This window comes from Kitasatospora sp. NPDC087271, from assembly GCF_044744605.1.
Lineage (GTDB): Bacteria > Actinomycetota > Actinomycetes > Streptomycetales > Streptomycetaceae > Kitasatospora.
On the sequence record NZ_JBIUYQ010000035.1, the window covers coordinates 1 to 52,259 of the forward strand.

At 73.4% G+C, this 52,259-nt stretch carries 60 protein-coding genes and 1 pseudogene (1 of these 61 running past the window's edge); 31 read left to right on the forward strand and 30 right to left on the reverse strand.

Annotated elements, in window-relative coordinates:
- Window positions 1–294 precede the first annotated feature (294 nt).
- The 3 genes and pseudogenes from ACIO9K_RS34575 (at window position 295) to ACIO9K_RS34585 (ending at window position 1,959) form a co-directional block, all read left to right on the forward strand.
- Window positions 295–618: a hypothetical protein gene (locus ACIO9K_RS34575; protein ID WP_400335686.1), complete on the forward strand. Its 324-nt coding sequence runs from the start codon at window positions 295–297 to the stop codon at window positions 616–618.
- Window positions 611–1,072, forward strand: a complete 462-nt coding sequence (locus ACIO9K_RS34580) for a DUF6879 family protein (protein WP_363623959.1) — start codon at window positions 611–613, stop codon at window positions 1,070–1,072. Before ACIO9K_RS34575 ends, ACIO9K_RS34580 begins: the two co-directional genes overlap by 8 nt.
- A gap of 37 nt (window positions 1,073–1,109) precedes the next feature.
- Window positions 1,110–1,959 (forward strand): annotated as a pseudogene (locus ACIO9K_RS34585) (helix-turn-helix domain-containing protein).
- A gap of 128 nt (window positions 1,960–2,087) precedes the next feature.
- On the opposite strand, the gene ACIO9K_RS34590 reads toward ACIO9K_RS34585, so the two are convergent.
- The 6 genes from ACIO9K_RS34590 to ACIO9K_RS34615 form a co-directional block, all read right to left on the reverse strand.
- A complete protein-coding gene (locus tag ACIO9K_RS34590; RefSeq protein WP_400335688.1) occupies window positions 2,088–3,350 on the reverse strand; it encodes a sugar ABC transporter permease in 1,263 nt (420 codons plus the stop codon).
- Window positions 3,347–4,132: an ATP-binding cassette domain-containing protein gene (locus tag ACIO9K_RS34595; RefSeq protein ID WP_363623953.1), complete on the reverse strand. Its 786-nt coding sequence runs from the start codon at window positions 4,130–4,132 to the stop codon at window positions 3,347–3,349. Before ACIO9K_RS34595 ends, ACIO9K_RS34590 begins: the two co-directional genes overlap by 4 nt.
- A gap of 57 nt (window positions 4,133–4,189) precedes the next feature.
- Complete coding sequence (locus ACIO9K_RS34600) at window positions 4,190–5,284, reverse strand: sugar ABC transporter substrate-binding protein (RefSeq protein ID WP_400335690.1); 1,095 nt, start codon at window positions 5,282–5,284, stop codon at window positions 4,190–4,192.
- Between the two features lie 312 nt (window positions 5,285–5,596).
- On the reverse strand, window positions 5,597–5,971 hold the full coding sequence (locus ACIO9K_RS34605) for a hypothetical protein (RefSeq protein ID WP_363623950.1): 375 nt from the start codon (window positions 5,969–5,971) through the stop codon (window positions 5,597–5,599).
- A 146-nt stretch (window positions 5,972–6,117) separates the two neighbouring features.
- The gene (locus tag ACIO9K_RS34610; RefSeq protein ID WP_400335692.1) at window positions 6,118–7,014 is read right to left on the reverse strand and encodes a neutral zinc metallopeptidase; all 897 of its coding nucleotides are present in this window, start codon (window positions 7,012–7,014) and stop codon (window positions 6,118–6,120) included.
- Window positions 7,015–7,283: 269 nt separating this feature from the next.
- Window positions 7,284–8,186 carry an EamA family transporter gene (locus ACIO9K_RS34615; protein ID WP_400335694.1) on the reverse strand — a complete coding sequence of 301 codons (903 nt, stop codon included), beginning with the start codon at window positions 8,184–8,186 and terminating at the stop codon, window positions 7,284–7,286.
- 48 nt (window positions 8,187–8,234) lie between these two features.
- Between ACIO9K_RS34615 and ACIO9K_RS34620 the strand changes: the two genes are divergently transcribed.
- Window positions 8,235–8,807 (forward strand): MarR family transcriptional regulator, encoded by a 573-nt coding sequence (locus ACIO9K_RS34620; protein WP_363623944.1) that lies wholly within the window; start codon window positions 8,235–8,237, stop codon window positions 8,805–8,807.
- On the forward strand, window positions 8,804–9,343 hold the full coding sequence (locus tag ACIO9K_RS34625; protein WP_363587884.1) for a DUF6328 family protein: 540 nt from the start codon (window positions 8,804–8,806) through the stop codon (window positions 9,341–9,343). The genes ACIO9K_RS34620 and ACIO9K_RS34625 overlap by 4 nt, the downstream gene beginning before the upstream one ends.
- A 100-nt stretch (window positions 9,344–9,443) precedes the next feature.
- Here the strand turns inward: ACIO9K_RS34625 and ACIO9K_RS34630 are convergent, their stop codons facing one another.
- Window positions 9,444–10,982 carry an MBL fold metallo-hydrolase gene (locus ACIO9K_RS34630; protein WP_400335698.1) on the reverse strand — a complete coding sequence of 513 codons (1,539 nt, stop codon included), beginning with the start codon at window positions 10,980–10,982 and terminating at the stop codon, window positions 9,444–9,446.
- A 78-nt stretch (window positions 10,983–11,060) separates the two neighbouring features.
- On the opposite strand from ACIO9K_RS34630, the gene ACIO9K_RS34635 reads away from it, so the two are divergent.
- From ACIO9K_RS34635 to ACIO9K_RS34655, 5 genes are all read left to right on the forward strand, one after another.
- Complete coding sequence (locus ACIO9K_RS34635; RefSeq protein ID WP_400335700.1) at window positions 11,061–11,738, forward strand: TetR/AcrR family transcriptional regulator; 678 nt, start codon at window positions 11,061–11,063, stop codon at window positions 11,736–11,738.
- A gap of 257 nt (window positions 11,739–11,995) precedes the next feature.
- A complete protein-coding gene (locus ACIO9K_RS34640) occupies window positions 11,996–12,643 on the forward strand; it encodes an AAA family ATPase (protein WP_400335702.1) in 648 nt (215 codons plus the stop codon).
- 40 nt (window positions 12,644–12,683) lie between these two features.
- Window positions 12,684–13,214, forward strand: a complete 531-nt coding sequence (locus tag ACIO9K_RS34645) for an AAA family ATPase (RefSeq protein ID WP_400335704.1) — start codon at window positions 12,684–12,686, stop codon at window positions 13,212–13,214.
- A 518-nt stretch (window positions 13,215–13,732) separates the two neighbouring features.
- Window positions 13,733–18,172: a beta strand repeat-containing protein gene (locus tag ACIO9K_RS34650; protein WP_400335706.1), complete on the forward strand. Its 4,440-nt coding sequence runs from the start codon at window positions 13,733–13,735 to the stop codon at window positions 18,170–18,172.
- Window positions 18,173–18,442: 270 nt separating this feature from the next.
- Window positions 18,443–18,919 (forward strand): hypothetical protein, encoded by a 477-nt coding sequence (locus ACIO9K_RS34655; protein ID WP_400335708.1) that lies wholly within the window; start codon window positions 18,443–18,445, stop codon window positions 18,917–18,919.
- A 62-nt stretch (window positions 18,920–18,981) separates the two neighbouring features.
- On the opposite strand, the gene ACIO9K_RS34660 is transcribed toward ACIO9K_RS34655, so the two are convergent.
- The 3 genes from ACIO9K_RS34660 to ACIO9K_RS34670 form a co-directional block, all read right to left on the reverse strand.
- A complete protein-coding gene (locus ACIO9K_RS34660; protein WP_400335710.1) occupies window positions 18,982–19,482 on the reverse strand; it encodes an NUDIX domain-containing protein in 501 nt (166 codons plus the stop codon).
- Between the two features lie 75 nt (window positions 19,483–19,557).
- Entirely contained in the window at window positions 19,558–19,806 is a 249-nt protein-coding gene (locus ACIO9K_RS34665; protein WP_400335712.1) for a hypothetical protein, read from the reverse strand.
- Window positions 19,806–20,006, reverse strand: coding sequence for a hypothetical protein (locus ACIO9K_RS34670; RefSeq protein WP_363623929.1), 201 nt, complete (start codon window positions 20,004–20,006; stop codon window positions 19,806–19,808). Before ACIO9K_RS34670 ends, ACIO9K_RS34665 begins: the two co-directional genes overlap by 1 nt.
- A gap of 118 nt (window positions 20,007–20,124) precedes the next feature.
- Here ACIO9K_RS34670 and ACIO9K_RS34675 point away from each other — a divergent pair, with 118 nt between their 5' ends.
- The 4 genes from ACIO9K_RS34675 (at window position 20,125) to ACIO9K_RS34690 (ending at window position 22,118) form a co-directional block, all read left to right on the forward strand.
- Window positions 20,125–20,961 carry a helix-turn-helix domain-containing protein gene (locus ACIO9K_RS34675; protein WP_400335715.1) on the forward strand — a complete coding sequence of 279 codons (837 nt, stop codon included), beginning with the start codon at window positions 20,125–20,127 and terminating at the stop codon, window positions 20,959–20,961.
- A complete protein-coding gene (locus tag ACIO9K_RS34680) occupies window positions 20,951–21,157 on the forward strand; it encodes a DUF397 domain-containing protein (protein ID WP_400335718.1) in 207 nt (68 codons plus the stop codon). The genes ACIO9K_RS34675 and ACIO9K_RS34680 overlap by 11 nt, the downstream gene beginning before the upstream one ends.
- A gap of 101 nt (window positions 21,158–21,258) precedes the next feature.
- The gene (locus ACIO9K_RS34685) at window positions 21,259–21,849 is read left to right on the forward strand and encodes a DUF5919 domain-containing protein (protein ID WP_400335720.1); all 591 of its coding nucleotides are present in this window, start codon (window positions 21,259–21,261) and stop codon (window positions 21,847–21,849) included.
- A 77-nt stretch (window positions 21,850–21,926) separates the two neighbouring features.
- On the forward strand, window positions 21,927–22,118 hold the full coding sequence (locus tag ACIO9K_RS34690; RefSeq protein ID WP_400335722.1) for a DUF397 domain-containing protein: 192 nt from the start codon (window positions 21,927–21,929) through the stop codon (window positions 22,116–22,118).
- Window positions 22,119–22,237: 119 nt separating this feature from the next.
- On the opposite strand, the gene ACIO9K_RS34695 is transcribed toward ACIO9K_RS34690, so the two are convergent.
- The 3 genes from ACIO9K_RS34695 to ACIO9K_RS34705 form a co-directional block, all read right to left on the reverse strand.
- On the reverse strand, window positions 22,238–22,738 hold the full coding sequence (locus tag ACIO9K_RS34695) for a hypothetical protein (protein WP_400335724.1): 501 nt from the start codon (window positions 22,736–22,738) through the stop codon (window positions 22,238–22,240).
- A gap of 72 nt (window positions 22,739–22,810) precedes the next feature.
- A complete protein-coding gene (locus ACIO9K_RS34700; RefSeq protein WP_400335726.1) occupies window positions 22,811–23,290 on the reverse strand; it encodes a hemerythrin domain-containing protein in 480 nt (159 codons plus the stop codon).
- A gap of 335 nt (window positions 23,291–23,625) precedes the next feature.
- Window positions 23,626–24,525 carry an MBL fold metallo-hydrolase gene (locus ACIO9K_RS34705; RefSeq protein WP_363623917.1) on the reverse strand — a complete coding sequence of 300 codons (900 nt, stop codon included), beginning with the start codon at window positions 24,523–24,525 and terminating at the stop codon, window positions 23,626–23,628.
- Window positions 24,526–24,674: 149 nt separating this feature from the next.
- On the opposite strand from ACIO9K_RS34705, the gene ACIO9K_RS34710 reads away from it, so the two are divergent.
- Window positions 24,675–25,148 (forward strand): MarR family transcriptional regulator, encoded by a 474-nt coding sequence (locus ACIO9K_RS34710; protein WP_363623915.1) that lies wholly within the window; start codon window positions 24,675–24,677, stop codon window positions 25,146–25,148.
- A 541-nt stretch (window positions 25,149–25,689) separates the two neighbouring features.
- On the opposite strand, the gene ACIO9K_RS34715 is transcribed toward ACIO9K_RS34710, so the two are convergent.
- On the reverse strand, window positions 25,690–26,328 hold the full coding sequence (locus ACIO9K_RS34715) for a TetR/AcrR family transcriptional regulator (RefSeq protein WP_400335728.1): 639 nt from the start codon (window positions 26,326–26,328) through the stop codon (window positions 25,690–25,692).
- A 145-nt stretch (window positions 26,329–26,473) separates the two neighbouring features.
- Here ACIO9K_RS34715 and ACIO9K_RS34720 point away from each other — a divergent pair, with 145 nt between their 5' ends.
- On the forward strand, window positions 26,474–27,175 hold the full coding sequence (locus ACIO9K_RS34720; RefSeq protein ID WP_363623911.1) for an SDR family oxidoreductase: 702 nt from the start codon (window positions 26,474–26,476) through the stop codon (window positions 27,173–27,175).
- A 66-nt stretch (window positions 27,176–27,241) separates the two neighbouring features.
- Window positions 27,242–27,664 carry a tautomerase family protein gene (locus tag ACIO9K_RS34725; protein WP_363589180.1) on the forward strand — a complete coding sequence of 141 codons (423 nt, stop codon included), beginning with the start codon at window positions 27,242–27,244 and terminating at the stop codon, window positions 27,662–27,664.
- A gap of 155 nt (window positions 27,665–27,819) precedes the next feature.
- On the opposite strand, the gene ACIO9K_RS34730 is transcribed toward ACIO9K_RS34725, so the two are convergent.
- Both ACIO9K_RS34730 and ACIO9K_RS34735 read right to left on the reverse strand, forming a co-directional pair.
- Complete coding sequence (locus ACIO9K_RS34730) at window positions 27,820–29,076, reverse strand: serine aminopeptidase domain-containing protein (protein WP_363623907.1); 1,257 nt, start codon at window positions 29,074–29,076, stop codon at window positions 27,820–27,822.
- A gap of 101 nt (window positions 29,077–29,177) precedes the next feature.
- Window positions 29,178–29,546 carry an ArsR/SmtB family transcription factor gene (locus ACIO9K_RS34735; protein ID WP_400335731.1) on the reverse strand — a complete coding sequence of 123 codons (369 nt, stop codon included), beginning with the start codon at window positions 29,544–29,546 and terminating at the stop codon, window positions 29,178–29,180.
- A gap of 111 nt (window positions 29,547–29,657) precedes the next feature.
- Here ACIO9K_RS34735 and ACIO9K_RS34740 point away from each other — a divergent pair, with 111 nt between their 5' ends.
- Entirely contained in the window at window positions 29,658–30,854 is a 1,197-nt protein-coding gene (locus ACIO9K_RS34740; RefSeq protein ID WP_363623903.1) for an MFS transporter, read from the forward strand.
- A 34-nt stretch (window positions 30,855–30,888) separates the two neighbouring features.
- Here the strand turns inward: ACIO9K_RS34740 and ACIO9K_RS34745 are convergent, their stop codons facing one another.
- A complete protein-coding gene (locus tag ACIO9K_RS34745) occupies window positions 30,889–31,293 on the reverse strand; it encodes a nuclear transport factor 2 family protein (RefSeq protein WP_363589174.1) in 405 nt (134 codons plus the stop codon).
- Window positions 31,294–31,487: 194 nt separating this feature from the next.
- Between ACIO9K_RS34745 and ACIO9K_RS34750 the strand changes: the two genes are divergently transcribed.
- Complete coding sequence (locus ACIO9K_RS34750; RefSeq protein ID WP_363624086.1) at window positions 31,488–31,895, forward strand: MarR family transcriptional regulator; 408 nt, start codon at window positions 31,488–31,490, stop codon at window positions 31,893–31,895.
- 189 nt (window positions 31,896–32,084) lie between these two features.
- Here ACIO9K_RS34750 and pgm read toward each other — a convergent pair whose 3' ends face one another.
- Both pgm and ACIO9K_RS34760 read right to left on the reverse strand, forming a co-directional pair.
- A complete protein-coding gene (gene pgm, locus ACIO9K_RS34755) occupies window positions 32,085–33,725 on the reverse strand; it encodes a phosphoglucomutase (alpha-D-glucose-1,6-bisphosphate-dependent) (protein ID WP_363623901.1) in 1,641 nt (546 codons plus the stop codon).
- 128 nt (window positions 33,726–33,853) lie between these two features.
- Window positions 33,854–34,153, reverse strand: coding sequence for a YciI family protein (locus ACIO9K_RS34760; RefSeq protein ID WP_063352966.1), 300 nt, complete (start codon window positions 34,151–34,153; stop codon window positions 33,854–33,856).
- Between the two features lie 279 nt (window positions 34,154–34,432).
- Between ACIO9K_RS34760 and ACIO9K_RS34765 the strand changes: the two genes are divergently transcribed.
- Together ACIO9K_RS34765 and ACIO9K_RS34770 are read left to right on the forward strand one after the other, a co-directional pair.
- Entirely contained in the window at window positions 34,433–34,837 is a 405-nt protein-coding gene (locus tag ACIO9K_RS34765; protein WP_400335734.1) for a hypothetical protein, read from the forward strand.
- Window positions 34,838–34,900: 63 nt separating this feature from the next.
- The gene (locus tag ACIO9K_RS34770) at window positions 34,901–36,391 is read left to right on the forward strand and encodes an FAD-binding protein (RefSeq protein ID WP_363623897.1); all 1,491 of its coding nucleotides are present in this window, start codon (window positions 34,901–34,903) and stop codon (window positions 36,389–36,391) included.
- A 119-nt stretch (window positions 36,392–36,510) separates the two neighbouring features.
- On the opposite strand, the gene ACIO9K_RS34775 is transcribed toward ACIO9K_RS34770, so the two are convergent.
- On the reverse strand, window positions 36,511–38,019 hold the full coding sequence (locus ACIO9K_RS34775) for a multicopper oxidase family protein (protein ID WP_400335736.1): 1,509 nt from the start codon (window positions 38,017–38,019) through the stop codon (window positions 36,511–36,513).
- A gap of 258 nt (window positions 38,020–38,277) precedes the next feature.
- Here ACIO9K_RS34775 and ACIO9K_RS34780 point away from each other — a divergent pair, with 258 nt between their 5' ends.
- The 4 genes from ACIO9K_RS34780 (at window position 38,278) to ACIO9K_RS34795 (ending at window position 42,114) form a co-directional block, all read left to right on the forward strand.
- Window positions 38,278–39,657: a pyridoxal phosphate-dependent decarboxylase family protein gene (locus ACIO9K_RS34780; RefSeq protein WP_400335739.1), complete on the forward strand. Its 1,380-nt coding sequence runs from the start codon at window positions 38,278–38,280 to the stop codon at window positions 39,655–39,657.
- An 87-nt stretch (window positions 39,658–39,744) separates the two neighbouring features.
- On the forward strand, window positions 39,745–40,410 hold the full coding sequence (locus ACIO9K_RS34785) for a hypothetical protein (protein WP_363623892.1): 666 nt from the start codon (window positions 39,745–39,747) through the stop codon (window positions 40,408–40,410).
- Window positions 40,407–41,102 (forward strand): DUF6875 domain-containing protein, encoded by a 696-nt coding sequence (locus tag ACIO9K_RS34790; RefSeq protein ID WP_400335742.1) that lies wholly within the window; start codon window positions 40,407–40,409, stop codon window positions 41,100–41,102. Before ACIO9K_RS34785 ends, ACIO9K_RS34790 begins: the two co-directional genes overlap by 4 nt.
- Window positions 41,103–41,205: 103 nt before the next feature.
- Window positions 41,206–42,114 carry an aminoglycoside phosphotransferase family protein gene (locus ACIO9K_RS34795; RefSeq protein WP_400335745.1) on the forward strand — a complete coding sequence of 303 codons (909 nt, stop codon included), beginning with the start codon at window positions 41,206–41,208 and terminating at the stop codon, window positions 42,112–42,114.
- A gap of 73 nt (window positions 42,115–42,187) precedes the next feature.
- On the opposite strand, the gene ACIO9K_RS34800 is transcribed toward ACIO9K_RS34795, so the two are convergent.
- From ACIO9K_RS34800 to ACIO9K_RS34810, 3 genes are all read right to left on the reverse strand, one after another.
- Window positions 42,188–42,655, reverse strand: a complete 468-nt coding sequence (locus ACIO9K_RS34800; RefSeq protein WP_400335748.1) for an NUDIX domain-containing protein — start codon at window positions 42,653–42,655, stop codon at window positions 42,188–42,190.
- 75 nt (window positions 42,656–42,730) lie between these two features.
- Window positions 42,731–42,979, reverse strand: coding sequence for a hypothetical protein (locus ACIO9K_RS34805; RefSeq protein ID WP_400335750.1), 249 nt, complete (start codon window positions 42,977–42,979; stop codon window positions 42,731–42,733).
- A 2-nt stretch (window positions 42,980–42,981) separates the two neighbouring features.
- Entirely contained in the window at window positions 42,982–43,179 is a 198-nt protein-coding gene (locus tag ACIO9K_RS34810) for a hypothetical protein (RefSeq protein ID WP_363588153.1), read from the reverse strand.
- Between the two features lie 118 nt (window positions 43,180–43,297).
- Between ACIO9K_RS34810 and ACIO9K_RS34815 the strand changes: the two genes are divergently transcribed.
- From ACIO9K_RS34815 to ACIO9K_RS34840, 6 genes are all read left to right on the forward strand, one after another.
- Window positions 43,298–44,137 carry a helix-turn-helix transcriptional regulator gene (locus tag ACIO9K_RS34815; RefSeq protein WP_363588151.1) on the forward strand — a complete coding sequence of 280 codons (840 nt, stop codon included), beginning with the start codon at window positions 43,298–43,300 and terminating at the stop codon, window positions 44,135–44,137.
- Window positions 44,122–44,331 carry a DUF397 domain-containing protein gene (locus ACIO9K_RS34820; protein WP_363588149.1) on the forward strand — a complete coding sequence of 70 codons (210 nt, stop codon included), beginning with the start codon at window positions 44,122–44,124 and terminating at the stop codon, window positions 44,329–44,331. The genes ACIO9K_RS34815 and ACIO9K_RS34820 overlap by 16 nt, the downstream gene beginning before the upstream one ends.
- Window positions 44,332–44,392: 61 nt before the next feature.
- Window positions 44,393–44,545 carry a hypothetical protein gene (locus ACIO9K_RS34825; RefSeq protein ID WP_400335754.1) on the forward strand — a complete coding sequence of 51 codons (153 nt, stop codon included), beginning with the start codon at window positions 44,393–44,395 and terminating at the stop codon, window positions 44,543–44,545.
- Window positions 44,546–44,663: 118 nt separating this feature from the next.
- On the forward strand, window positions 44,664–45,203 hold the full coding sequence (locus ACIO9K_RS34830; RefSeq protein WP_363589629.1) for a winged helix-turn-helix domain-containing protein: 540 nt from the start codon (window positions 44,664–44,666) through the stop codon (window positions 45,201–45,203).
- Window positions 45,200–45,727, forward strand: a complete 528-nt coding sequence (locus ACIO9K_RS34835; protein WP_400335785.1) for a transposase — start codon at window positions 45,200–45,202, stop codon at window positions 45,725–45,727. Before ACIO9K_RS34830 ends, ACIO9K_RS34835 begins: the two co-directional genes overlap by 4 nt.
- Before the next feature lie 84 nt (window positions 45,728–45,811).
- Complete coding sequence (locus tag ACIO9K_RS34840; RefSeq protein WP_400335787.1) at window positions 45,812–46,705, forward strand: phosphotransferase; 894 nt, start codon at window positions 45,812–45,814, stop codon at window positions 46,703–46,705.
- A 172-nt stretch (window positions 46,706–46,877) separates the two neighbouring features.
- Here the strand turns inward: ACIO9K_RS34840 and ACIO9K_RS34845 are convergent, their stop codons facing one another.
- The 7 genes from ACIO9K_RS34845 to ACIO9K_RS34875 all read right to left on the reverse strand — a co-directional run.
- The gene (locus ACIO9K_RS34845) at window positions 46,878–47,810 is read right to left on the reverse strand and encodes an alpha/beta hydrolase (protein WP_400335756.1); all 933 of its coding nucleotides are present in this window, start codon (window positions 47,808–47,810) and stop codon (window positions 46,878–46,880) included.
- Window positions 47,807–48,592 (reverse strand): indole-3-glycerol-phosphate synthase, encoded by a 786-nt coding sequence (locus ACIO9K_RS34850; protein WP_400335758.1) that lies wholly within the window; start codon window positions 48,590–48,592, stop codon window positions 47,807–47,809. The genes ACIO9K_RS34845 and ACIO9K_RS34850 overlap by 4 nt, the downstream gene beginning before the upstream one ends.
- Complete coding sequence (locus ACIO9K_RS34855) at window positions 48,589–49,314, reverse strand: N-(5'-phosphoribosyl)anthranilate isomerase (RefSeq protein WP_363588139.1); 726 nt, start codon at window positions 49,312–49,314, stop codon at window positions 48,589–48,591. The genes ACIO9K_RS34850 and ACIO9K_RS34855 overlap by 4 nt, the downstream gene beginning before the upstream one ends.
- A complete protein-coding gene (locus ACIO9K_RS34860) occupies window positions 49,311–50,456 on the reverse strand; it encodes an acyl-CoA dehydrogenase family protein (protein ID WP_063352981.1) in 1,146 nt (381 codons plus the stop codon). Before ACIO9K_RS34860 ends, ACIO9K_RS34855 begins: the two co-directional genes overlap by 4 nt.
- Window positions 50,457–50,553: 97 nt before the next feature.
- Entirely contained in the window at window positions 50,554–50,928 is a 375-nt protein-coding gene (locus ACIO9K_RS34865; protein WP_063352982.1) for an ectoine synthase, read from the reverse strand.
- 19 nt (window positions 50,929–50,947) lie between these two features.
- Window positions 50,948–51,847: a tryptophan synthase subunit alpha gene (gene trpA, locus ACIO9K_RS34870; protein WP_400335761.1), complete on the reverse strand. Its 900-nt coding sequence runs from the start codon at window positions 51,845–51,847 to the stop codon at window positions 50,948–50,950.
- On the reverse strand, window positions 51,840–52,259 hold the 3' end of the coding sequence (locus ACIO9K_RS34875) for a hypothetical protein (protein WP_363626089.1). 612 nt of this gene lie beyond the right edge of the window; 420 of the gene's 1,032 nt are visible here — the last part of the coding sequence; its start codon lies off the right edge, out of view; it ends in the stop codon at window positions 51,840–51,842. The genes trpA and ACIO9K_RS34875 overlap by 8 nt, the downstream gene beginning before the upstream one ends.

The following is a 52,259-nucleotide window of genomic DNA, read 5'->3' on the forward strand; positions in this document are numbered from 1 at the left end:
AAGACCCCACACCGTTCACCTGGACCAAGACCGCCGACGAGATCCTCGACTCCCTCGCCCGATTCTGCCGACGGATCTCCGGCGCAGGACACTAGGGGCCTTTCGTGCGTTCTGGGCCTGTTGGAATCCAACAGGCCCAAGGGCCCGCCGGCCGTGGGACAAGTCCGGCTCCTCTTGCGTGGAGGGGTGTCAGAGGTGTGGCTCTGCCCGGGTTCGTGCAATTTCGTGCATGCGGGGTTGTGCTTCTGACTCGCAGGGCTGACGGTGGTGCACGTCCCTGCAACTCCACAGACGTTGGAGATCGTCATGGCACTAGGTTTTGTGGGCATCGACCCCAGCACGGGCGGCGGAGGCTCGCCTACCGTGTGGGTCGAGGACGAGGCGGAGGAGATCGTCGTGCAGAGTTGGACGGCCGATGACGCCCTCTGCGAGAAGATCGCAGGGACCGAGTGGGTTCCCGGCCACACGCTCGGGATTCCCGCTCATGAGTCCGTGATCCGTATCCCGGCCCGCATGGCGCCGATCCTGAAGGAGGCTGTCGAACGTGTCGAACGTCCCCGACTTCGCCACGCTGCTGAGGAGCACTCAGAGGACCGCAGTTCATCTGGAGATGCGTGACGCCTACGCCGTGGGCGACGAGGCGGAGGAGATCGACCGCTTCGCCCGCACCGGCGAGATCGAGCTGGACCCCGAAGCTTCGTGGTGGCCCGAGTGGCTGGGACTCGTCCGCGAGACGGTCGGTCGTGGCGTGGTCATGCGGCGGGCCCGGATCGTGTCCGAGCCGGTGACCGACTACATCCGGTGGGAGCACGCGGTTACCCCGATGAACCTGGCGGCCGGAGAACTGGTTCGGTGGCTGCCGAGGAGTCAGACGTCGAACATCGCGCTGCCGGGGAACGACTTCTGGCTGATCGACGACAAGCTGGTGCTGTTCCACTTCTTCACGGGGTACGGCGACTGGGCCGAGCCCGGGTTCGCCTTCTCCGAGGACTCCGCGACGGTTCGTCTCGTCTCCTCCGCGTTCGAGGCTGTGTGGGAACGTGGCACCCCGCACGACGAGTACAGCGTCTGACCCGCCCTTACCCTGCGAGCACCGGACCGCCAGACCTATGCCGACGTCTCCGTCATCAAGCGCGCAAGCGGCGCGTCTTGCCCTTGCCAACCGCCTTGTCGATCTCCGCAAGGCTGCCGGCCTGACGGGTAGGCAGCTGGCGTTCCGGTGCGGGTGGAACCCTTCGAAGGTCTCCCGCATCCAGAGTGCGCGAACCCCTCCCGTCTGACTCCGACATTCGGGCATGGTGCACTGCTTGCACAGCGGCTGACCAGTCGGACGACCTGATCGCCACGTCGAGAGCGGTCGAGTCGATGTACATGGAGTGGCGTCGGCTGCACCGTGCAGGGATGCGCCAGGTGCAGGAGGACTTCTACACGCTCCACGAGCGGGCGGAGTTGTGCCGGACGTACGTCTCCAATGTCGTTCCCGGCTTCCTCCAGACGCCCGGGTACGCAACCGCCCTGATGCGCTCCATCACGGAGTTCCAGGGGACCCCTGATGACGTGGCCGACGCCGTTGCCGCACGGGTGGCGAGAGGACGACTCCTGAACGAGGGCAGGCACAGGTTCGCTGTGCTGATGGAGGAATGGGTGCTCCGCTCCCGGATCGGCGACGCGGAGACCATGGCCGGTCAACTAGGCCATCTGCTGGCGGTGATGCCGCTGGCATCGCTGTCGCTGGGGGTCATCCCATCCACCGCACAGCGCCGCATGTGGCCCCTCGAAGCGTTCTACCTGTACGACGATCGGCATGCTGTCGTGGAGACGTTGACAGCTGAGGTCAACGTCACCCAGCCCCGCGAGATCGCTGACTACACCCGGGCGTTCGGCGAGTTGCAGCGCCTCGCGGTCTACGGTGCCCGGGCACGTGCGCTCATCACGTCGGCACTAGCCGCCCTCGGGTGAATCCGTGCGCGGGGGCCTCGCCGGCGCCGGGCTCCTCGGGCGGGGCGGCCGCGCGTTTCCTGGCCTGGCGCCCCGCGATGCGGCGGGGCGCCAGGCCAGGAAACGGGGGCCCGGGTCTTTCGGCTTGGCTAGGTGCGGGCGGCGGTGGTGCGGGTGCGGCGGGAGAGGGAGTCCAGGACGACGGCGGCGAGCAGGACGGCGCCGGTGATCATGTACTGGATGGCCTGGGCGGCGTGGACCATGTCCAGGCCGGTGGTGATGGACTGGATCACCAGGATGCCCAGCAGCGCGGACCAGGTCTTGCCGCGGCCGCCGAAGAGGCTGGTGCCGCCGATGACGGCGGCGGCGATCGCGCTCATCAGGACGTTGCCGCCGCCCAGTTGCTTGTCGGCGGAGCCCTGCTGGGAGGCGTAGAACAGCCCGCCCAGGCCGGCCAGGAACGCGGACAGCATGAAGACGGAGATCCGCACCCGGGCCACGTTGACGCCGGCGCGCCGGGCGGCCTCCACGCCGCCGCCGACCGCGAAGATCTGGCGCCCGTAGGAGGTGCGGCGCAGGACGAAGTCGGTGAGGACGACGACGCCCACCAGCACGACCAGGGGCAGCGGCAGGCCGCGGTCCTGGTTGAGGGCGTAGGCGGTGGCGAGGGTGAGCACGGCCAGGGCGCCGGTGCGCACCACGGTGTCGGCGGTGGGGCGGGCGGTGAGGCCGGCGGCGGTGCGCCGGCGGGCGGTGCGCAGGTGGGCGAGCAGGTAGAGGGCGGGGGCGAGGACCGCCAGGGCCCAGGCGTAGGCGATGTCGCCATCGCCGAGGAAGGTGGTGTCGAGGGTGGCGATGAGGCCGCCGTGGCGGTTGTTGACGGTGCCTAGGTCGCCCAGGACGTACTCCTGCAGGCCGCTCCAGGTGAGCATGCCGGCGAGGGTGACGACGAAGGCGGGGACGCCGACGCGGGCGAAGAAGAGGCCGTGCAGCAGGCCCATGACGGTGGCCGCGGCGAGGGCGGCGAGCACGGCGAGCCATTCGGCGACGCCCTGGCGCACGGCGAGGACGGCGGCGAGGGCGGCGCTGGCGCCGGCGACGGAGCCCAGGGAGAGGTCGATCTCGCCGAGGAGGAGGACGAAGACGACGCCCACGGCGATGAGGCCGGGGCCGGCGATGAAGCGGGTGATGTTGGTGAGGTTGTCGGCCTGGAGGAAGTGGCCGGTGACGGACTGGAAGATGACGGCGATCAGGATGAGGCCGACGACGACGGGCAGGGAGCCGAGTTCGCCGGCGGCCAGGCGCCGGCGCGCGGCCTCCAGGTAGCCGGCGGGGCCGGCGGCCCGGGTGTGCAGGCGGGGGTCGGCGCCGGGGGCCGCGGGGGTGTCGGCGGGGGTGCTGGGCGTGGTCATGCGGCGTCCTCCTCCTCGGTGTGGCGGGCCTGGCGCCGGGCGTGGGCGTTGTCGGTGGCTCCGGTGATGGCGGAGACGATCTGCTCCTGGGTGGTGCCGGCGACGGGGAAGACGCCGTTGTTGCGGCCCAGCCGCAGGACGGCGACGGTGTCGGCGACGGCCCGCACGTCGGCCATGTTGTGGCTGACGAGGACGACGGCCAGGCCGCGTTCACGCAGCCGCTCGACGAGGTCGAGGACCTGGGCGGTCTGTTCGACGCCGAGGGCGGCGGTGGGCTCGTCCAGGATGACGAGGGCGGGCTCGCCGACCAGGGCGCGGGCGATGGCGACGACCTGGCGCTGGCCGCCGGAGAGCGCGGCGACGGGGGTGCGCACGTCGGGGATGCGGATGGCGAGGGTGTCGAGGAGTTCGCGGGCGTGCCGCTCCATGGCGACCTCGTCCAGGAGCCCTCGGCGGCGTTTCTCGCGGCCGAGGAACAGGTTCGCGATGACGTCGAGGTTGTCGCACAGGGCGAGGTCCTGGTAGACGGTGGCGATGCCGAGGGCCTGGGCGTCCTGGGGGCGGGTCAGGCGCACGGGCTCGCCGTGCCAGGTGATGGTGCCCTCGTCGACGGGGTGGACGCCCGCGATGGTCTTGACGAGGGTGGACTTGCCGGCGCCGTTGTCTCCGACGAGGGCGAGGACTTCACCGGTGTGCACGTCGAGGCCGACATCGGTGAGGGCCTGGACGGCACCGAAGCGCTTGGAGACCGAGCGCAGCTGGAGGACGGGTGCGCCTGTCACATGAACCTTCTTCTGCGGTGGTGGACTTGGACCCGGGTCGAGCGGGGCGGGGCCGGGCTACTTGAGGCCGGCGGCGGCGCAGGCGGCGGCGTAGTCGGCGGTGCAGATGTCGGAGACCTTGTAGAGGCCGTCGGCGACGACCGTGGTGGCGATGTTGGCCTTGGTGACGACCTTGGCGTCCAGGAACTTGGCGGGGATGGCCTTGTCGGTGGCGCTGTCGACGGTGGCGGTGGCGACGACCTTGACGTCCTTGCCCTTGAGGAGGGCGACGGCCAGTTCGGCGGCGGAGTCGGCGAGCGGGCGGTAGGCCTTGTAGATGGTGAAGGCCTGGTCGCCGTTGACGATGCGCTGGATCGCGTCGAGGCCGGCGTCCTGGCCGCCGACGGGGACCTTGATGCCGGCGCCCTGGAGCTGGGTGATGATGGCGCCGGCCATGCCGTCGTTGGCGGAGTAGACGGCCTGGAAGCCGTTCTTGCCGAGCTGGGTGACGGCGGCGCCGATCTTCTGGCCGGCGACGGTCGGGTCCCACTGGCCGGACTGCTCGTAGACGATCTTCTTGACCTTGGCGTCGAGGATCTTGTGGGCGCCGGTCTTGAAGTCGGCGGCGTTGGGGTCGGCCTCGTCGCCGTTGATCATGGCGACGTTGGCGTCGGCGGCCTGCGGGCCGAGGGCGTCGACGAGGGCCTGGCCCTGGAGTTCGCCGACCTTCTCGTTGTCGAAGGAGGCGTAGGCGGCGACCGGTCCGGTGGCGAGGCGGTCGTAGGCGACGACCTTGACGCCCTTGGCGGCGGCCTCCTGGACCCAGCCCTGGGTGGACTTGGCGTTGTAGGGGTCCAGGATGATCACCTTCACGCCCTGGGCGAGGAGGGTGTCGAACTGCTGCTTCTGCTTGGCGGCGCTGCCCTCGGCGTTGTTGTACAGGACCTTGCAGTCCGCGCACAGGGCGGCGACCTTGGCCTCGACGAAGGGGCGGTCGAAGGATTCGTAGCGGGTGGAGGAGGCGTTCTCGGGTAGGAGCAGCCCGATGGACTTGCCGTCTCCGGAGGCGGCCGCGTCCTTCTTGTCGCCGCCCGCCTTGCCGCAGGCGGCCATGGACAGGGCCAGTGAGATGCCGGTGGTGGCGATGAGGACGCGACGCAGTGCTGCGTTCATGGGGGTGCCTCTCCCTGACGTCGCCGCGGCTCTGCGGCGGGGTGGGGGGAGTTAAACCTGAACGCGTACATGACGTCAATAAGTAAATTCAGACTGCGGGAGATGCGCCTCTACTCGTTATCTTCATGAACACTGACGGGGAGTTGAAACCTGGAGGAAGCTCCAAATGACGGAACGGCGGCGCCCGTTGCGGGGCCCGCCGTTCAAGAGTCGATCAACCTGTCGGAGTGTCAGGAAGGCGGGGCGCCCGCCGTCCCCCGTGCGGCGGGCGCCCCCGTGCGGAGGTGGTACCGGTGCGCCAGGGACGACGCGTCAGGGGCGGTCGAGGGTGATCGAGTTGATCGGGCCCAGGTCGTACCAGACGCCGTTCTGCGCCGGGATGTCGTAGACGCAGCTGCCGCCGCCCGAGCTCCGGCACAGGTGGGCGTGGGCGCCGCCGGACTGGTTGTTGAGGACCCAGTGGTTGCCGTACTGGTTGCTCAGGTTGTGCGCGCCGTAGCTCCAGTACACCTCGCTCGGGGCCGAGGCCGGGTTCTGGTTCTGCGGGTAGACGCAGACCGCCCCGTACGGACAGCCCGCCCAGGAGCCGTCGGCGGCGCCGGCGCTGCCGGCGCCCAGGGTGGTCAGGGTGGTCAGGGCCGCGGTCGCGAGGGCGAGGGCGGCGACGGCGTGGGTGATCCTGCGCATGGATGGTTCTCCCTTGGCTGGTGAGCGGCCTGACGTGGGGTCCGGCCGGTGCTCAGCAGCCTAGGAACGCGGGCGCGGCGGCGGTCCCTGACATCTGACAGGGGCGCGCCGCCGCACTCCGGGAGCCGGTTCGCCGGCTCACCGGGCTAGAGCTTGCCGAAGGTGTCGCACTGGGCGAGGTCGCCGGTGCGGTAGCCGGTGGTGAACCAGGTCTTGCGCTGGTCGGAGGAGCCGTGGGTCCAGCTCTCCGGGTTGACCCGGCCGGTGGCCTGCTGCTGGATCCGGTCGTCGCCGACGGCCGCGGCCGCGTCCAGGCCCTGGGCGATGTCCTGGTCGGTGAGGGAGGCGATCAGCGGCCGGCCGGTGGAGGGCTGCGGGGTGGTGGTGGCGTGGTGCGCCCACACCCCGGCGTAGCAGTCGGCCTGGAGTTCCAGCTTCACGGAGGCGCTGTTGGCGCCCTGGCGGTCGCTGCCCACCTTCTGCATGGTGCCGAGGAGGTTCTGGATGTGGTGGCCGTACTCGTGGGCGACGACGTAGGACTCGGCGAAGGGCCCGCCCTTGGCGCCGAAGCGGGCCGAGAGCTCGTTGAAGAAGCCGAGGTCGAAGTAGGCCTTCCGGTCGCCGGGGCAGTAGAACGGGCCGACGGCGGAGGTCGCCGGGCCGCAGGCGGTGGAGACCTGACCGGTGAACAGCACCGTCTCGGCGTTGCGGTACGCGGTGCCCGTGCGCTTGGGCAGTTCGGCGCGCCAGAACTCCTGCACGCTGTTGGTGACCGCCACGATCCGGCAGTCCTGGCGCCGGTTGGCGTCCGCGCCGGTCTTGCAGGCCTGCTGCACCTCGCCGGCGGTGTGCGCGCCGTTGGAGGTGGTGGAGCCGCCGCCGGAGGACAGGCCCAGCAGCTGGGGGTCCACGCCCAGGACGACCGCGAACAGCACGACGATCAGGCCCACCGCCCCGCCGCCGATGGCGACCTTCCCGCCCGGGATCCCGCGCCGGTCGTCCACCTGCGAGGTGTCGAGGTCGCCCTGGTCGTCGAACTGCATGCCCCTGCCCGCTTCTGTCGTGTTTGTCAGTACTGGTGACGGTCTGTGCCGGTGACGGCCCGCCCAGCCTACGGGCAGCGGGCGCCGGCGCGGCGCAGCGGGGGCGGGGGCGGCGGGGCCGGACGGCGGCGGGGCCGGGCGGGGGCGGGGCCGGGCGGCGGCTGCGGGCGTGGCCGTGGACGTGGCCGTGGCGATCGGGCACCGCTCCCCCGGGGCCGCACGCGCCGTCCTGGACCACCGCCTGACCCGACTGCTGAACTGACGGGTCATCAACTCCCGACGCGGGTGCAGGATTCGACCGCGACGGAGGCCTCGGCAGGGCGGGCGACCTCGCGGGGGCGGCCGAGCAGGACGCCGGCCAGGACCAGGGCCAGCCCGCACACCTGGCGCGCGCCGAGCCCCTCCCCCGCGAGGCCGGCGCCCAGCAGGACGCCGGCGAGCGGGTTGAGCAGGCCGAGCAGCCCGACCGTGCCGGCCGGCAGGTGGCGCAGGCCCGCGAACCAGAGGGCGAAGGCGAGGGCGGTGGCCACCAGGGCGACGTAGCCGAAGGCCGGGAGCGTGCGGGCGTCCATCGCCGGGGGCGCGCCCTCCACGGCGGCGGCCAGGGGCAGCAGCATCAGGCCTCCGGCGGTCAGCTGCCAGGAGGTGGCGGCCAGTGGGTCCGCGCCCTCGCGCCAGCGGGCGGCCAGCACGTAGCCGACGCAGGAGACCAGCATCGCCGCCACCGACGCCGCCAGCCCCGCCCCGCTGACCGCGCCGCCCGCGCCGAGCAGCGTCAGCGCCACCCCGCCCAGGCCCACCACCGCGCCGACCAGGTGGGCGCGGTGCGGGCGCTGCCCGGCCAGCGCCCAGGCGGTGAGCAGCATCGCCAGCGGGGAGGCGGCCATGACGGTGGCGGCGGTGCTGGTGGGCAGCAGTTGGGAGGCGAGGTAGAGCAGGACGAAGAACACCGCGGCGTTCAGCAGTCCGAGCAGGGCGCTGCGCCACCACCAGGGCCCGTGCGGGCGGCGGCGGGACAGGGCGAGCAGGACCAGTCCGGCGGGCAGGGCGCGCAGGGCCGCGCCCCACAGGGGCCGGTCGGCGGGCAGGTAGGCGTGGGTGACGTAGTAGTTGGCGCCCCAGGCGAGCGGCGCGACCGCGGTCAGCAGCACCCACCGCAGATTGGCTTCCATGGAAGGCAATATACCTTCCCGGGAAGGTACTGGCGGTAGGATGGCCCCATGGAGCACCACCAGCAGCACCCCCGGACGCCCTCCCCGCCGGGCGCGGACGCCGACCACGTGGCGCTGATCCAGGCCCAGTGGCGGCGCGAACGCCCCGACCTCGACGTCTCCCCGCTGGCCGTCATCGGCCGCCTGCACCGCCTCGCCGCCCGGCTGACCGGCGAACTCGCCCTGGTCTACTCCCGCTACGGCCTCGGCGAGGGCGAGTTCGACGTCATGGCCGCGCTGCGCCGGGCCGGCGCCCCCTACGAGCGGGCCCCCGGGGAGCTCGCCGCCCACACCATGGTCACCACCGGCGCGATGACCAAGCGGATCGACCGCCTCGAACGCGCCGGGCTGGTCACCCGCCGCCTCGCCGAGGGCGACCGGCGCGGGCGCCTCGTCGCCCTCACCGACGCCGGCCTGCGGCTGATCGACGAGGCGTTCACCGCCCACATGCGCAACGAGCACCGCCTGCTCGCCCTCCTGTCCCCCGAGGAGGCCGCCGCCCTGCAGGCCCTCCTCACCGCCTGGCAGCACCGCCTGGACGGCACCGCACCGGGCGGCGGGCCAGCAGAATGTGACGCATGACCAGCACTCCGCCGCCGTCCCAGCCCGAACCCGAGCCCGGACCGCAGCCCCAGCCGCCCCAGCCGTCGCCGTCCGGCAGCCCGGAGAGCCCGGGGGCCCGGGCCGACCGGCGGCTGGTGGAACTGCTGCAGGAGCTGCGGGTGCTGCAGACCGGCGTGCAGATCGTGTTCGCGTTCCTGCTCGGGGTCGCCTTCACCCCGCGCTTCGCCACCCTCACCGACGGCCAGCAGGACGTCTACGTCACCACCCTGCTGCTGGCCGTCATCTCCTCGGCCGTGTTCGCCACCCCGGTGGCGCTGCACCGCGGGCTGTTCCGCCACCCCGGCAAGGCGCGGATCGTCAAGGTCTCCGCCCACATCGCCCAGCTGGGCCTGATGCTGCTCGCCTGCGCGCTCACCGGCGCCGTGCTGCTCGTCCTGGACGTCGTGCTCGGGACCGCCACGGCCCTGGCCATCACCTCCGTCGTCGCGCTGATCTTCGCCGGGCTGTGGTTCGTCCTGCCCTGGGCGGTGCGCCGCCCGCTGCACGACGACTGACCCGGGCGCGCCGGACCGGGCACGGCGCCGCGTCCGGCGGGCGCGGGCACGTGCGCGCCGTGTGGTGAACTCCGCTCCCCCACAAGGCGGTCGGCGACGGTCAGCCCGCCGCCACGGGCGGGGTGAGCCAGTCGTCGAGGGGGACGCCGCAGCTGTTGACGATGCCCGCGACCAGCGCGTAGGCGCCGACGAGGGCGAGCAGTTCCAGCAGCTGCGGGGCGGAGTGGCGGGCGGCCAGCTCGCGCCAGGTGGCCGGGGAGAGCGCGTGGTCCCCGCACAGCTCGTCCACGGCCCGCAGCAGCGCCCGGTCGCCCTCGCTCCAGCCGGGGGCGTCCGGCCCGCCGAGGACGCGGGCGATCTCGGGCCCGGTCAGGCCGGCGGCGGCGCCGAGTCGGGCGTGGTGGTGCCACTCGTAGGCGCAGCCGGTGCGGTGGGCGGTGCGCAGGATCGCCAGTTCCCGTTCGCGGGGCGGGAGCAGGCCCTGGGCGAGCTGGGTGAGCAGGGGCACCAGGGCGACCAGCAGGTCGGGGTGGTGGCCGATGGTCGCCAGGACGTTGAGCACCGGACGGCCCGCCAGCGGCCCGGCGCCGCCGGCGAGGACCTGCGCCGCGGGGCCCGACAGTCGTCCGGCCAGGGCGGCGACCTCGGAGGCGGGCCGCGGCGCGAGCCTCGGGGCCGCGCCGGCGGGGCGCGGGGCGGCGTGCGGCTCGGGGTACGGCGCCGTGTAGTGGTCGAGACGACCCATCAGCTCCAGCTCGTCGGGGGTGCCGTCGCCGTTGAGCTCGCGGTAGACGGCGCCGACGTTGAGCACCAGCCGCTCGGGGTCGGCCCAGTGGGCGAAGCCGTCCAGGTCCATCTCCCGGGCCGCCTGGAGGACGGGCAGGCCGGCCCGGTGCGCGCGCACGGCGTGGTCGTGGAGCCGTTCCAGGTAGTCGCGGAAGGCACGGACCTCCGTTTTGCCGACGACCGGCCCGTGCCCGGGCACGATCGTCTCCACGTCCAGGCCGAGGATCAGGTCGCAGGCCGCGATCCAGCTCGACACCGGACCGCTGTGGACCACCGGGTGGCCGCCGACGAACAGGATGTCCCCGGTGAACAGCACGCCCGCGTCCGGGACGTGGACCAGCACGTCACCGGCGGTGTGGGCCGGGCCGACCTCGATCAGCCGGACGCTGCGCCCGCCCACCGCGACCTCCAGTTCGCCGCTGAAGGTGCGGGTCGGCGGGGTCGGGGTGATGCCGGTGAAGTCGAAGGCCTCACGCATCCGTTCGGCGACCCGAGGGAGCGGGATGTCGCCCGGGGAGACGAGCAGCTCGTGCAGGCGCTCACCGCGCATGTGGGCCGCGGCGGCCTCGGAGGCGAGGATCTCGGCGTCCGGGAGCAGCTGGTTGCCCCACCAGTGGTCGCCGTCGCTGTGGCTGTTGACCAGGGTGCGGATGGCGAGCCGGGGCAGGGCCCGCGTCATCGTCTCCAGCATGGTGCGGGTCTGCGGGACGGTGAACAGGGTGTCGACGAGCAGCCCTTCGCCGCCGGAGACGATCAGCCCGGCGTTGCTGAAGCCCCAGGTGCCGCTGGGTTGCAGGTAGGCGTAGGTGTCCTCGGCGATCGCGTGCAGGCCCAGGGTGAAGGGGACGGCCATCGCTTGACCTCCTCAGTAGGTGTACTTGAGTACCAATATGTACTCCAGTACCAAGTTGGATTCAAGTACACTCGGCGTGTGAGACCGACAGCACCTCAGGAACCCGCGGCACCGCAGGAACCGGCCGGACCCCAGGACGGGCAGGGCCGGCCGGACGGGCCAGCCGGACAGGACCGGCGCGGGCAGCGCCGCAGCGCCACCCGCGAACGGCTGCTGGCCGCCGCCCTCGACCTGTTCGCCGCCCACGGCTACGCGGCCACCACCTACGACCACATCGCCGAACGCGCCGACACCGGCCGCCAGACGGCCTTCAACCACTTCCGCCGCAAGGAGGACTTCGTCACCGCCTGGGTCCGGCAGCGCCACGAGCTGCTGGACCGGCAGGAGGCGGCGGACGCGGCCGACGGCGGACCGGTCGTCGAGGCGCTGGCGGACGAGCTCCGCGCCCTCGCGCGGCTCAACGAGCAGGACTACGCGCTGGCCAAGGAACTCCATGACAGCGGGGTCCTGCACGCCGCCTTCGGCCTGGGCGCCGCCACCCCGCGCGCGATCCTCGCCACCGTCACCCGCGGCCGGCAGCGCGGCGAGATCCGCCCCGACCTCGACCCGGCCGCCGTCGCCGACCTCGTCTTCGACTGCTACGCGACCGCCCTGAGCCGCTGGCTGGCCAGCGACGCCGCCTTCCCGCTCGCCGACGCCCTGCTGGCCAGGCTCGCCGTGCTCGCCGCCGGCTTCGGGCCGCCGCGCGGCGCCTGACAACTGACGCCTGAGGCCCGACGCCGCCGGGACCGTCCGTACGCCCGCCGCCCGCTTCCGCCTCCCGTCACCCGCTCCCGTCACCCGCGCCGCGCCGGGGGCGGGCGCGGCGCGGGTGACGGACGGGACCGGGCCGGGGCCGGCTGTCGGGCGCCGGGGGCCAGGCGAGGAAGTCCCACAGCTCCCTCACCCCTCAGAGCCCGCCCGCCCCCGAAACCGCTTACCGCCCCACCCCGCGCGGCGGGTACCGTGCCCGGATGCACAGCAACGACAACAACGGCAGCGGAAGCGGCAACGGGAACGGCAACGGCAGCGCCCCCACCTGGGACGTCCTGCTGCTCGGCGGCGCCTCCGGCCTCGGCAAGAGCCGCGCCGCCGCCGAACTCGCCCGGCACAGCGGCGCGTTCGTGGTCGAGTTCGACGACGTCGTCGCCGCCCTGCACGCCGCCACCACCGCCGAGGGCCACCCCGGACTGCACCACTTCGACGGCCTCGACGACCCCGACGCGCTGCCCGCCGACCGCGTCCTGGAACTGCAGATCGCCACCGCCCGCGCCCTGGACGACGCCCTGCTCGGCGTGGTGCGCAACCGCCTCACCGTCGACGTGCCCGCGATCGTCGAAGGCGACTACCTCACCCCGGCCGCCGCCGCCCGCGCCGCCGCCGAGGCCGCCGGACAGGGCCGCGTCGTGCGCGCCGCGTTCCTGCACGAGGGCGACGCGGCCGGCATCAGCGCCAACTACGCCCAGCGGGAGCCCGACTGCGGCCCGCAGGAGCGCCGCGCCGCCGTCAGCGCCCGCTACTCCCACTGGCTCGCCGACCAGGCCCGCACCCACCACCTGCCCGTCCTGGACTGCCGCCCCTACCCCACCCTCGCCGACCGCCTGCTCCGCGCCCTGACCTGACCTGGCCCGACCTGGCCTGACCTGACGAAAGGGGTCCAAGATGCTGATCGTGGTGAGCGGCGGGCCGGGCAGCGGGAAGACGACGCTGGCCCACGCGCTGGCACAGGCCCTCGGCTGCCCGGCGGTGTGCCGGGACGAGCTGAAGGAGGGCCTGGTGCACGCGGGCACCCGGGCCGGGAACCCCGATGAGGCGGTGCGCGCGGCGTTCTTCGACGTCCTGGAGGTCCTGGTGCGCGCGGGGGTGAGCGTGGTGGCGGAGGCCGCGTACCAGGACCGGCTGTGGCGGCCCGGCCTGAGCCCGCTGGCCGAACACGCCGAACTGCGCATCGTGCACTGCCGGGTGGACCCGGCAGTGGCCCGCGCCCGGATCCGCATCCGCCTGACGACGCACCCGCACCGCGCCGCGCACGCCGACCGCGCGCTCCTCGCCACCCCGCCCGGCCCGGGCAACCTGCTGGACGACTTCACCCCGCCGTCCCTGCCGGCGCCGCACCTGCACGTGGACACCACCCACGGCTACCGCCCGCCGCTGGCCGACATCGCCGCCTTCGCCACCGGACCCGGCGGCTGACGGACGCCCGAACTGCTCGGCCTGGTCCGACACGGTCTCTTCGTTCATCGCCGCCGGGCGCGACGCGCCCGATCACGGCCTGCCCGACCATGACGCCAAGGCGCGGTCGACAGTTCGCCAGCGAGTCCGGCGGTTCGCCGGATCAACTCCGCACAGCGGCAGTCGAGTTCGGATTCCCGCAGGCGTTCGACGGGCTTCGCGCGGACGGCGCCTCCGCGGGCCTGCCGCGCCCGGCCGTCCGCTTGCGGGCAGCGCGCGAGGGGGAGGTCCCCGCGCCGGGTGCCGCTTGCGGGCGAGGCACCGTGACCTCCGTGATCGCCGTGGCGTCGACCGCCACTCCGACGGCCGTACCTTGACGGTCCGTCCGCCATTGCCGGCCCGTCCCTGTGGGCCGCCGGGATGACTTCCCCCGCGTGCCGAATCGGCCCGGATGGTGTATACGGCATAGTCGTTTCGTCACCTTATGGCGTATTTATGACGCCATCCACGCGTCCCGTGAACACCCTGGGGAGTCCCCGATGCCCGAAGTCAGACGCCGCTGGGGCTTGGCCCGAGCCTTCGAGGCACCGGGGAGAGCCGCCCCGAATCGGCGCGGCTGGTCCGGAGTGCTCACGGCCGTGCTGGTGCTGGCGCCGGTGCCGCTCGTCCCGCTGCTGGCCGCCCCCGCCGCGCACGCGGCTCAGGCCTGCCCGGCGGATGCCGGCTACACCGACTGCCTGTCCTTCGCCTACACCGGAAGCGACCAGGACTTCACCGTCCCCACCGGGGTCTCCTCGATCAGGGCGAAGGCCTGGGGCGCGGGTGCGGCCGCCGACGGCGACACCGCCGCGGCCGGCCGCGAGCACGCGAACCGGCCGGGCGCCGCCGGCGCCTACGCGACCGCGCTGCTGGAGGTGACGGCCGGACAGCGGCTGACGGTGGTACCGGGCCAGGGCGGGCGCTCGCACCCCGACGCCGCAGACTCCCCGGCGGCCCGCAACGGCGGCGCCTCCACCATCCGGTCGGGCCAGTCCCACACCCCCGCGGACACCCTGCTGGCAGCCGACGGCGGCACGGCCACGAACGCGACTGAGACCGCGACCGCGAGCGGCGCCGGTGCTGCCGGGGCCGGTCCTGCCGGGGCCGGTCCTGAAGACGGGTCGCACGGCCTTGCCCCTCACGTGACCGAGCGCCAGTACGTCACCGGGGCGGCCTTCGGCGGCTTCGCCCCGTCCATCACGGACGTCAACGGCGCCGACACCGGCGCCAACACCGGCGCCGACGCGGCCAAGGGCGGCGGCCACAGCGGCGACGGCGGCAACGGCCTCGTCGTGCTGGAGTGGAAGGATTCCGGCGCCGACGCCACGACGGCGAAGGCCGACCCGTCAGCGGCCTCGGCGCCCACCGGCCAGAGCAGCGCTCCAGGAGCCCCGTCCCCGGAGGCCACGCCATCCGCAGCGGCCGGACCGGCCGCCCCGAGCAGCGCGGCCGCCGCGCCGAGCGCCGCCCCGCTCGGCCGCCTGCCCCGGGCACCCGGCGACCCCCTGGACTGCACGGGCAACACGATCTACGCCATCCAGCGCGGCTCCTCCACCGCCGCGACCGGCACCCTGCTCGCCCTGGCCGCCGGCACCGTCGGCGGATCCAGCGTGACCGCGACGACGGTCAGCACGCTCCCCGCCGGGTCGGGCTTCACCAACGCCCTCGGAATCACCGACGGCGGCACCGCCGCCTACGTGGTCGACCAGATCCCGACCGTCGCCGGGTCCGTCAACGTGTACGGCTACAACGCGGCCACCGGGGCCTGGACCACCTACACCGGATCCGCCGGCGCCACCACCGACTCCTTCGTCGCCGGCGCGGTGAACCCGGCCAACGGCATCTACTACTACGCCAGCTTCGAACCCGGCACGGCGACCACACCCGGCGTGGCCACCCTCTACGGCTTCAACACCGTCACCAACACCGCGATCCCCGGCGTGATCGCCACGTTCGACCTGCCGGTCACCGGAGCCTCCGGCCCCAACGGCGACATCACCTTCGACGCGGCCGGCAACCTCTACGTCCTCTCCTCCGTCGGCACCGACGCCGCCATCGGTCGGGTGGCCGGGCCGATCCCCACCACGGGGTCGGCCACCGGTGTGCCGCTGACCGACACGGTGCTGAGCACCCTGCCCAACCCGAACGGCAACTCGTTCAACGGGGCGGCCTTCGACAACGCCGGAAACCTCTACATCGAGTTCGCCTCGGGGAGCACCACCTACCTGGAGCAGCTCAACCCGAACACCGGCGCGATCACGGCCGGGCCCACGCCGTACTCCAACAACGCCTTCCTGTCCGTGGACCTCGGCGCCTGCTCCACCAACCCGACCCTGGCCCTGCAGAAGAACATCGTCGGCCGGTTCGCCGAGTCGACCACCTCGAACGACCAGTTCGGCCTGGCGATCACCGGCGGCGGCATCACCCAGGGCAACACCGCCACCACGACCGGCACCAGCACCGGCGTCCAGACACCCCCCGCCGGCCCGGTCATCGCCGTATCGGGGACCACCTACACGCTGACCGAGACCGCTGCCTCCGGCAGCCTCGCCAACTACACCACCGCCTACGACTGCGTCGACACCGCCAACGGCAACGCCCCGGTCGCCTCGGGCACCGGCGCGACCACGTTCAACCTGCCGTTCCCGCCCACGGTGGAGGGCAAGAACAGCCCGATGGTGCTCTGCACCTTCACCAACACCCCGGTCCCCGCGACGCCCTCGCTCACGATCGTGAAGACCGCGTCCCCGACCACGGTCACCGCCGTCGGGCAGACCGTCGACTACAGCTTCCTGGTCACCAACACCGGCAACGTCACCCTCACCGACGTGACGGTGAACGAGACCGCGTTCTCCGGCACCGGCACCCCGCCCGTGATCACCTGCCCGGCAGGCGCCGCCTCCCTCGCCCCCGGCGCGTCCGTGACCTGCACCGCCCCCTACACGGTGACGCAGGCCGACATCAACGCGGGCTCGATCACCAACACCGCGACGGCGACCGGCACCCCGCCCACCGGCCCGCCGGTGACCTCACCGCCCTCCAGCGCGACCGTCACGGCAACGCCCGCACCCGCACTCACCATCGTGAAGACCGCCTCCCCGACCACGGTTTCGACCGTCGGGCAGGTCGTGAACTACAGCTTCCTGGTCACCAACACCGGCAACGTCACCCTCACCGACGTGACGGTGAACGAGACCGCGTTCTCCGGCACCGGCACCCCGCCGGTGGTGACGTGCCCGGCCGGCGCGGCCTCGCTGGCGCCCGGCGCGTCGGTGACGTGTACTGCGAGCTATGCGGTGACGCAGGCCGACATCAACGCGGGCAGCATCACGGACACCGCGACGGCCACCGGCACACCGCCCACCGGCCCGCCGGTGACCTCACCGCCCTCCAGCGCGACCGTCACCGCGACGTCCAACCCGGCGCTCACCATCCTGAAGTCGGTGGATGCGACGGAACTGACCGGTGCCGGCCAGGTACTGCACTACTCCTTCCTGGTGACCAACACCGGCAACGTCACCCTGACCAACGTCACCGTGAACGAGACCGCGTTCTCCGGCACCGGCACCCCGCCCGTGATCACCTGCCCGGCAGGCGCGGCCTCCCTCGCCCCCGGCGCGTCCGTGACCTGCACCGCCCCCTACACGGTGACGCAGGCTGATGTCGACAGTGGGAAGGTCACCAACACGGCGACGGCGACAGGTACCCCGCCCACCGGCCCGCCGGTGACGTCCCCGCCGTCCTCGACCAGCGTCCCGAACACCCCGGCCCCGGCGCTCACCATCGTCAAGTCCGCCTCGCCGACCACGGTTGCGACCGTCGGGCAGGTCGTGGACTACAGCTTCCTGGTGACGAACACCGGGAACGTGACCCTGACCAACGTGACGGTGAACGAGACCGCGTTCTCCGGCAGCGGCACCGCTCCCGTGATCACCTGCCCGGCAGGCGCCGCCTCGCTCGCCCCCGGCGCGTCCGTGACCTGCACCGCCAGCTACACCGTCACGCAGGCTGATCTCAACGCCGGCAGCATCACGGACACCGCGACGGCCACCGGCACACCGCCCACCGGCCCGCCCGTAACCTCACCGCCGTCCAGCGCGACCGTCACCGCGACGTCCAACCCGGCGCTCACCATCGTCAAGTCGGTGGATGCGACGGAACTGACCGCCGTCGGCCAGGTGCTGCACTACTCCTTCCTGGTGACCAACACCGGCAACGTCACCCTCACCAACGTCACCGTGAACGAGACCGCCTTCTCCGGCAGCGGCACCGCGCCCGTGGTGACCTGCCCGGCCGGCGCCGCCTCGCTCGCCCCCGGCGCGTCCGTGACCTGCACCGCCAGCTACACCGTCACACAGGCCGACCTGAACGGCGGCAAGGTCGCCAACACGGCAACAGCGACGGGCACTCCGCCCACCGGCCCGCCCGCGACGTCCCCGCCGTCCTCGACCAGCGTCCCGAACACCCCGGCCCCGGCGCTCACCGTGGTGAAGTCGGCTTCCCCGACCACGGTCACGGCCGCAGGTCAGACCGTCGACTACAGCTTCCTGGTGACCAACACCGGGAACGTCACACTGACCGACGTGACGGTGAACGAGACGGCGTTCTCCGGCAGCGGCACGGCGCCCATGGTGACCTGCCCGGCAGGCGCCGCCTCGCTCGCCCCCGGCGCGTCCGTGACCTGCACCGCCCCCTACACCGTCACACAGGCCGACCTGAACAGCGGGAAGATCACCAACACCTCGACGGCGACGGGCACTCCGCCGTCCGGTCCGCCGGTGACCTCCCCGCCGTCCAGCGCGACGGTGACCGCGAAGCCGCCGCACGGCCACCTGCCGAGCACCGGCGCGAACACCCACCTGGCCGGGCTGGCGGGGAGTCTCCTGCTCCTCGGCGGCGGGCTGGCGCTGGTGACGCGCCGCACCCGTCGTCGCGGCTAGCAACGGCGGCTGACGGCGGCGGTCCCCGGAGCATGGGCTCCGGGGACCGCCGCCGTTCTGTGCCCGTCCGTCGTCCGTCCGTCGTCCGTCCGGCCCGTGGGTGAGGGGCGGACGACGGGACGAACCTCAGCCGAACGGATGAACCTCCGCCACCGCCAGGCCCGCCGAGCCCGCGCCGCCCGCACCGGCACGGTAAGACAGGCCGGGCCCCTCTGCGGTGACACCGGTGTGATCGTTCCTGGCGCCGCCCACAGCCGAAGGAAGTAAGAGATGCGCGAAACCAAGCACAAGGCCCGAGCGGGTGCCGCCGCCGGCATCGCACTGCTCGCCCTCGCCGCCCTGTCCGGCTGCCGCCAGCCCCACAGCGGTGGCAGCCAGGACGTGCAGGCCGCTACGGCCGCGCCCTCCGAGGACGCTGCGAGCAGCGGTGAGATCGCCGTGCTGGAGCAGCCGACGCTGCCGCCTCCGTCGTCCGTCGCCAACGACCAGGAGAAGCGCAAGCAGGTCACCATCGGCACCTGCGAGGCGACCAAGGACGGCTGGCGCGCGGCCGGCACCGCGGTGAACCCCGGCAGCCGGGACGCGGACTACCGGATCGTCGTCTACTTCACCTCGGCGAAGGCCACGGTGCTCGCCCTCGGCGACACGGCGGTGAACGTCAAGGCGGGGCAGAGCGGCGCGTGGGAGGTGCGGCAGGCGTTCCACGCGCCGCAGGGGACCCTGTGTGTCCTGCGGGGCGTCAGCTGAGCGCCCACTGCCGGGGCCGGGTTCGGATTCGGGTGTCGGCGAGGTAGCTGCCGCCCGGCGTTCTACCGCGGTGGGGGCCGGTTCTCGTCGCAGGTGGTGCGTTGGCCGTGGAGGAGGAGGGGGACGGCGCGGTTGGCGAGGGCTTCGGCGGCGCGGGCGGCCTGGGCGGGGGCCATGACGTCCGGGAGTTCGTGGGCGGGGACGAAGCGGGCGCCGAACAGGCCGCTGCGGTGCCGGGGCGGGACGGTCAGGCGGGCGGCGGCGTGCTCGGTGACGGTCCCGCCGTCGAAGACCAGGTTGAGGCGCTCCAGGTAGCGGTCGGCCGGGGTGAAGTCGACGGCCAGGACGTCCGTGAGGCGCAGGTTGAGGCCGGTCTCAGCGTGGAGGTGACGCGCGGCGGCGAGGTTGGGGGGCTCGTTCGGCTGCGCGGCGCCGCCGGGCAGGATCAGGCCGTCCATGTAGTCCGGGTCGACGAGCAGGACGTCGCCGCGCGGGTTGCGGACGAGGACGAGGCAGCCGAGCCGGCACACCGGCGGCTTGGCGAGGAGACGGGGGTCGCGCATCGGGCGGTTCACTTCCTGAGGGCGGCGAGGAGTACGAGGGAGAAGCCCGCCCACCACAGCAGGCGGGCGAGGAGTTCAGCCGTCATGCGTCAGGCGCTCGTAGCGCAGCCCCTTGCGCAGCAGGTCCACGACCCGCAGGAGTTCGAACGGGCGGGCGCAGCCGAGGCCGATGAGGTAGCAGCCCGTCCTGCGGCCGTGCTCCCAATCCACCTCGACGGAGGGCAACTTCACCCCGCCCAGGGCGAGGACGGCCGTCAGGTCATCCAGGACGTCGGCCGCCTGCCGCCGCTGGTCGGCCGTGGCCCGGTAGACCTTCTCCCCCATCACGCCCCCACCCGGCGTCGAACCTCGAACCCCCGCCACGCGCTGAAGGCAGCGGAGAACGAGGAGAAGGAGGCCAGCTCACCCGAGGTGCCACTGCGCAGCCACTCCCCCGTCGTCTCGTTCCGCACCCGGTAACACCGGCCCTCCGGGTCCCAGCGGACCCCGTAGCCGTGGAGCCGGGGCACTTGGGCATCAGCCATGGGAATAACCTTCCGCAGTCAATCCTTCACTTTCTGCGTGGGAAAGACTTGCGGAACGACCCCCTCCTAGGGAAGCATCTGAAGTCGCCAGTTCAGCATGGTTCAGTTGGGAAGCATCATGAACCGTAAGAAGCTTGATCCTGCGTCATCCCCGTACGCGACCCTCGGGATTCAGCTCCGCCGTTCACGCGAGGCACGCGGCCTGACCCAGACGGAACTCGGAGAGGCCATCGCCTACTCCGGTGCCTACATCTCCAGCATCGAACGCGGCATCCGCGCGCCGAGCCGCCGATTCGTCGATCTCGTGGACGAGCACCTCGCCACAGGCGGCACGCTCGGCCTGATGCTCGACCAGCTCGAACACAGCATCCTGATAGAGGGTTTCCCTGAGTACGCCGACAAGGAAGCCGAAGCGACCGTCATCCGGCCCTTCCAGATCGGGGTCATCTCAGGGCTGCTGCAGACTCCCGAGTATGCGGCAGCCTATGAACAGGCCTTCGTACGGCGCGGGATCGTCACTCAGCAGCAGGCCGACGAACGCATGCGGTTCCTCCTCACCCGGCAGGAACGGATCAACCAGCCGTCTCCGCCATACATCCAGGCCGTACTCGACGAGTGGAGCCTGCGACGGCCGATCGGCGGACCAGCGGTGATGGTGGGCCAGCTGGCCCATTTGGAAGAGCTAGCCAGTCGGCCGAACATGACCATCCAGGTAGCCCCGATCAGCCTCGGGGAGAACCGGCCGTTCGCGCACCCAGTGACGCTTCTGACGATGCCGAATCGTTCGCTGCTCGGCTATTCGGAGAGCCATCTGCGCGGCCATCTGGAGCGCGACGCCGAAACCCTCGCGGGCTGGGCCAGGGAGTACGATCGGCTGCAAGCCGAGGCACTACCTCTGGCTGCGTCGCTTGAGCTGATCCGCGCAGTACGGAAGGAATTTGAAAGTGCACCTTGACCTATCCGGCGCTCGCTGGCGCAAGAGCACGTACAGCGGCGGAGGGGGCGAATGCATCGAGGTAGCGGACGGCTTCCCCGGCATCGTCCCGGTCCGCGACTCCAAGGACCCCAACGGCCACACCCTCGCCTTCCCCTCCCCCGCCTGGCAGGCCTTCGTCACCGCCGTCCACGCCGGCGAGTTCGACGCCCGGTAGCAGCAACTCCGGCCCCGACGCCCCGATCCAGGGCGGCGGGGCCTTCTCAACCCCTCCACCCGGTTCAACCCGCCGCCGTGACCTCAGGGGGTGATGAACTGATGATCTGGCCCAACACCGTCCGGGCGAACGTCAAGACCGGGCACGACCGGGAGGTGTTCGCCGTCTACCCGTACCGCTCGGCCTGCCCGCAGTCGGTCTGGGCGCAGCTGATCGCCGAGGCCCGGTCCGACATCTTCCTCGCCGGCTACACCAGCTACTTCGTCTGGCTGGAGCAGCCCGCCCTGTTGCAGACTCTGCGGCGCAAGGCCGAGAGCGGCTGCCGGGTCCGGTTTCTCCTCGGGGATCCGGTCTCCGACACGACGCGTCAGCGCGAGCAGATCGAGGACGTGACGCTCACGGTGTCCACCAGGATCAGGGTCACCCTGGAGAACCTGGCCAAACTCTCCGGCACCGAGGGCATCGAGGCCCGGTTCAGCGCCCCGGACGACGGCCCGAACCACGTCGGCCTCTCCGTCTTCCGCTTCGACGAACACGCCCTCGTCACACCCCACCTCGCCCGCACCGTCAGCCACGACTCACCCCTGATGCACCTGCGGCGCAGCGAGGAGAACGGCATGTTCGACCGCTTCGCCGAACACGTCGAAGAACTCTGGTCCCGGGGCAGCGACATCCGTTCCGGCCCGCGCTGACACCTGCGTCTAACCCGGCGCCGGAGTGGGAAGTCATCCCCATCGACTTTCCACTCCGGCCGCAGGAGGCAACCGCGATGGACACCACTTGGCGCAAGAGCAGCTACAGCGGCCAGGGCGGCGAATGCGTCGAGGTCGCCGACGGCTTCACCGGTGTGCAGCCCGTCCGGGACTCCAAGGACCCCGACGGGCCCGTCCTCCTCTTCCGCTCCCCCGCCTGGCGGGCCTTCGTCGCCGCCGTCCGCGCGGGTGAGTTCGACGCCTGGTAGCGGCAATTCCTGGGTGGGGAAGAGGAACTGGCCGGTGTCGCTGAGTCGACGGCTTGGGTGCGCGTGACGGCCTTGCCCTGGCCGTCCAGTCGCCCGTGGGGTCCGTGTGGCCGTGTGCGTCAGTGGTCGGGGGTGTGGGCAGCGGGGCGGACGGCGTCGGGCAGCAGGTGGAGTTCGTAGGGTGTGTAGCAGTCCGACATCTCGCTTCCGACCACGGCGCCGCAGCGGCAGGCACGGTTGGGTGGGCCGTCGCCGGGGGCTCCGCAGCAGCTGGGTGGCCCGGTCGTTGTTGTGTGCCAGGTGAGGCCGGTCCCGTCCTCGGGGTGCAGGACGAAGGTGTTCCGGGGCCCGGCCGAGACGACGACCGTTCCGTCGAAGTCGCTGATGCACGGGCCGCCGGGGTAGGCGGGGGGCCAGTCGTCCTGGTCCTCGGCCGGGACGAAGGGCGGCCCGTGCGGCTGCGGATCGACGGCGTAGTGGCCACGGGGCATGGTGGGCGGGGCCTGTCGCCGGCCGTTGACGAGCTCGCCTTCGAACAGGTGCCGGGCAGGAACCGCCGGGAGGGGCTCAAGGTCGGCCGTGAGGGCCTCGCCGCAGGCGGCGCAATGAAAAATCGTCATCGCGGCATGTCTACAGCGACGGCCCTCACGTCACAACATAATTCCGTTCCCCCGCAGGCAGGGGCTCGCTCGTCAGCCGAACCGGAACACCTGGTCGGGCCAGCCGCCGTCGGGTACCGCGCTGTCGAGGGCCTCGCTGATCGTGCGTTCCTCGTAGGCGAAGTGGGATTCCATGATCGCGGTGAGTCCGTCGAGTTCGCGCCCGACCGCTTCCAGCCCGTCGCCGGGCGATTCGGCGGCGTGGTCGGCGAGTTCGCGCACCCTGGTGAGGATGGCGGCGATCATCTCGTGGTCCTCGACGAGCTTGGCGACCGTCCCGGCGAGCTGCGGGCGTTCGCGCAGCAGGTGGGCGAACATGCCCTCGTCCTCGCCCTGGTGGTGTGCCGTCAGCGCGGCGCAGAAGGCCAGGCAGTGGGTGCGCAACGTGTCGTCGCCCGGGCGGCGCTGTCCGATCCCGGCCCTGATGCGGCCGATCCGGCGGCGCAGTTCCTGGTGTGCTCGGGAGAGTTGAAGGCTCAGGGCGACCGCGCGGTCGCCGTCCTGGGAGGCCACGGGAGGCGGTCCCTTCGGTTCCGCACCTCCATGCCTGACGCTGTCCGTCACCGGCACGCGATGCTGGCGCCATCCGATCACGGGCCGCGGCGCCACGGCAAGCGCCGTCGCGGGTGGGTGCCGAAGGCTTCCCCGGACATCGTGGCCCCGCGGCCCGGCTTCCGGCGGGTTCCGAGCGCGGTCGAGCGGCATGCGGGTGGTGACGGCGGGGGCTCCGGCGTCGCCGGACGTCCGCGGCGATGCCGGAGCCGTGCGGGATCCGCGCCGAAGGCCGGCCGGCCGGGCGGGCGCGGTGGACACCCCCGAAGGGGCCCCGGGCGGGGCCCGGGGGCCGGTCAGGCGTCCAGCGGGTGCCAGGCGGGGCCGGGGCCGTCGTGGCGGACGCGGCCGAAGACGACGTCGGCGAAGTGGACGCCGAAGCCGATCGTGTCGGGTTCGGCGAGTTCGGCGACGAGGCGGCGGCGGGATTCGACCGCGCGGGCCGGGTCGTGGTCGACGGACACGGACCACTCGGGGTGGTCGACCTGGACGGGCGAGTGCATGGCGTCGCCGAAGGCGATCAGCCGTTGCCCGCCCGCGGTGACGGTGTACTCGGCGTGTCCGGGGGTGTGGCCGGCGCCGACGTGCACCCGGACGCCGGGGAAGACCTCCTGCCCGTGCGCGACCGTGCGCACGCGCGGTGCCAGGACGGCGGCCCCCTCGACCGCGCCGGGCCCGTCCGGCCGGGCGAGGTGGCCGGCCCATTCCGCCTCGGACACCAGGTAGTCGGCGTGGGCGAAGGCCGGCCGGTCGCCGCCGGGGGCGGGGTGCCAGGCCCAGCCGGTGTGGTCGGAGTGCAGGTGGGTGAAGGCCACCGCCTCGATGTCGTCCGGCCGGCGGCCGAGTTCGGCGAGGTTGTCGAGGAGCGCGCCGCCGTGGCCGGGGCCGTGCGGGACGCTCGGGTCCGCCGGCAGCGAGCGGGGCCCGAAGCCCGCGTCGATCAGCAGGGCGCGCCCGGCGTGCTCGACGAGCAGCGCGCCGACGGTCGCGACGAACTGGCCGGAGGCGTCGAGGTACTGCGGGCGCTCCGCCCACGTCCGGTCGGTGGTCTCGGGCAGCCAGCCGCGCGGCGGCAGCAGGACGACGCCGTCCGGCACGAAGGTCACCTTCGTGTCGCCGAGCTGTACGGAGCGGATGCCGGAGGGCCGTCGCAGCCGCTCGTCCCGGTGGGCCGCGTCGGCTTCGAAGTTCGCCATGGTCCCTTCCCCTCTTCGGTGTCGGTCCGCCGCCGGGCCGGTGGCGACGGCGGCGGCCTTGCCACCGTAAGCATCAAGCTAGAAAGATTCAAGATATAAAGGTTCAAGTGATAAATATGATGGCTTGATGGACTCGCTAGGATGGAGCCATGACGACGCCCCCCCGACCGCAGGCCACCCCCGAATGGGAGCTGTGCGGCCTGGTGAACGGGCTGGCCCAGCAGATCGCCGACCACGTCCGCGAACGCGCCGTCACCCTGGGCCTGACCGCGCCCCAGGCGACCGCGCTGCGGGAGATGACCGGGCCGCTGACCATGCGCGAACTCGCCCAGCGCATGAACTGCGAGCCCTCCAACACCACCTTCGTCGTCGACCGGCTGGAGAAGCAGGGCCTGGTCGAGCGCCGACCGCACCCCACCGACCGCCGCGCCAAGCACCTCGTCCTCACCGCCGAGGGCGCGGCGCTGCGCACGCGCCTGCTCGCGTTCCTCACCCAGGACTCGCCGCTGGCCGGACTCACCGCCCCCCAGCAGCACGCCCTCCGGGACCTGCTCGAACTGGCCACCCGCCTCTGCCCCGGCCAGCCGCCCGGCCCGGCCGGAGGCCGCCCGCCGGGCCGGTAGATCGGCGCGGGCCCCGCACTCCCCCGGCGCAGCGGCCAGGTCCTGCCCGGTCGGCAGGGCGCGCGCCGGGTGTCGGGAACGCCGGGTGACCGTGACCGTGTTCGCGTGGGCGGCCTGCGACCGTGACCGTGTTCGCGTGCGCGGCCTGCGACCGCCCCCGATCGCCGGACCGCTGACCAGACTGCCCGGCTTCTTCGCCCTGGAACCCGGGCCGTGGGGCGCCCCGCTCGCGCCCTCCGACGCATGCCTGCCGGTCTTCGCCGGGGTCCCTGCGTCGGCGATCCGGACGGCGACGGGTTCCCGGTGTCCGCGGGGCCCCGGAACACCGCGGTCCTGCACCCCGATGACGCACCGTCACTCCAGCCGCATCCCGGTGGGAGGCATTCCCGGGGGGCTGCCGCCCCGACGGCCCGAGCGGCATGAACCAGCTGTGCCCCTGCGGCGCGAAGGCGGGCACGCTGATCAGCGAGTGCAGCACCGCGTACGAGCCGCACCCGGACCCCGGCCGGGTGCGCGCGATCACGGGCTGAGCCTGCGGGCCCTACGCGGACGGCGCACCCGTGTCCGCGTCCGCGGCGGGGGTGGTCAGGCGGTGGCGGGCCGCGGCGAGGAGTTCGTCGGACAGGGCGGGGTCCTCGCTGGCGCGGGCCAGGAGGAGGGCTCCGACCATGGTGGACAGGTCGGCGAGGGCGCTCTCGCGGTCGGCGGCGTCGGGCAGGTGCTGGAAGCCGTCGGCCAGGTCGCGCAGTCCGGCGGTGAAGGCGGTGCGCAGCGGGGAGCCGGGTTCGGCGCGGGCCGCGTCGGCGGCCAGGGCTGCGGCGGCGCAGCCCTGGCCGGGGTTGTCGCGGTGGGGGGTGGAGAGGTAGCGGGCGAGGAACTCGGCGCGGGGGGTGGGGTGTTGGGGCGCGGTCGGGTCGGCGGCGGCCGGGTTGGGGGTGGGGTGGTCGGCGAGGCGGTCCATGGCTTCGCGGCGTTCGGTGAAGGCGGCCGTGAGGGCTTGGGCGACGAGGTCGTCCTTGGAGGTGAAGTGCCGGTAGAAGCCGCCGTGCGTCAGGCCTGCGGCGGCCATCGCCTGGGGGACGCTGACCTGGTCGGAGCCCTGCTCCCGGATCAGTCTGGCGGTGTGGTCGATCACCTCCTGGCGGTGGCGTTCGGCCTCGGCCCGTGACACGCGGGGCATGCCTGCGTTCCTTTCCTCGTCCTGCGGTGGTGGTGGTCCTACTTTCCCATCCGGGCTTCCCCATCCAGTTTAGATGATGGTAATAATCTAAACGTTGCGGTGCTCCGGCTGCGGGCGCCGCCTTCCGAGAGCGAGGAACACGCACATGACCGTGATCGACGGCTCCACCGCCCTGGTCACCGGAGGCCTGCGCGGCCTCGGCCGGGCGTTCGTCGGGGAACTGCTGGCGCGCGGCGCGAAGAAGGTCTACGCCACCGCCCGCACCCCCGTGCCCAGCGAGGACGGGCGGGTGGAGGTCCTGGCCCTGGACGTCACCGAGGACGCCTCGGTGGCCGCCCTGGCCGAGCGCGTCCAGGACGTCGACCTCGTCTTCAACAACGCCGGCGTCCTGTACCCGGGAGCGCTGCTCACCGGCGACCTGCGGCAGGTCCAGGCGACCTTCGACACCAACGTCCTGGGCCCGCTGCGCATCGCCCGGGCCTTCGCGCCGGTGCTGGCGGCCCGTGGCGGCGGGGCGCTGGTCGACATCCACTCCGCGCTGTCCTGGGGCGCGGGCGCCGGCGCCTACGGCGCCTCCAAGGCCGCCCTGTGGTCCCTGACCAACTCCCTGCGCCTGGAGCTCGCCGCCCAGCACACCCAGGTCGTCGGCGTGCACCTGGGCTTCGCGGACACCGAGATGGTGGCGGCCCTGCCCGTCGACAAGATCCCGGCCGCCGAGGTGGCCCGCATCGTCCTGGACGGCGTCGAGCGCGGCGATCGCGAAGTCCTCGTCGACGACCTCACCCGGGCGCTCAAGTCCGCGCTCCCCGGCCCGGTGGAGGGCCTCACCATCCCCATCCGCCGCTGAACCGCGCCCCGCCGAAACCCGTCGAAACCCGCCGGCCACCGCCGGCCGACACCGAGGAGAACACCCATGCCGCTGTGGCACGTCTACCACCCTCCCGGCACCTACACCCCCGGGCAGAAGCAGCAGCTCGCCGCCGACATCACCGGGTTCTACACCCGCTTCGGGCTGCCGAAGTTCTACGTGATGACGCTCTTCCACGAGATCGGCGCCGACTCCTTCCACGTGGGCGACCAGCCCGCGCACGACGCGGTGCGGATCGTGGTCGAGCACATCGCCCGGCACACCGAGGACCCCGACCTGCGCAAGCGCACCCGGGAGGCCCTCGCCGCCCTCCTCGCGCCCCACACCACCGGGCGCGGCCTGTACTGCGAGTTCCACATCGACGAGACGCCCCGGGACCTGTGGATGATCAACGGGATCGCCCCGCCCCCGTCCCAGAGCGAGGCCGAACAGCTGTGGGCCCGCGAGAACCGCCCGATCCCCTACTGATCCCCTGCCGGCCTCCTGCCGGTCTCCTGTCGACGGACGCCCCGGCACGGCGCCGCCGTGGGAAGTCGGACAGGCCGACTTCCCACTCCAGGACCCACCGCCCCGGCACCCCTCGGGCGGTGGGTCCTGGCCGGTTCAGGCGGGTTCAGGCGGGTTCAGGCGTCGAGGGTGATCTCGGGGTAGCGCGGGGAGGGGGCGTCGAAGAGGGTGGTGGGGCGGCGGCGCAGGTGGAGCTGGAAGTAGGCGGTGAGGTAGGCGCGTTGGGCGGTGACGGCGCGCAGCGGGTCGCCGGTGCCGAGGAAGTGCTCCAGCTGGTCGGCGGGCCAGGCGATCACGTCCTGCCCCTGGGGGACGAGGAGTTGGAGGTCGGTGTAGGACAGGTGGCCGGAGCGGGTGAGGGTGAGCCGGCGGCGCCAGCCCGTCAGGTGGGGCCACAGGGTGTCCCACATGGCGTCGCGGGCGGGGCTGGCCCAGGTGGAGGCCATGAGCAGCAGGGGACGCGGCTGGTCGGCGGTGGCGCAGGTGCCGAAGAGGGGGCCGTCGAGGACGGCTCCGGCGCGGATGCGGGGGTCGTCGTGGAGGGCCTGGGCGGTGGTGGCGCCGCCCATGGAGTGGCCGAACATGGCGACGGCGTCCGGGTCGAGGGCTTGGGCAAGGCCAGCGGGCAGGGGGCGGTGATCGGCGTCGGGGTCGGCGGCGAGGTCGGTGAGGCGGTCGAGGACGAGGCGGACGTCGGCGGCGCGGTAGGCGACGATGTCGGCGTCGGTCATGGCCTGGACGGCGGCCTTGTCGCGCACTTCCAGGCGGTGTCCGGGGAATTCGGTCTCGCCGGCGTCGAAGGTGTGGTCGACGGCGGCGACGACGTGGCCGTGGGAGGCGAGTTCCTCGGCGAGGGCGGTGTTGAAGGCGGAGTCGCCGCCGGAGCCGTGGGAGTTGAGGACGACGGGGTGGCGGCACGAGGTCTCGGCGGGGGCGTCGGTGTGGGCGTGGGTGGTGGGCCAGTCCAGGCTCGCGGCGGGGACCTGGAAGTAGGCGGTCTCCAGGTGGGCGGTCTCGGCGGGGCTCATCCAGGGGGCGCGGGGGTGGCCGGCGACGCGGGCGGCGGGGTACCAGAGGCGGGTGCGCAGTTCGCGCGGGCGCGGGGTGGGGGCCCAGCGGTCGGGGCGGGCGGGGTCGACCAGGTGCAGGGTGGTGGTGCCGACGGGGTGGGGCCCGGTGGGGGCGGGCAGCGTCAGGCGCGGGGGCCGGTCCGGGGGTGAAGGCGGGGCGGCGGCGCGGGTGGCCGCGCGGGCGGGGACGGTGCCCGCGGCGGTGAGCAGGGCGGTGGCGGCCAGGGCGGCCAGGGCGCTGCGGCGGCCGACCCGTGGGGCGGTCACGGTGTGCGGGGCGGCGGCGGTGTGCGGGGTGGTCATGGGCCCACGGTGGCGGGTCGGGCCCTGCGGGCGCGTCGGGCCGGCGGAGGAGCTGCCGGGCGGCGGGTACGACCGCGGGCATAGGCCCCGGGGCGCAGGCCTCAGCCGGAGACGGCGGGCCCAGCGGGCGCGGCAGGGGCGGCAGGGGCGGCAGGCGCACCGGTGAGGAGGGCGTCGAGCAGGCCGGGGAAGCGGGCGTCGAGGTCGGTGCGGCGCAGGCTGACGAAGCGGTTGCGCCCGGCGACGCGGGTGGTGGTGACGCCGGCCTCGCGCAGGACGCGCATGTGGTGGGAGACGGTCGACTTGTGGAGGTGGTCCAGGCCCAGGTCGCGGGGGGCGCAGGAGTGTTCGGCGCCGTCGGCGTAGCTGAGCAGCAGGGTCATCCGGACGGGGTCGCCGAGGGCGTGCAGGACCGTGACGAGGTCGATGTCGGCGGTGGCGGGCTGGGGCAGCCGCTCGTCTTCGGTCATGGCGCGTGGTCCTCGTCGGCTGGACATTGGTTTGACAATCATCCACCCATCCCTAGTGTTTGACGAGCGTCAAACTGTTGCCCTATCGTCAAACAATCGGGGGGCTTTCCCATGCCCGTACGCCTGCTCCTGCTCGCCCTCGGCACCTTCGCCATGGGCACCGACTCGATGGTCGTCGCCGGCATCCTCGGCCCGATCGCCGCCGACCTGGGGGTGTCCGTGCCGGCCGCGGGCCAGCTGGTCACCGTCTTCGCGCTCGGCTACGCGCTGCTGGCCCCGGTGCTGGCCGCGCTCACCGCCCGCTGGCCGCGCCGGCGGCTGCTGCTGACCGCGCTCGCGGTGTTCAGCGCGGCCAACGCGCTCAGCGCGCTCGCCCCCGACTACGGCCTGCTGCTGGCCACCCGGGTCCTGGCGGCGGCCGGGGCCGCGCTGTACACGCCGACCGCCAACGCGGTGGCCACCACCCTGGTCGCCCCCGAGCGGCGCGGACGGGCGCTGGCCACCGTACTGGGCGGGATGACGGTGGCCACCGCGCTGGGCGTGCCGCTGGGCACCTGGGTGGGGCGCGGCGACTGGCGGATGACGATGTGGCTGGTCACCGCGCTGGGCGTGGCGGCGCTGGCGGGGCTGGCGCTGCTGCTGCGCGACCTGCCGGCGCCGGTGGCGGCGCCGGGGCTGCGGGCGCGCCTGGCCCCGCTGGGGCAGCGGCGGGTGCTGGGGGCGGCGGCCACCACGCTGGCGTTCTTCCTGGCCTTCCAGTGCGTCTACATCTACCTGGCCACCGCCGTCTCGGGGGCGACCGGGGGCGACGCGGACCGGCTGAGCCTGGTGCTGCTGACGGCGGGCGTGATGTCGGTGGCGGGCAGCTGGCTGGGCGGGCGCCTGGTGGACCGGGTCGGGGTGCGGCGGGTGCTGCTCACCGGCTCGACGGTGGCGGCGGGCGCGTTCGCCGCGCTGCCGTGGCTGGGGCGCAGCATGCCGGGGGCGCTGGTGTACGCGGCGGTGGTGCCGCTGGCGGGGTGGGCGGTGTCGGTGGCGCTGCCGCACCGGCTGGCGTCGATCGATCCGGGGAACGCGCCGCTGCTGATCTCGCTGAACAGCAGTGCGCTGTACCTGGGGACGGCGGCCGGGGGTGTGGCGGGCAGTGCGGCGATCGCGGTGCTGGGCGGGCGGTGGTTCCCGTTCGCGGCGGCGGGGCTGGCGCTGGTGGCGGCGGTGACGGCGGCGGCGACCACGCGGGACGCGCGGGCGGGTGCGCCGACGGAGGAGGAGGCGACGGTGCCGGCGCCGGCACCGTCGCGGTCCTGATCCTCGGGCGGGCGGGGTCTCAGCGGGCGGGGTCTCAGCGGGCGGAGCCGAGGTTGCGGTCGGCCTCGGCTCCGGCGAGCAGCAGGGTGGTCTCCTCGATGCGGCGCAGGCGCCCGCAGGGGCCGTACTGGCCGAAGAGGTAGACCTCCATGGAGACCTGGGTGCCGTCGGTCTTGAGGACGTCGACGGTGTGCCGGGTGGCGGTGCGGTCGCCGTCGTGGAGTTCCTCGTGGACCTCGACGCGGCCGGAGGCGACCACGGCGCGCAGGTGGCGGATGTGGTCGGTGAAGGCGGCGCGGTCGTCCCAGCGGCCGTCGGTGCGCTGGCGGTAGTCGGGGGTGAAGTGGCGCTCGACGGCGGTCTCCAGGTCGAGGCCGGGGGTGAAGAGCAGGTCGTCGAGGGCGGCGGCGATGGTGGTGCGGGGGGCGGTGGCGGGCATGGGGGTTCCCTTCTCGGAATCCGACAATGCGTGCGTGGCGCACGCTTCATGGGATGAGCGTACCCCAGGAACGCGTGCGTCGCGCACGCTATGATCGGGGGGTGGACCACTCCCCCGAAATCCCCGACCCCGACCCCGACCCCGACCCCGTTCCTGAAACTGCCTCCGGCCTCGGGGACGCCGTCGCCCAGGCCCTGGCCGTCCTGCTGCGCCGCCCCGCCCGCGCCGCGCTCTACCGGCGCCTGACCGAGGGCCTGGGCGAGGCGGTGGACGAGGTCACCTACCCCGTGCTCTCCGGCCTGGCCCGCACCGGGGCGCGCAGCGCCGCCGACCTGGCCGCCGAGATCGGCCTGGACCGCTCCGGGGTCAGCCGCCGGGCCACCCGCTTGGAGGAGGCCGGGCTGCTGCGCCGCGAGGCCGACCCGCGCGACCAGCGCGCCACCCTGCTGACCCTGACCGGCGCCGGCGAGCGCACCGTGGCGGTGATGCGCCGGCGCCTGGCCGGCGGCATCGAGGAGGCGCTCGCCTCCTGGCCGCCCGGGGAGGCCGAGGCGTTCGCCCGGTCGCTGCGGCGCTTCACCGAGCAGGGCCCGTTCGGCTGAGCACGGGGCGAAGGGGCGGCGGAGCGAAGGAGCGGCGGAGCCAAGGAGCAGCGGGGCGAAGGGGCGCGCGGGGCGGCGGGGTTAAGGGGCGACGGGGCGCGCGGGACAGCGCCTCCGGGAAGGAGGGGCCCGGAAAACGCGGGTGCCCCGGGCCGGGGAACCGGTCCGGGGCACCCGCGGGCGCGGGGATCAGGCGCCGAGGACCTCGCCGACCAGGGCGCGGGCCTCCTCCTGCACCCGGGCCAGGTGGCCGGTGCCGAGGAAGGACTCGGCGTAGATCTTGTAGACGTCCTCGGTGCCGGAGGGGCGGGCCGCGAACCAGGCGTTGTCGGTGCACACCTTGATGCCGCCGATCGGTGCGCCGTTGCCGGGCGCCTCGGCCAGCACCGCGGTCACCGCCTCGCCGGCCAGCTCGCCCGCGGTGACCTGCTGCGGGGAGAGCCGGGCCAGACGGGCCTTCTGCTCGCGGTCGGCCGGGGCGTCCACGCGGGCGTAGGCGGGGGCGCCGTGGCGCTCGGTCAGCTCGCGGTAGTAGGCGCTGGGGGTGGCGCCGGTGACGGCGGTGATCTCGGAGGCCAGCAGGGCCAGCAGGATGCCGTCCTTGTCGGTGGTCCACACCCCGCCGTCGCGGCGCAGGAACGAGGCGCCGGCCGACTCCTCGCCGCCGAAGGCGATCGAGCCCTCCGCCAGCCCGTCGACGAACCACTTGAAGCCCACCGGCACCTCGACCAGTTCGCGCTTGAGGTCGGCGGCGACCCGGTCCAGCATCGAGGAGGACACCAGCGTCTTGCCGACCGCGGCGTCGACGGGCCAGTCCGCGCGGTGGCGGTACAGGTAGTCGACGGCCACCGCCAGGTAGTGGTTGGGGTTCATCAGGCCGCCGTCGGGGGTGACGATGCCGTGCCGGTCGGCGTCCGCGTCGTTGCCGGTGGCGATGGCGTACTCGTCCTTGCGGCCGATCAGGGAGGCCATCGCGGACGGCGAAGAACAATCCATGCGGATCCTGCCGTCCCAGTCCAGCGTCATGAACCGCCAGGTCGGGTCGGTGACCGGGTTGACCACCGTCAGGTCCAGGCGGTGCGTCTCGGCGATGCGCGCCCAGTACGCCACCGACGCCCCGCCCAGCGGGTCCGCGCCGATGCGCAGCCCGGCCGCGCGCACCGCGTCCAGGTCGAGCACGGCGGGCAGGTCCTCGACGTAGGTGCCCAGGTAGTCGTGGCGCCCGGTGGTCGCCGCCGCCAGCGCCCGCGCGTACGGGACGCGCTTGACGCCGCGCAGGCCCTCGCGGATCAGCTCGTTGGCGCGGTCCTGGATCCAGCCGGTGGCCTGCGAGCCGGCCGGGCCGCCGCTGGGCGGGTTGTACTTGAAGCCGCCGTCGCGCGGCGGGTTGTGCGAGGGGGTGACGACGATGCCGTCCGCCAGCGCCCGGGGGCTGCGCCGGTTGTGGGCCAGGATCGCGTGCGAGACCGCGGGCGTGGGGGTGTAGCCGTCGGCCGCGTCCAGCAGCACCTGCACGCCGTTGGCGGCCAGCACCTCCACCGCCGTCACCTTCGCCGGCTCCGAGAGCGCGTGCGTGTCGGCGCCCAGGAACAGCGGTCCGGCGATGCCCTGTTGGGCCCGGTACTCGCAGATCGCCTGCGTGGTCGCGGCGATGTGGTCCTCGTTGAACGCGGCGTCCAGCGAGGACCCGCGGTGGCCCGAGGTGCCGAACGCCACCCGCTGGCCGACCTCCTGAGGGTCCGGGTTCAGCGCGTAGTACGCCGTCACCAGCCGCGCCACATCCACCAGGTCATCCGGCTGCGCCAACTGCCCGGCCCGTGCGTGTGCCATCCGTCTTCTCCCGCCAACTTCCCGTACGCGTCCTTGCCCCGTGCCACCGATCGTAGCCAGAACGCGACCGTGCCCCGAACCGCGAGGCGGGGCGGGGCACGGCGGGGCCGGGGTTCAGAGGCCGGGGTTCAGGCGGGCAGCTGCTGGCGGTAGGCGTCCAGGGCGGGCGCGGTGGTGGTGGCGAGGAACTCGGTCACCGTGTAGGCGACCAGGCCCTCGCGGGCGAAGGGGTCGGTGCGGGTCAGCTCCTCGACCGCGGCGCGGTCCTCGCCCAGCGCGATGATCACCCCGCCCTCGCGCGGCACCTTGCGGCCCGAGGCGAGGAACGTGCCGGCCTCGTAGTGCCCGCGCAGCCACTCGACGTGCTGCGGCAGGGCGGCGTCGATGCGCTCCAGCGGGGCGGTGTACGTCAGCTCAAGTACGAACATGCGACCAGGCTAGCCCCGCACGGCAGGGGCCTCGCGGCCGGGGCTCGCGGCGTGTACCGGACCCCATTGTGCCAGTTCAGCGGGGGGTTGCGGTAGGACGCAGAGCACCCGGATCACGCCTTGCCGGGGGGCGGGCGCAGCCCGCAGACTCGTCCGCATCCACTCCTTCGGCCACGCGCCGGCCCCCTGCCCAGGGCGGCCGGGGCGCGCGCCGTGCTGCGCACGGGCCGCATCGCGCCGGGGGCGGTGGGCGGTGAACGGACGAAGGGGGACGCGAGGATGACGGTGCACAGGGACGTGACGCACAAGGACGTGACGCACAAGGATGTGGCGCGCAGGGACGTGGCGCACAGGGACCTGGTGCTCAAGGCGCGGGTGCGGCTGCTGAGCCACAACGAGTGGGTCCTGGACGCCCCGGAGGGGCTGTGGGTGTACCGGGCGCTGTTCCCGGTCAGCCCGCGCGTGTACGCCTACAAGCTCGCCCACGTGCTGTGGACGGCGGCCGCCTCGCCGCGGGTGGCGCACCTGCCCGAGGCGCGGCGGGCGCTGCTGGAGGAGGCGCGGGCCGCCTGCGCGCACATCCCCGCCGGCGCCCCGGCCCACCAGGTGCGGATGCGGGAGTACGTCGCGGCCGCGCTGGCGGGGCTGGAGCGGGAGCAGCAGGAGGGGCGTGCGGGGAGGTAGGTGGTCGCGGGGTGGTTGCGGTACAACAATCCCTATTTGACGACTGATCGGAGAAGTTCTCGTATGAGCAGTTCAGGTCTGTCCCGCCGCGCACTGATCGCCGGCGCCGGCGCCGCCGTCGTCGGCTGGAACACCGCCGCCCGCGCCTGGGCCGCCGAGCCGGGCGAGGACGTGGATCAACTGCCGGCCCTGGACGGCACGGTGGCCCTGCGGGGCGCCGAGGTGGAACGGTTCTCCTCCGACTTCGGGCACCTGGTCACCGCCTCGCCCCGCGCGGTGCTGCGCCCGGCCTCGGTGCGCGACGTCCAGAAGGTGGTGGCCTTCGCCCGGCGCCACCGCATCCCGGTGGCGGTCAACGGGCAGAGCGGCGACCAGGCGGTCGTCGGCGACGGCGGGCTGGAGTCGCACTCCAGCTACGGCCAGGCCAACCCGCGCGGCGGCATCGCGATCGACGCCCGGGGGCTGTCGCGGATCCTCTCCGTCGGACCCGGGCTCGCCGTGGTGGAGGCGGGCGCCACCTGGGCGCAGCTGACGGACGCGGCGCTGGCGGCGGGCTGGATGCCGCCGTGCCTGACGGACTACCTGCACCTGTCGGTGGGCGGGACGCTCAGCGTGGGCGGCATCGGCGGGGCGGTGCAGCGCCACGGGCTGCAGGCGGACACCGTGCGGTCGCTGGACGTGGTGACCGGCACCGGCGAGCTGGTGACGGCCTCGCGCGAGCACAACCGGGAGCTGTTCGAGGCGGTGCTGGCCGGCGGCGGGCAGGTGGGGATCATCGTGCGGGCCACGCTCGCCCTGGTGCCGGCGCGCGAGCGCGCCACCGTGTTCACCCTGGCCTACGACGACGCGGACCTCTACCGCGCGGACCAGGAGAAGGTGCTGGCCCAGGGCCGCTTCGACCTCCAGGTCGGCAACGTGGTGCGCAGCGCGGACGGGCAGCGGTGGCGCTACACGGCGGAGCTGGTGGCCTACGGGGACGCGGGGCGGGCGGTGGACCGGGAGGCGCTGCTGGCGGGGCTGCACGGGGTGCCGGGCGAGACGACGGTGGTGGAGCAGAGCTGGCGCGAGTACGCGTTCCGGGTGGACGCGTTCGCGGGGTACCTGCGGGCGGCCGGGTTCTGGGGGCTGCCGAAGCCGTGGCTGAGCCTGTTCCTGCCCGCCTCGACGGTGGGGGTGTTCATGCGGGAGGCGACCGCGCTGCTGACGGCGGCGGACCTGGGGGCGGGGCTGCTGCTGTTCTACCCGTACGCGCGGGCGCGGGTGGGGGCGCCGCTGGCGGTGCTGCCGCAGGAGCCGGTGGGCTGGCACTTCGACCTGCTGGCGTTCCCGGCGCCGGGGGCGGACACGGCGGCGATGCTGGAGCGCAACCGGCGGCTGTACGACCGGGCGGTGGCGCTGGGCGGCAAGCGCTACCTGATCGGGGCGGTGCCGGGGATGACGGGGGCGGACTGGCGGCGCCACTACGGCGGTCTGTGGGAGCGGGTGGAGCGGGCCAAGCGGCGGTGGGATCCGGCGGGGATCCTGGCGCCGGGCCAGGGCATCCACGCCGGCTGACGGCCGGGCCCCGGGCCGCCCGCGGGGGGCGGGCGGCCCGGCGGGGGCGGGCGGCCCGGCGGGGGCGGGCGGCCCGGCGGGGGCGGGCGGCCCCCGCCGGGGGGGCGGGTAAAAGGGGGTCAGGTGATCTCCAGCTGCGCCATCATGCCCATCGCGGAGTGGTCCAGCAGGTGGCAGTGGTAGGGGTAGCGGCCGCGGTAGGAGTCGAAGAGGGCCTGGAGGCGCACGCTCTCCCCCGGCAGCAGGCGCACGGTGTCCTTCAGGCCGGACTCCGCCGGGCCGGGCGCGGCGCCGTTGCGCGCCAGCACCCGGAACTGCACCAGGTGCAGGTGGAAGTTGTGCGGGACGTCCTTGTTGGCGTTGACGACCGTCCAGATCTCCGAGGTGCCGAACGCCACCGAGGCGTCCACCCGCGCCGGGTCGTACACCTTGCCGTCGATCAGTCCGAGCGGGGCGGCGCCGGGCTTCTCCTGGTACTCCAGGACCACGGTGCGCTCGCGGGCCGCCGCGCCCAGGGCGGGCAGGGTGCGCAGCTGGGCGGGGACGCGGCTGGGGTCGTCGGCGGCGCGGGTGATGTCGAAGCGCAGGACCTGGCCGACGTGTTCGGCGGGGCCGGGGGGCATGGAGTTGGTGAGGACGATGCTGGAGCCGACCGGGTAGCGGGAGAAGTCGACGACGACGTCGGCGCGCTCCCCGGGGGAGAGGTCGACGGTGTCGGTGATGTGGGGGCGTTCCAGCAGGCCGCCGTCGGAGCCGATCTGGGTGAGGGGGCCGCCGTCGGCCAGGCGCAGGGAGAAGAAGCGCAGGTTGGAGGAGTTGAGCAGGCGCAGCCGGTACTTGCGGGCGGCGACCTCGACCTTGGGCCAGGGGCGGCCGTTGGCGAGGATGGTGGTGCGGTTGAGGGGGTCGTCCATGCGGTAGACGAGGCGGCCCTGGGGGTCGAAGCGGGCGTCGCGCAGGGCGATGGGCAGGTCGTAGCGGCCGGCGGGCAGCGGCAGGGCGGCTTCGGTGGCGTCGGTGATCAGGTAGGTGCCGGCCAGGCCCCGGTAGACGTGCTCGGACTCCAGGTGGTGGGCGTGGTCGTGGAACCACAGGCTCGCGTGGGGCTGGTCGTTGGGGTAGGTGTAGGTGCGGGTGGCGCCGGTGTCCAGGAGGTTCATGGGGCCGCCGTCGGAGGCGACGGGGACGCGGGCGCCGTGCAGGTGGACGGAGACGGGGTCGTCCAGCAGGTTGGTCTGGCGCACCACGACCGGGCGTCCGGAGCGGGCGCGGATGACGGGGCCGGGGAAGGCGCCGTTGTAGGTGAGGACGTCGGTGCGGTGCCCGGGCAGGATGCGGGCGTAGGCCTTGAGCATGGTGACGGCGTAGGTGTCGGCGGCGCCGTCGGTGGAGACGGGGGCGAGCACCGGGGGCAGGGGCATCGCGGCGGTGAACTTCGGTGCCAGGGTGGGGCCGGCGTCGGGGCCCGGGTCGGCCTCGGCGGCGGAGGCGGCGGGGCCCGGGTGGGTGTGGGCGGCCGCGGCGGCGGCGGTCTCGACGGAGGCGGCCGGGCGCAGGGTGGTGCGCATGAGCAGGACCCCTCCCCCGGTCGCCAGGGCGGCGCCGATCATCCTGCGTCTGGTCACCATCGCGCGTCCTCCTGCTGCCGGCCCGGTGTGGCGGTGTGCCCGTGCGGCCCCGGCGGGTGGGGCGGGGGCGGGTTCCGGGGGTGATTGCAGCAGCGGATCCTTGCGCCGGGTTGGGGTCCGGCTGAGGCCCGGTGGACCGCGCGGGGCGGGTCGCGGGCGGGGCGCGCGGTGAGCTGCGGGTGTTGCGGGCCGCTTGCGGCGGGCGGTCACCGTGGCTCGCAGAACACTGGAGGATCCCTCGAAGGGAAGGGCCGGAGCGTGGACCTGCGGTACTGGCTGCCGAGGGCGGCCGAGGTCGCCGAGCAGTGGGGAGAGCGGTTCGGGCCGTACAGCCCGCATCCCTCGCACCAGGTGGACGACGCGGACTTCGCCGCCGCGTTCGAGCGCTTCGCCAAGCGCCTGGAGCACAACTACCCGTTCTTCCACCCCCGTTACGCCGGGCAGATGGTCAAGCCGCCGCACCCGGCCGCCGTCGTCGGCTACCTGACGGCGATGCGCTTCAACCCCAACAACCACGCCTACGAGGGCGGGCCCGCCACCAACGACATGGAACGCGAGTGCGTCGCCCAGCTCGCCGCCATGTTCGGCCTGCCCCGCCACGTGGGCCACCTCACCAGCAGCGGCACCATCGCCAACCTGGAAGCCCTGTACGTGGCCCGCCAGAGCCACCCCGGGCTCGGCGTCGCCTACAGCGCGCAGGCCCACTACACGCACAGCCGCATGTGCCACGTCCTGGGCATCGAGGGCCACGCGGTGGCCTGCGACGCGGACGGGCGCATGGACGTCGACGCGCTGGCCGCCCTGCTCGCCACCGGCCGCGTCGGCACGGTGGTCGTCACCGCCGGCACCACCGGGCTCGGCGCCGTCGACCCGGTGCACGAGGTGCTGGCACTGGCCCGCCGCCACGGGGTGCGGGTGCACGTGGACGCCGCCTACGGCGGGTTCTTCGCCCTGCTGGCCACCGACGACGCCCAGGCCGCCGCCCTCGGGCTGGACCCGGCGCCGTGGCGGGCCATCGCCGGCTGCGACTCCGTCACCGTCGACCCGCACAAGCACGGCCTCCAGCCCTACGGCTGCGGCGCGGTGCTGTTCGCCGACCCCGACATCGGCCGCCACTTCGCCCACGACTCCCCCTACACCTACTTCACCGACGCCGAACTGCACCTGGGCGAGATCAGCCTGGAATGCTCGCGCGCCGGCGCCGCGGCCGCCGCCCTGTGGCTGACCCTGCAACTGCTGCCGCTCACCCCCCAGGGCCTGGGCGCCGTCCTGGCCGGCGGGCGGCGCGCGGCTCTGGCCTGGGCGGATCTGATCGAGGACAGCCCGCACCTGACCCTCCACCAGCGCCCGCAACTGGACATCGTCACCTACCACCCCACCCCGGGTGGGGCGCCGATGTCCGCCGTCGACGCCGCCAGCCGGCACGTGCTGCGCCAGGGCATGGCCGACGAGCAGGACCCGCTCTACCTGAGCCTGCTGCGGGTGGACGCCGCCGACTTCACCCGCCGCCACCCGGCGGCCGCAGCGGACGCCGACGGGGCCTCGGTGCTGCGCAGCGTCCTGATCAAGCCCGAGGCCGAGGACCACCTGCCCGCCCTGCACGCGCGCCTGACCGCGCTCGCCACCGCCCGGCCCTGAGGCCCCGACATCCCCCGTACGAGCGCGCCCCCCGTACGACCGCCCTGCCGCCCCGCCGCCCGCCGCCTGTCTGCCGAGGAGTGTCCGTTGACCACCGCCACCGTCCCGCCGGGCGCCGCCCTCGCGGCCCCCGCGGTCCGCCCCGCCCGACCCGAGGAGGCGCCCGCCCTCGCCCGGGTGCTCGCCGCCGCCTTCCACGACGACCCGCTCACCCGCTGGGCCTTCCCCGACGACGCCCACCGCGCCCGCATCCTGCCCGCCTTCTTCCGCGTCCACGTCGACCAGTGCCTGGCCCACGGCGGCGCCCTGACCGCCCAGCACCCCGACGACGCCGCCCCCGTCGGCGCGCTGCTCTTCCTGCCCCCCGGCGTGTGGGAGCACCCCGGGGGGCAGGACCAGGCGGCCGCCCGCGCCCTGGACGCGGCCGTCGACGCCGACGCCCACCCCGAATCCGCCCGCCGCCTGGCCGCCATCACCCGCCTCCAGGCCCGCCGCCACCCGCGCCACCGCCCCCACCACTACCTGGCGTTCGTCGGCGCCCACCCCGACGCCCGCCACACCGGCACCGGCACCGCCCTCCTGCGCGCCTTCCTGGCCCGCGTCGACCACGACGGCCAGGCCGCCTACGCCGAGACCAGCTCCCCCGGCGGCGCCCGGGTCTGCGGCGCCGGCGGCTTCACCCGCTTCGGCGAGGCCATCGCCCTGCCCGCCGGCGGCCCCCGCCTGACCCCCGTGTGGCGGGGCCCCCGATGACCACCCACACCCTCGACATCGACACCGCGCTGCGCATCGACACCGCGCTGCGCGTCTACTCCGCCGAGCAGATCGACGCCGGCGCCGCCGACCACCACCCCGAGGCCGCCGAGATCCTCGCCTGGAGCCGGCGCTTCCTCACCACCGCCCACCCCGACCTCGGGCGCAGCGGCCCCGTCTGCCCCTACACCCAGCCCTCGCTGCGCCGCGGCCTGTTCCACATCGCCGTCGCCGACACCGGCGCGGGCGGCGACCTGCCCGCGCTGGTCGGCGAGCTGCGCGCCTGGTACGACCGGCTGCTGGCCGGCCTGGCGGAGGAGTCGGACCGGGAGCTGCTGACCGTGCTGCTGGTGCTGCCGGGCCTGGACCGGGCCGACTCCACCGCGCTGGACGAGGCGCAGCGCAAGGCCAAGGACGAGTTCGTCGAACAGGGCCTGATGATCGGCCAGTTCCACCCCGTCTGCGAGGAGGGGGGCCTGTGGAACCGCTCCTTCAGGCCGCTGCGCGCGCCCGTGCCGCTGCTGGCGGTGCGCAAGCTCCTCGTCTTCGACCTGCCCTTCCTCGTCGACGACGAGGCCCACCTGGCCCACTACCTGGCCCGCTTCGCCCCCCAGGTCCCCGCCCGCATCCGCGACCAGCTGGTCTCCGGCATGACAGAACACCGCAGGACCGCCCGCCTGACCGCCGCCTGAGCCGCGGCCCCCTGCGCGCGGAGCCGGGTCGGCGCCCGGCTCCGCGCGCGCCCCCCGGGGAAAATCGCTGGCGGCGGTGGCGCCCGGCGTGAAGGCTCTCACCGTGACGCTTCACGAGAACGAGGTCTTCGCGGACCAGGCGGTCGTCCGCTCCCTGCTCCGGGAGCAGCGGCCGCAATGGGCCGACCTGTCCGTCTCGCCGGCCGGCTCGGGCACGGACAACACGATGTACCGGCTCGGCGACGACCTGCTCGTGCGGCTGCCGCGCACGGCGCAGAGCGCGGACTCCGTGCGCAAGGAGTTGACCTGGCTGCCGCGGCTGGCGCCGCACCTTCCGTGCCGCGTCCCGGAGCCGGTGCACGCCGGGGCCCCGAGCGCCGTGTTCCCGCTCGCCTGGTCGGTGTACCGCTGGATCGACGGCGAGGAGCCCGGCCCGGGGTCGGTCACCGACTGGCCCGCCTTCGGGGCCGACCTGGCGGCGGTCGTCAAGGGCCTGCACTGCGTCCCGCTCATGAGGGCCGTCCGCCGCGGCGCGCTCCACTGGTACCGCGGGGGCGACCTGCGCGACAGCGACGAGTCGATCACCGCATGCTTCGAGAAGTGCCGGACGATCCCGGGCCTGGACCTCGACATCGAGCACCTGCTGCACCTGTGGCGCAGCGCGCTCGACCTGCCCGGGCCGTCCGGGCGCCAGGTGTGGCTGCACGGCGACCTGAAACCCTCCAACCTGCTGGTCCGGCAGGGCGGGCTGCACGCGGTCATCGACTTCGGATGCCTGTCGGTCGGCTTTCCCGACGCCGAGCACGCCACGGTGTGGGACCTTCCGTCCCCGGCCCGCCAGGCGTACTGGGACGCCCTCGGCCTCGACGACGTGACGTGGCTGCGTGCCCGGGCGTGGGCGGTCGGCGTCGGGGTCGGCGGGCTGTCGTACTACTGGGGCACCTATCCCGGTTTCGTCGGCGAATGCCTGGCGCGGCTGTCCGCGATCCTGGAGGCCGCCGGCGCGCGGTGAGCCGTCCCGGCCGGTCGGGACGGGTTCACCGCACGCGTCGGTCGCCGACTCGGATGCGCCGGGACGGCGGACCTCAGGTCGCGCGCTGTCCGTGGAGGAGGACGGGCAGCGCCCGGCCCGCCAACGCCTCGCTGACGCGGGCGGCCTGGGAGGGCGCCATGACGTCGGGGAGCCGGCGGACGGGGACGAAGCGGGCGCCGAACAGGCCGCTGCGGTGCTGCGGCGGGACGGTGAGGCGGACGTCGTCGCGCACGGTGCCGCCGTCGAAGACCAGGTTGAGGCGCTCCAGGTGGCGGTCGGCCGGGGTGAAGTCGACCGCGAGGACGTCGGCGAGACGCAGGTTGAGCCCTGTCTCCGCGTGCAGGTTGCGGGCGGCGGCGAGGTGCGGGGGCTCGTTGGGCTGCGCGGCGCCGCCGGGCAGGATCAGGCCGTCCATGTAGTCCGGGTCGACGAGCAGGACGTCGCCGCGCGGGTTGCGCACGAGGACGAGGCAGCCGAGCCGGCACACCGGCGGCTTGGCGAGCAGACGGGGGTCACGCATCGGGCGGTTCACCTTCTGAGGGCGGCGAGGAGCAGGAGGGAGAAGCCCGCCCACCAGAGCAGGCGGGCGAGGAGTTCAGTCGTCATGCGTCAGGCGCTCGTAGCGCAGCCCCTTGCGGAGCAGGTCGACGACCCGCAGGAGTGCGGACGGGCGGGCGCAGCCGAGGCTGATCAGGTAGCAGCCCGTCCTGCGGCCGTGCTCCCAGTCGACTTCGACGGACGGCAACGTGACGCCGCCCAGGGCGAGGACGGTCGTCAGGTCGTCGAGGACGTCGGCCGCCTGGCGCCGCTGGTCGGCGGTCGCGCGGGAGAGCATCGAGGACACGCTCACTCCCCCGGCCGCTTGTGGACCTCGAAGACGCGCCAGGCACCCCAGGCCTCGGAGAAGGAGCCGAACCCGCTGAGCTCACCGTCCGGTTGGCGCAGCCAATCCCCGGTGAGCTCGTGCCGGACCCGGTAGAGGCGGGTCTCGGTGTCCCAGCGCACGCCGTAGCCGTGGAGGCGGGGGACTTGGGCATCAGCCATGGGAATAACCTTCCGCAATCAGTGTTTCACGTTCTGTGCACATGGTGGCCCCGCACCACCTAGCATCGGAAGCGATATACGACTTGCTGTCAGAGCAGCCGTGAGTTGGGGAAGTTCCATGAACAAGAAGAGCATCGACCCGACCTCGTCCCCGTGGGCCGCCTTCGGAGTTCAACTCCGCAGGTCACGCGAAGCAGTTGGGCTCACCCAGGTCCAGCTGGCGAAGAAGGTCGGGTGCACCGCATCGCACCTGTCCTACGTCGAACTTGCGCACCGGCCGCCGAGCCTGCAGCTGGCGGAGCTGGCCGACCAGGAGCTCAAGACCGGCGGCACGCTCGTACTGATGTACTGGCAGCTCAAGCACACGACGTTGTTGGAGGGCTTCCCGGAGTACGCCAACTACGAGGCCCGCGCGGAGCAGATCAAGCTCTTCGAGATCAACGTCATCCCTGGACTCCTACAGACTCCCGCGTACGCAACCGCGATTGAGTCGGGATATGTGAGGCAGGGCGCCGCACTCCCAGAACAGGCCGATGAACGTATCAACTTCCGACTTGCCCGACAGCACATCCTGGAACGGACTCCACCTCCGGTCCTGCACGCGGTGCTGGACGAGAGCTGCCTGAGGCGACTCGTCGGCGGCCGGGACGTCATGATCGAGCAACTGCTCCACCTTGAACAGTTGGCTGATCGGCCCAACGTGGTCATTCAGGTGGCGCCGTACTCTCTGGGCGAGAACCGGCCGTTCACTCGCGTGGTGCAACTCCTTACCATGCCGAACCGCAAAATTCTCAGCTACGGCGAGATCGAGCAACGCGGTTACATCGAACGGGATATCCAGTCAGTTTCGGCGCTGGCCAGGAGCTACGATCGCCTTGTGGTCGAGGCCCTGAACCAGGCCGACTCACTTTCGATGATCCGCGTGGTACGGAGGGATCTGGAATGGACGTCAATCTGACTGACGCTCGCTGGCGAAAGAGTTCGTACAGCGGCGGCAATGGAGGAACCTGCGTGGAGGTCGCTGACGGATTTACCGGCGTGATGCCGGTCCGCGACTCCAAAGACCCTTTCGGCCCGGCCCTCCTCTTCCCCTCCCCCGCCTGGCAGGCCTTCGTCACCGCCGTCCGCACCGGCGAATTCGACGCCCGGTAGCAGCAACTCCCGGGCCCCGCCGCCCCGACCCGGGGCTGCGGGGCCATCTCGGGGTGGGACGATGGCACTGACCAGACGCCTGCTGCGCCACGGCCAGTTCACCTCCCGCGAGGAACCGGCCGAAGGCATCGACGACTTCGTCCTGGACTACGACGAACACGCCGCCAAGCCCGACCGCTGGACCTACGACGGCTCCCCGCTCAAAGCCGCATGAACCCCCGAAGGATCAACGCGGCGCTGCACTACTGAAGTTGAATTCGTGATGTCGCTCGGATGGGTGAAGCAGTAGCGTTCGCCTGCCGTTGGAGGGTTGGTCCCGGTAGTCGTGTGCTGTGAGGTATGCACAGGGTGGCGGTTTGACCGACGCGGAGAGGGCCGCGCGGGAGCGGATCCGACGGCAGGCCGTGGATCGCTTCGAGGGCGGTGAGAAGAATCGGGACATCGCGGCCGCACTGCGGGTGAGTGTGCGTTCGGTGGAGCGCTGGCGCCGGCAGTGGCGCGAGGACGGCGCGGCAGGAATCGCCTCGAAGGGTTCGCCGGGTCGTCCAAAGCTTTCCGATGCCCAGATCATGAGGCTGGAGCGGGAGTTGGAGCGTGGGCCGCTTGCCCACGGCTGGGACGACCAGCGATGGACCTTGGCTCGGGTGAAGACGCTGATCGGCCGGATGTTCCACGTTTCCTACACCGTGGAGGGCACGTGGGTCCTGCTCAAGCGGCACGGCTGGTCCTGGCAGCAGCCGGCCCGCCGGGCCATCGAGCGTGATGACGCGGCCGTCGAGTTGTGGAAGAAGGAGACGTGGCCGCGGGTAAAAGCGCCGCGGCGGCCCGCGCGGCCTGGCTTGTCTTCGAGGACGAAGCCGGGCAGTCGATGAGGCCGCCGCGCGCCCGGACCTGGGGTCGGGTCGGCTGCACGCCCGTGGTTCGGGTGCGCGGCCGAGGAGGCGGCCGGGTCTCCATGGCGGGGCTGAGCTGCTACAAACCCGGTCAGCGCTCGCGGATGTTCTACAGCTTCCACGTCTACCGGGGCCGCAAAGGTGAGAAGAAGGGCCTGACCTGGCAGGACTACCGGGACCTGCTCATCCGGGCGCACATCCAGCTCGGCGGTCCGATCGTGCTCGTGTGGGACAACCTGCGTGCCCACCTGATGCCGCCGATGCAGGAGTTCATCAAGGCGAGCAAGGACTGGCTGACCGTCTTCCAACTCCCCTCGTACGCTCCCGACCTCAACCCGCAAGAGGGCGTCTGGTCGCTGGTCAAGCGCACCATTGGCAACCTCGCCGCCGCCGACATCGACCAACTCGCCCGAGCCGTCAAGCGCAGCCTGAAGAGACTCCAGTACCGCCCTCACCTCATCGACGGATGCCTCGCCACCACCGGCCTGATCATGGATGGCTGACCAGATCTCAGACCGACATCACGAATTCAACTTCAGTAGCATGCGTGGGTGAACCTTTCGCATCTCGGCGTGCCGATCGGGCCGATGATCCGCGTCCACGGCGGGTTCGCCAACCGGATGTACCGGCTCGACACCGACCAAGGGTCTTTCGCGGTCAAGGAGTTGAACCTCGCCGACCGCCGCTGGACCTATCGCGCCGAGGACGTGTTCAGGTTTGAGCGGGCGGCCTTCGCCGCCGGCATCCCGATGCCGGAGCCGATCTCGGCCGGCCACCACACGCTCGTTCACCGATGGGTCGAGGGAGAGAAGGTACCGGAAGCACCGGTGTCGGCGGCGTACGCGTTCGAGATCGGCGGGATCCTCGCGCGCATCCACGCGCTCGACGTCGCGTGGACCCACGTGTCGGTCGAGGAACCGACGTCACGGGACTGGCCCGAACTCGCCGCGCGGGCGGCGGCGACCGGACAGCCGTGGGCCGACGAACTCGCCTCTCACGTCGAGACGTTCCTCGCGATCGCCCACTTCGTCGACACCTGCGAACGGCCGGGCCCCGTCGTGCTGACCCACAGGGACATCCAACCGTGGAACCTGCTCGCCCGGGAGGGCCGGCCGGTGGTGCTCGACTGGGAGCTCTCGGGAACGCTCGACCTGTCCGGCGAGCTCGGCTCGACCGCGCTCAGCCTCGCGAAGGGACCGGGCTTCGACCACATCGAGCCCGCCGTCTTCCGCTCGGTCCTCGACGGCTATGTCGCGGGGGGCGGCACGCTGCCGCCGCCAGGTCCGAGCTGGTTCGTGTTCATGATCGGCGGCTGGCTGGGGCACACGAGGTGGAACATCCTGCGGTGCCTCGCCGGTGTCGAGGCGAGCACCGGTCCTGACCTCGCGCTCTCCCACGAGTCCGCGCGCAACGGCGTGCGCGGCCTCCCCGACCTGTTCGGCCGGCTTCCGGAGCTCGAAGCGCTGCTCGTGTGGCAGTGACCCGCGCCTGTGCTCGGCATGCGGTGTGAGGCGCGCTCCCGACTCCGCCCGGGGCCGTTGCCGGTGACCTGCACCGACGCGGACGTGCCGACACCCGTCTCCGGGCCCGGGGAGGCGGCGGGGAGGCTGCCGGGGGGCATCTGGCCGAGGAAGTCGTTGACGTCCCGCCCGGTCAGCCGGCGGCGGCCAGGAGCGGCTCGGGGGCGGCAGTGGCGGGCTGGGGCCGGGGGCGGGTGAGGCACTCGTCGGTGAAGGCGAGGGCGCGCAGGTGGTAGGGGCGGGCGGCGTGGCCCAGGGAGAGGTTGTGGCCGGCGCGGTGGGCGGTGACGAGGTGGGCCAGGCCCGGGGGGAAGGCGGCGGTGAGGGCGGTGCGGTGGGAGGGCTCCAGGCGCCACCAGGCCTCGTGGTCGGCGAGGGTGAGGCGCACGGGCACGTGTACGCGGGCGGCCAGGGCGCTGTAGCGGGCGGGCCAGGTGGCCAGTTCGCGGGATTCGAGGGCGGGGACGGGGGTGAGCAGGGTGCGGGCGGCGTGGAAGGTGCCGGGCGGGTAGAGGTTGAGGGGACCCCAGTTGAGGCGGCCGCCGCCGGCGAGGTCGTCGGGCCGCTCCCACGCGCCGGGGGCGTAGTGCTGGGCGAGGCCGGAGATGTCGGCGCCGAGCAGGGGCAGGCGGGGGTCGGCGGGCCAGTGGGCGGCGAGGTGGAGGGCGATCTTGCCGCCGAAGGAGTGGGCGAGGAGTTGGACGCCGGCGCCGACGGGGTGGGCGCGGGCGTAGTCGGTGAGGGCGGCGTGCAGGGTGGCGGCCTGGTCGGCGATGAGCTGTCCGTCGGGCAGGCGGTGGGCGGAGGCGCCGTGGCCGGGGCGGTCCAGGGCCAGGACGGTGTAGCCGAGGTCGGCGGCCAGGGTGAGCAGGCTGGTGTCGGGGTGGGCGGGGCCGGCGAAGTAGGCGGCGCGCATGCCGCGGCCGTGGATGGCGAGGAGGACGGCCTTGGGGGCGCGGTCCTGGGGTTCGGCGACGAGCGCGGAGACGGGGATGCCGCCGGCGTCCAGGACGAGGGAGCGGGTGGCGAGCCGGGGGTTGGGCCGCGGGTTCGGGCGGGGGTTCATACGGCGGCCCCGGCGCGGACGGCCCCGGCGCGGACGGCTCCGGCGCGGGCGGTGGTGGCGCGGGCGGTGGTGGCGGCCCTGTCAGCGGCCCCGGCGCGGGCGGTGTCGAGGTCGGCGAGCCAGCCGGTGAGGTCGCTCTGGCGCATCAGGGTGGTGCCGATGAGCAGTCCGGCGTAGCCGGCGTCCAGGAGGCGCGCGGCGTCGGCGGGTTCGGTGATGGCGGAGGCGGAGACGGGGGCGCGGGTGCCGGTGGCGTGCAGGGCGGGCAGCAGGCGCAGGCTGCGTCCGAGGTCGCCGCGGTCGCGTTCGCGGGTGCGGATGTCCTTGTTGTTGACGGCGATGACGCAGTGTTCGGGCCGGGGCAGGTGGGCGAGTTCGTGTTCGCCGGTGATCTCGACGAACGGGGTCAGGCCCAGGGCGAGGGCGGTGGTGACCAGGCGGTGCAGGGAGGTGGCGGGCAGCAGGGCGGCGGTGAGCAGGACGGCGGAGGCGCCGAGGGCGGCGGCGGCCTCCAGTTGGGCGGGGCGAGTGAGGAAGTCCTTCTGGAGGACGGGCAGGTCGGTGGCGGCGGTGACCTCGCGCAGCAGGCGGGGGGTGCCGCCGAACCAGCGGCCGGTGACCACGGACAGGCAGGGCGCGCCGGCCTGTTCGTAGCGGGTGACGAGGTCGGTGACGGTGCGCGGGCCCAGCAGGTCGGTGCCGTGCGGGTCGCGGAGTTTGACCTCCATGATCAGGGGGCGGCTCGCGGCCAGCAGGGCGTCGAGGAACCGCGGGGCGCTCATACGTAGGCCTCCTTGGGGCGGGGGTGCCAGGCGTGGGCGAGGGCGGTGACGGCTTCGTGGGTGAAGTCGCCGGCCCGGTTGCGGGCGGCGGTGTCGATGTCGGCGCCGGCGTACAGGGGGTGGTCGGTGACGGTGCGGTAGGTGTCGCGGTTGGCGGCGTTCAGGCCGCCGGCGAGGAGGAAGGGGATGGTGAGGCGGGGCAGCAGGGTGTGGACGTCGGCGGGGGCCAGGGGGTGGCCGGTGGAGCCGACGCGGCCGTCGTCGGTGACGGTGTCCAGCAGGAACAGGTCGCAGCCGGCGCGTTCGAAGGCGCCGATGAAGGGGCGTTCCAGGCAGCGGCCGCGGGAGAGGTGGAGGACTTTGACGAGGACGGCGTAGGGCAGGCGGTGGCGCAGTTCGGTGACGAGGGCGGGGCTCTGGTAGGCGTGGAGCTGGATCCAGCGGATGCCGGTGGCGCGGGCGAGGCGGGCGAGTTGGTCGGCGTCGTCGAGGAAGGTGACCAGGACGGGTTCCAGGCCCAGGCGGATGGCGGTGGCGGCGAGGTGGGCCAGGTGCTGTTCGGAGAGTTCGGCGGGGCCGCCGGGCACGCCGTGCCACAGGCCCACCAGGGTGGGGCCGGATTCGGCGAGGAGGGTGAGGTCGGCGCGGGTGCGGGCCCCGCACACCTTGAGGTGGCGGGGCCGCGCGGGCGGCAGCGGGCGGGGCGGGGCGGGGGCGGTCATTTGCCGAGTCCGAGCATGGCGGCGATGCGGTTGTACTGGATCTCGTTGCTGCCGGAGTAGATGGTGCCGGCGACGGCGTTGCGCACGTCCTTCTCCAGCCCGTACTCGGACATGTAGCCGTTGCCGCCGAAGACCTGGACGGCGGCCAGCGAGGTGGCGAGGTTGGATTCGCTGGTGAGGAGTTTGGCGATCGCCATGTCGACGGTGACGTTCTCGCCGGCCTCCAGGCGCTGGGCCGTGTCGTAGAGCCACTTGCGGGCGGTCTCCAGGCGGATCTTGGTGTCGACGATCTTGTTGGCGACCGACTGGTAGGAGCCGATGGGCTTGCCGAAGGACATGCGGGTCTTGGCGTAGTCGAGGCAGCGGGCCAGGCGGTGCTGCATCTCGCCGGTGTTGACGATGAAGGAGTAGAGGATCTCGCGTTTCATGACGTGGTCCAGGACGAGGAAGCCGCCGCCGACGCGGCCCAGGACCCGGGAGGCGGGCACCTTGACGTCGTCGAGGTAGACCTCGGACAGCGGCGAGGTGCGCAGGCCCATCTTCTTGATGGGGTTTCCGGTGCTGATGCCGGGCATGTCGCGGTCCAGGAGGAACGCGGTGACGCCGAGCGCCCCGCCCTGGGGGTGGGTGCGGGCGTAGACGACGATGACGTCGGCGACGGGGCCGTTGCTGACGAAGGTCTTGGCGCCGTTGAGGACGAAGTGGTCGCCGTCGCGGATCGCGCGGGTGCGCATCTGCATGGCGTCCGAGCCGCCCTCGGACTCGGTGATGGCGTGGGCGCCGATGGCCTCGCCGGAGGCGATGCGCGGCAGGTAGGCCTCTTTGAGAGCGGGTGAGCCGAAGGCCTGGAGGGGGACGCCGGTGGAGGCGAGGGAGGTGGTGACGGAGAAGTTGAGGCCGCCGTCGCGGCAGGTCTGTCCCAGGCCCTCCAGGACGTACATGGTGGTGAGCAGGGACTGGCCCAGCCCGCCGTAGCGTTCCTCGAAGGGCAGGGACAGGATTCCGGTCTTCTGGACGAGGCGCCACTTGTCGTGGGAGAAGGCGGCCTGTTCGTCGCCTTCGATGTGGCCGGCGCTCAGGTCGTCGCCGAAGCGGGCCAGGCCCTCGCGCAGGGCGTGCTGGTCGGCGTTCCAGCGGATCATGGACGTGCCGCCTTCCTCCCGGGCCCGCGTGCGGGGCCCGGGGTGGCAGGCCGGCGCGCGGGGCGCCGGCGCGTGACTCGAAGGGGAGGGTCTTCGCCTAGTAGGCGGAGGAGGAGGAGGCGTCGAGCTGGTGGACCTCGTCGCCGCGCAGGGCCGGGGAGAAGACGCAGACCAGGCGCAGGTCCTCGTGGGGGCTGGCGACCAGGTAGTGGGCGTCGTGCTGGTCGAGGGCGTAGAGGCGGCCGGGGGTGATGGGGTGGGAGGTGCCGTCCATGGCGATGACCTCGCCGGAGCCGGCGATGCAGTAGCACGCCTCCAGGTGGTTGCGGTACTCCAGGCGGGACTTGGTGCCGGCGTTGACGATGGTGTCGGTGAGGGTGTAGCCGAGGTTGTCGCCGGCCACCAGGAAGCGGCGGGACAGGCCGTTGCCCCACTCGACGGTCTGGACGTCGTCAAGGTCGCGGATCAGCATGCTGGTTCTGCCTTTCGTGTCAGCGGGCGGGGGTGGTGGTGCCGGGGGTGGTGCGCGTGGCGGTGGTGCTCGTGGTGGTGGTGCTGGTGGTGCGTCCGGCCGTGGCGGGCTGGGGTGGCCCGGGCGGGCGGAGGTCGTGGAGGAGGGCGCGCAGCGCCTGTGCGGCGTCGCGGCCCTCGGTGAGGGCGGTCTCGATGCGGGCGACGGCGGCGGAGCCGACGATCGCGGCGTCGGCTCCGGCGGCGGCGACCGCGTCCAGGTCGGCGGCGCTTTTGACGCCGAATCCGATGGCGACCGGGGTGGCGGGGGCGGCGGCGCGCAGGGCGGCGACGGTGGCGGCCAGGGTGTGGTGGCCTTGCGCGGGGCTGGTGCCGGAGCGGCCGTAGTGGGCGACGAGGTAGACGTAGGCGCCGTGGGCGTCGCGGGCGGCGGCGGTGAGGACCTCGGGGGTGGAGGTCGGGTAGCAGGTGGCGACCTGCGGCAGGGACGCCTCGCGCAGGGCCTGGCGCCAGGCGGGGCGCAGGCGGGGCGGCAGGGCGTGGACGAGCAGGGCGTCGGCGCCGGCCCGGGCGATGGCGCGGGCGCAGGTGGCGGGGTCGGCGGCGCGCAGGCTGTGGCTCCAGTCGGCGAGCAGCGCGATCTTCAGGTTCTTCAACTGGGGCCGCAGGGTGGCGAGTTCGTCCAGGACGGTGTCCAGGGTGGTGCCGGCGGCCAGGGCCCGGTCGGCGGAGCGGCGGATGACGGGGCCGTCGGTGGGCGAGTTGGGGAAGGGGACGGCGAGTTCGAGGACGTCGACGCCTTCCTCGTCCAGGACGAGGGCCAGGTCGGTCAGGCGGGCGGGCGGGTCTCCGGCGTTGAGGAACAGGGCCAGGTGCGGGCGGCCGTCGGCGCGGGCGGCGAAGAACGTGGTGTCAGGCATGGGCGGGGGCCTTGTGGTCGGTGCGCAGGCGGGTGGCCAGGGCGCGGGGGGCGCCGTCGGCTAGGGCGTCCAGGGCGGCGGTGTGGGCGGTGTGCCAGTGGGTGTGGCGGCCCGAGGCGAGGGCGAGGGCGGCGGCGTTGAGGGCGATGGTGTGGGTGGCGGTGGGGCCGGCGCGGCCGGCGAGGGCTTGCAGGAAGTGGCCGGTGAGGTCCTCGGGGTGGGGGGCGAGGTCGGCCAGGGTGCCGTCGGCGGGGGCGATGGAGCCGGCGGGCAGGTGGATGGTGGTGTCGGGGGTGTGCAGGGTGTTGTCGGCGAAGGGCAGGAGTTCGTCGGCGCCGGCGGTGTTGGTGGCCAGCCACACGGCGCGTCCGGGGGTGCGGGGGGCGAGGTGGCGCAGGGCGGGCAGGTCGGT

Bases quoted from the DNA above. Each gene is read 5' to 3' on its own strand.
- ACIO9K_RS34580 (WP_363623959.1), top strand. From the start codon at position 611: ATGCGTGACGCCTACGCCGTGGGCGACGAGGCGGAGGAGATCGACCGC.
- ACIO9K_RS34590 (WP_400335688.1), bottom strand. From the start codon at position 3,350: ATGACCACGCCCAGCACCCCCGCCGACACCCCCGCGGCCCCCGGCGCC.
- ACIO9K_RS34600 (WP_400335690.1), bottom strand. From the start codon at position 5,284: ATGAACGCAGCACTGCGTCGCGTCCTCATCGCCACCACCGGCATCTCA.
- ACIO9K_RS34605 (WP_363623950.1), bottom strand. From the start codon at position 5,971: ATGCGCAGGATCACCCACGCCGTCGCCGCCCTCGCCCTCGCGACCGCG.
- ACIO9K_RS34610 (WP_400335692.1), bottom strand. From the start codon at position 7,014: ATGCAGTTCGACGACCAGGGCGACCTCGACACCTCGCAGGTGGACGAC.
- ACIO9K_RS34615 (WP_400335694.1), bottom strand. From the start codon at position 8,186: ATGGAAGCCAATCTGCGGTGGGTGCTGCTGACCGCGGTCGCGCCGCTC.
- ACIO9K_RS34620 (WP_363623944.1), top strand. From the start codon at position 8,235: ATGGAGCACCACCAGCAGCACCCCCGGACGCCCTCCCCGCCGGGCGCG.
- ACIO9K_RS34625 (WP_363587884.1), top strand. From the start codon at position 8,804: ATGACCAGCACTCCGCCGCCGTCCCAGCCCGAACCCGAGCCCGGACCG.
- ACIO9K_RS34630 (WP_400335698.1), bottom strand. From the start codon at position 10,982: ATGGCCGTCCCCTTCACCCTGGGCCTGCACGCGATCGCCGAGGACACC.
- ACIO9K_RS34640 (WP_400335702.1), top strand. From the start codon at position 11,996: ATGCACAGCAACGACAACAACGGCAGCGGAAGCGGCAACGGGAACGGC.
- ACIO9K_RS34645 (WP_400335704.1), top strand. From the start codon at position 12,684: ATGCTGATCGTGGTGAGCGGCGGGCCGGGCAGCGGGAAGACGACGCTG.
- ACIO9K_RS34650 (WP_400335706.1), top strand. From the start codon at position 13,733: ATGCCCGAAGTCAGACGCCGCTGGGGCTTGGCCCGAGCCTTCGAGGCA.
- ACIO9K_RS34655 (WP_400335708.1), top strand. From the start codon at position 18,443: ATGCGCGAAACCAAGCACAAGGCCCGAGCGGGTGCCGCCGCCGGCATC.
- ACIO9K_RS34660 (WP_400335710.1), bottom strand. From the start codon at position 19,482: ATGCGCGACCCCCGTCTCCTCGCCAAGCCGCCGGTGTGCCGGCTCGGC.
- ACIO9K_RS34665 (WP_400335712.1), bottom strand. From the start codon at position 19,806: ATGGGGGAGAAGGTCTACCGGGCCACGGCCGACCAGCGGCGGCAGGCG.
- ACIO9K_RS34670 (WP_363623929.1), bottom strand. From the start codon at position 20,006: ATGGCTGATGCCCAAGTGCCCCGGCTCCACGGCTACGGGGTCCGCTGG.
- ACIO9K_RS34675 (WP_400335715.1), top strand. From the start codon at position 20,125: ATGAACCGTAAGAAGCTTGATCCTGCGTCATCCCCGTACGCGACCCTC.
- ACIO9K_RS34685 (WP_400335720.1), top strand. From the start codon at position 21,259: ATGATCTGGCCCAACACCGTCCGGGCGAACGTCAAGACCGGGCACGAC.
- ACIO9K_RS34690 (WP_400335722.1), top strand. From the start codon at position 21,927: ATGGACACCACTTGGCGCAAGAGCAGCTACAGCGGCCAGGGCGGCGAA.
- ACIO9K_RS34695 (WP_400335724.1), bottom strand. From the start codon at position 22,738: ATGACGATTTTTCATTGCGCCGCCTGCGGCGAGGCCCTCACGGCCGAC.
- ACIO9K_RS34705 (WP_363623917.1), bottom strand. From the start codon at position 24,525: ATGGCGAACTTCGAAGCCGACGCGGCCCACCGGGACGAGCGGCTGCGA.
- ACIO9K_RS34710 (WP_363623915.1), top strand. From the start codon at position 24,675: ATGACGACGCCCCCCCGACCGCAGGCCACCCCCGAATGGGAGCTGTGC.
- ACIO9K_RS34715 (WP_400335728.1), bottom strand. From the start codon at position 26,328: ATGCCCCGCGTGTCACGGGCCGAGGCCGAACGCCACCGCCAGGAGGTG.
- ACIO9K_RS34720 (WP_363623911.1), top strand. From the start codon at position 26,474: ATGACCGTGATCGACGGCTCCACCGCCCTGGTCACCGGAGGCCTGCGC.
- ACIO9K_RS34725 (WP_363589180.1), top strand. From the start codon at position 27,242: ATGCCGCTGTGGCACGTCTACCACCCTCCCGGCACCTACACCCCCGGG.
- ACIO9K_RS34730 (WP_363623907.1), bottom strand. From the start codon at position 29,076: ATGACCACCCCGCACACCGCCGCCGCCCCGCACACCGTGACCGCCCCA.
- ACIO9K_RS34735 (WP_400335731.1), bottom strand. From the start codon at position 29,546: ATGACCGAAGACGAGCGGCTGCCCCAGCCCGCCACCGCCGACATCGAC.
- ACIO9K_RS34740 (WP_363623903.1), top strand. From the start codon at position 29,658: ATGCCCGTACGCCTGCTCCTGCTCGCCCTCGGCACCTTCGCCATGGGC.
- ACIO9K_RS34745 (WP_363589174.1), bottom strand. From the start codon at position 31,293: ATGCCCGCCACCGCCCCCCGCACCACCATCGCCGCCGCCCTCGACGAC.
- pgm (WP_363623901.1), bottom strand. From the start codon at position 33,725: ATGGCACACGCACGGGCCGGGCAGTTGGCGCAGCCGGATGACCTGGTG.
- ACIO9K_RS34760 (WP_063352966.1), bottom strand. From the start codon at position 34,153: ATGTTCGTACTTGAGCTGACGTACACCGCCCCGCTGGAGCGCATCGAC.
- ACIO9K_RS34765 (WP_400335734.1), top strand. From the start codon at position 34,433: ATGACGGTGCACAGGGACGTGACGCACAAGGACGTGACGCACAAGGAT.
- ACIO9K_RS34770 (WP_363623897.1), top strand. From the start codon at position 34,901: ATGAGCAGTTCAGGTCTGTCCCGCCGCGCACTGATCGCCGGCGCCGGC.
- ACIO9K_RS34775 (WP_400335736.1), bottom strand. From the start codon at position 38,019: ATGGTGACCAGACGCAGGATGATCGGCGCCGCCCTGGCGACCGGGGGA.
- ACIO9K_RS34790 (WP_400335742.1), top strand. From the start codon at position 40,407: ATGACCACCCACACCCTCGACATCGACACCGCGCTGCGCATCGACACC.
- ACIO9K_RS34800 (WP_400335748.1), bottom strand. From the start codon at position 42,655: ATGCGTGACCCCCGTCTGCTCGCCAAGCCGCCGGTGTGCCGGCTCGGC.
- ACIO9K_RS34810 (WP_363588153.1), bottom strand. From the start codon at position 43,179: ATGGCTGATGCCCAAGTCCCCCGCCTCCACGGCTACGGCGTGCGCTGG.
- ACIO9K_RS34815 (WP_363588151.1), top strand. From the start codon at position 43,298: ATGAACAAGAAGAGCATCGACCCGACCTCGTCCCCGTGGGCCGCCTTC.
- ACIO9K_RS34820 (WP_363588149.1), top strand. From the start codon at position 44,122: ATGGACGTCAATCTGACTGACGCTCGCTGGCGAAAGAGTTCGTACAGC.
- ACIO9K_RS34825 (WP_400335754.1), top strand. From the start codon at position 44,393: ATGGCACTGACCAGACGCCTGCTGCGCCACGGCCAGTTCACCTCCCGC.
- ACIO9K_RS34835 (WP_400335785.1), top strand. From the start codon at position 45,200: ATGAGGCCGCCGCGCGCCCGGACCTGGGGTCGGGTCGGCTGCACGCCC.
- ACIO9K_RS34840 (WP_400335787.1), top strand. From the start codon at position 45,812: ATGATCCGCGTCCACGGCGGGTTCGCCAACCGGATGTACCGGCTCGAC.
- ACIO9K_RS34845 (WP_400335756.1), bottom strand. From the start codon at position 47,810: ATGAACCCCCGCCCGAACCCGCGGCCCAACCCCCGGCTCGCCACCCGC.
- ACIO9K_RS34850 (WP_400335758.1), bottom strand. From the start codon at position 48,592: ATGAGCGCCCCGCGGTTCCTCGACGCCCTGCTGGCCGCGAGCCGCCCC.
- ACIO9K_RS34855 (WP_363588139.1), bottom strand. From the start codon at position 49,314: ATGACCGCCCCCGCCCCGCCCCGCCCGCTGCCGCCCGCGCGGCCCCGC.
- ACIO9K_RS34860 (WP_063352981.1), bottom strand. From the start codon at position 50,456: ATGATCCGCTGGAACGCCGACCAGCACGCCCTGCGCGAGGGCCTGGCC.
- ACIO9K_RS34865 (WP_063352982.1), bottom strand. From the start codon at position 50,928: ATGCTGATCCGCGACCTTGACGACGTCCAGACCGTCGAGTGGGGCAAC.
- trpA (WP_400335761.1), bottom strand. From the start codon at position 51,847: ATGCCTGACACCACGTTCTTCGCCGCCCGCGCCGACGGCCGCCCGCAC.